The organism is Pseudomonas sp. KCJK9016 (genome assembly GCF_046231795.1).
Taxonomy (GTDB): Bacteria; Pseudomonadota; Gammaproteobacteria; order Pseudomonadales; family Pseudomonadaceae; genus Aquipseudomonas; species Aquipseudomonas bananamidigenes.
This window is the reverse complement of record NZ_JBJJMM010000005.1, coordinates 1-55,806: the sequence shown is the minus strand read 5'-3', so window position 1 is coordinate 55,806 and position 55,806 is coordinate 1. Positions and strand designations below refer to the sequence as shown.

General features: G+C 60.7%; 52 protein-coding genes, 1 tRNA gene and 2 pseudogenes (1 of these 55 only partly in view). 24 read left to right on the top strand and 31 right to left on the bottom strand.

Translation table 11 applies throughout. The annotated features are described in order from the left end of the window. From ACK6BI_RS06295 to ACK6BI_RS06270, 6 genes are all read right to left on the bottom strand, one after another. A protein-coding gene (locus ACK6BI_RS06295) for an FkbM family methyltransferase (RefSeq protein WP_409316374.1) crosses the window boundary here: on the bottom strand, positions 1-323 show its start. The gene continues 493 nt to the left of window position 1, outside the view; the window shows 323 of its 816 coding nt (coding positions 1-323); it begins with the start codon at positions 321-323; the stop codon falls past the left edge of the window. Between the two features lie 344 nt (positions 324-667). Beyond that, positions 668-1,903, bottom strand: a complete 1,236-nt coding sequence (locus tag ACK6BI_RS06290; protein WP_409316373.1) for a methyltransferase — start codon at positions 1,901-1,903, stop codon at positions 668-670. Continuing rightward, on the bottom strand, positions 1,884-2,573 hold the full coding sequence (locus tag ACK6BI_RS06285) for an ABC transporter permease (RefSeq protein ID WP_409316372.1): 690 nt from the start codon (positions 2,571-2,573) through the stop codon (positions 1,884-1,886). Before ACK6BI_RS06285 ends, ACK6BI_RS06290 begins: the two co-directional genes overlap by 20 nt. Further along, on the bottom strand, positions 2,570-3,265 hold the full coding sequence (locus tag ACK6BI_RS06280) for an ABC transporter permease (RefSeq protein WP_409316371.1): 696 nt from the start codon (positions 3,263-3,265) through the stop codon (positions 2,570-2,572). The genes ACK6BI_RS06285 and ACK6BI_RS06280 overlap by 4 nt, the downstream gene beginning before the upstream one ends. Positions 3,266-3,343: 78 nt before the next feature. Beyond that, positions 3,344-4,093 (bottom strand): ABC transporter substrate-binding protein, encoded by a 750-nt coding sequence (locus ACK6BI_RS06275; protein ID WP_065257722.1) that lies wholly within the window; start codon positions 4,091-4,093, stop codon positions 3,344-3,346. Positions 4,094-4,106: 13 nt separating this feature from the next. Beyond that, positions 4,107-4,880, bottom strand: a complete 774-nt coding sequence (locus tag ACK6BI_RS06270) for an ABC transporter ATP-binding protein (protein ID WP_065257721.1) — start codon at positions 4,878-4,880, stop codon at positions 4,107-4,109. A 552-nt stretch (positions 4,881-5,432) separates the two neighbouring features. Here ACK6BI_RS06270 and gabP point away from each other — a divergent pair. Next, positions 5,433-6,824: a GABA permease gene (gabP, locus tag ACK6BI_RS06265; RefSeq protein WP_065257720.1), complete on the top strand. Its 1,392-nt coding sequence runs from the start codon at positions 5,433-5,435 to the stop codon at positions 6,822-6,824. Between the two features lie 69 nt (positions 6,825-6,893). Here the strand turns inward: gabP and ACK6BI_RS06260 are convergent, their stop codons facing one another. The 4 genes and pseudogenes from ACK6BI_RS06260 to ACK6BI_RS06245 form a co-directional block, all read right to left on the bottom strand. Further along, a complete protein-coding gene (locus tag ACK6BI_RS06260) occupies positions 6,894-7,346 on the bottom strand; it encodes a hypothetical protein (RefSeq protein WP_260521843.1) in 453 nt (150 codons plus the stop codon). A gap of 6 nt (positions 7,347-7,352) precedes the next feature. Beyond that, positions 7,353-7,766, bottom strand: a complete 414-nt coding sequence (locus ACK6BI_RS06255) for a hypothetical protein (protein ID WP_065257718.1) — start codon at positions 7,764-7,766, stop codon at positions 7,353-7,355. Positions 7,767-7,797: 31 nt separating this feature from the next. Then, the gene (locus ACK6BI_RS06250) at positions 7,798-8,772 is read right to left on the bottom strand and encodes an alpha/beta fold hydrolase (protein ID WP_409316370.1); all 975 of its coding nucleotides are present in this window, start codon (positions 8,770-8,772) and stop codon (positions 7,798-7,800) included. Between the two features lie 134 nt (positions 8,773-8,906). After that, positions 8,907-9,134 (bottom strand): annotated as a pseudogene (locus tag ACK6BI_RS06245) (DUF1016 N-terminal domain-containing protein); the annotation flags it as partial. Between the two features lie 156 nt (positions 9,135-9,290). Between ACK6BI_RS06245 and ACK6BI_RS06240 the strand changes: the two are divergent. Continuing rightward, positions 9,291-9,740: a hypothetical protein gene (locus ACK6BI_RS06240; RefSeq protein ID WP_065257715.1), complete on the top strand. Its 450-nt coding sequence runs from the start codon at positions 9,291-9,293 to the stop codon at positions 9,738-9,740. 42 nt (positions 9,741-9,782) lie between these two features. Here the strand turns inward: ACK6BI_RS06240 and ACK6BI_RS06235 are convergent, their stop codons facing one another. The 5 genes from ACK6BI_RS06235 to ACK6BI_RS06215 all read right to left on the bottom strand — a co-directional run bounded on the left by ACK6BI_RS06235 (position 9,783) and on the right by ACK6BI_RS06215 (position 13,961). Further along, positions 9,783-10,094 (bottom strand): hypothetical protein, encoded by a 312-nt coding sequence (locus tag ACK6BI_RS06235; RefSeq protein ID WP_409316369.1) that lies wholly within the window; start codon positions 10,092-10,094, stop codon positions 9,783-9,785. Between the two features lie 135 nt (positions 10,095-10,229). Then, positions 10,230-10,305: transfer RNA gene (locus tag ACK6BI_RS06230), tRNA-Phe, on the bottom strand. 91 nt (positions 10,306-10,396) lie between these two features. Further along, the gene (locus ACK6BI_RS06225) at positions 10,397-10,669 is read right to left on the bottom strand and encodes an oxidative damage protection protein (RefSeq protein WP_085712761.1); all 273 of its coding nucleotides are present in this window, start codon (positions 10,667-10,669) and stop codon (positions 10,397-10,399) included. Next, a complete protein-coding gene (gene mutY, locus ACK6BI_RS06220) occupies positions 10,666-11,733 on the bottom strand; it encodes an A/G-specific adenine glycosylase (RefSeq protein ID WP_409316368.1) in 1,068 nt (355 codons plus the stop codon). Before mutY ends, ACK6BI_RS06225 begins: the two co-directional genes overlap by 4 nt. Beyond that, entirely contained in the window at positions 11,730-13,961 is a 2,232-nt protein-coding gene (locus tag ACK6BI_RS06215) for an AsmA family protein (RefSeq protein WP_409316367.1), read from the bottom strand. Before ACK6BI_RS06215 ends, mutY begins: the two co-directional genes overlap by 4 nt. Before the next feature lie 354 nt (positions 13,962-14,315). Between ACK6BI_RS06215 and ACK6BI_RS06210 the strand changes: the two genes are divergently transcribed. From ACK6BI_RS06210 to ACK6BI_RS06180, 7 genes are all read left to right on the top strand, one after another. Then, positions 14,316-15,980: an OFA family MFS transporter gene (locus ACK6BI_RS06210; protein WP_409316366.1), complete on the top strand. Its 1,665-nt coding sequence runs from the start codon at positions 14,316-14,318 to the stop codon at positions 15,978-15,980. A 263-nt stretch (positions 15,981-16,243) separates the two neighbouring features. Continuing rightward, entirely contained in the window at positions 16,244-16,837 is a 594-nt protein-coding gene (gene hisB, locus ACK6BI_RS06205; RefSeq protein ID WP_039764670.1) for an imidazoleglycerol-phosphate dehydratase HisB, read from the top strand. Then, positions 16,837-17,475, top strand: coding sequence for an imidazole glycerol phosphate synthase subunit HisH (gene hisH / locus ACK6BI_RS06200; protein WP_409316365.1), 639 nt, complete (start codon positions 16,837-16,839; stop codon positions 17,473-17,475). Before hisB ends, hisH begins: the two co-directional genes overlap by 1 nt. After that, entirely contained in the window at positions 17,476-17,733 is a 258-nt protein-coding gene (locus tag ACK6BI_RS06195; protein WP_260521850.1) for a DUF2164 domain-containing protein, read from the top strand. A gap of 42 nt (positions 17,734-17,775) precedes the next feature. Continuing rightward, on the top strand, positions 17,776-18,513 hold the full coding sequence (gene hisA / locus ACK6BI_RS06190; RefSeq protein ID WP_409316364.1) for a 1-(5-phosphoribosyl)-5-[(5-phosphoribosylamino)methylideneamino]imidazole-4-carboxamide isomerase: 738 nt from the start codon (positions 17,776-17,778) through the stop codon (positions 18,511-18,513). 9 nt (positions 18,514-18,522) lie between these two features. Continuing rightward, positions 18,523-19,293, top strand: a complete 771-nt coding sequence (gene hisF / locus ACK6BI_RS06185; RefSeq protein WP_007909211.1) for an imidazole glycerol phosphate synthase subunit HisF — start codon at positions 18,523-18,525, stop codon at positions 19,291-19,293. Positions 19,294-19,374: 81 nt separating this feature from the next. Continuing rightward, the gene (locus ACK6BI_RS06180; protein WP_409316363.1) at positions 19,375-20,130 is read left to right on the top strand and encodes a substrate-binding periplasmic protein; all 756 of its coding nucleotides are present in this window, start codon (positions 19,375-19,377) and stop codon (positions 20,128-20,130) included. On the opposite strand, the gene ACK6BI_RS06175 is transcribed toward ACK6BI_RS06180, so the two are convergent. From ACK6BI_RS06175 to gpmI, 5 genes are all read right to left on the bottom strand, one after another. Beyond that, positions 20,111-21,496: a Vps62-related protein gene (locus ACK6BI_RS06175; protein WP_409316362.1), complete on the bottom strand. Its 1,386-nt coding sequence runs from the start codon at positions 21,494-21,496 to the stop codon at positions 20,111-20,113. The genes ACK6BI_RS06180 and ACK6BI_RS06175 overlap by 20 nt on opposite strands. A gap of 117 nt (positions 21,497-21,613) precedes the next feature. Beyond that, entirely contained in the window at positions 21,614-22,390 is a 777-nt protein-coding gene (locus tag ACK6BI_RS06170) for a divergent polysaccharide deacetylase family protein (RefSeq protein ID WP_409316361.1), read from the bottom strand. 2 nt (positions 22,391-22,392) lie between these two features. Next, positions 22,393-23,712: a S41 family peptidase gene (locus ACK6BI_RS06165; RefSeq protein ID WP_260521854.1), complete on the bottom strand. Its 1,320-nt coding sequence runs from the start codon at positions 23,710-23,712 to the stop codon at positions 22,393-22,395. Between the two features lie 33 nt (positions 23,713-23,745). After that, positions 23,746-25,050 (bottom strand): murein hydrolase activator EnvC, encoded by a 1,305-nt coding sequence (locus tag ACK6BI_RS06160; protein WP_065257703.1) that lies wholly within the window; start codon positions 25,048-25,050, stop codon positions 23,746-23,748. Between the two features lie 252 nt (positions 25,051-25,302). Further along, a complete protein-coding gene (gene gpmI / locus ACK6BI_RS06155; protein WP_409316360.1) occupies positions 25,303-26,829 on the bottom strand; it encodes a 2,3-bisphosphoglycerate-independent phosphoglycerate mutase in 1,527 nt (508 codons plus the stop codon). Positions 26,830-26,981: 152 nt separating this feature from the next. Here gpmI and ACK6BI_RS06150 point away from each other — a divergent pair, with 152 nt between their 5' ends. Genes ACK6BI_RS06150 through secB form a run of 3 tightly spaced genes read left to right on the top strand, consistent with a single transcriptional unit; the run spans position 26,982 to position 28,190 of the window. Then, positions 26,982-27,395, top strand: a complete 414-nt coding sequence (locus tag ACK6BI_RS06150) for a rhodanese-like domain-containing protein (RefSeq protein WP_260521857.1) — start codon at positions 26,982-26,984, stop codon at positions 27,393-27,395. A 1-nt stretch (position 27,396) separates the two neighbouring features. Beyond that, positions 27,397-27,651: a glutaredoxin 3 gene (gene grxC, locus ACK6BI_RS06145; RefSeq protein ID WP_409316359.1), complete on the top strand. Its 255-nt coding sequence runs from the start codon at positions 27,397-27,399 to the stop codon at positions 27,649-27,651. A gap of 53 nt (positions 27,652-27,704) precedes the next feature. Next, positions 27,705-28,190 carry a protein-export chaperone SecB gene (gene secB / locus ACK6BI_RS06140; RefSeq protein ID WP_065257699.1) on the top strand — a complete coding sequence of 162 codons (486 nt, stop codon included), beginning with the start codon at positions 27,705-27,707 and terminating at the stop codon, positions 28,188-28,190. A gap of 119 nt (positions 28,191-28,309) precedes the next feature. Here secB and ACK6BI_RS06135 read toward each other — a convergent pair whose 3' ends face one another. Next, positions 28,310-28,765: a tRNA (cytidine(34)-2'-O)-methyltransferase gene (locus ACK6BI_RS06135; protein WP_409316358.1), complete on the bottom strand. Its 456-nt coding sequence runs from the start codon at positions 28,763-28,765 to the stop codon at positions 28,310-28,312. On the opposite strand from ACK6BI_RS06135, the gene ACK6BI_RS06130 reads away from it, so the two are divergent. Continuing rightward, positions 28,764-29,204, top strand: a complete 441-nt coding sequence (locus tag ACK6BI_RS06130; RefSeq protein ID WP_409316357.1) for a hypothetical protein — start codon at positions 28,764-28,766, stop codon at positions 29,202-29,204. The genes ACK6BI_RS06135 and ACK6BI_RS06130 overlap by 2 nt on opposite strands. 408 nt (positions 29,205-29,612) lie before the next feature. On the opposite strand, the gene ntrC is transcribed toward ACK6BI_RS06130, so the two are convergent. From ntrC to glnA, 6 genes are all read right to left on the bottom strand, one after another. Beyond that, positions 29,613-31,049 (bottom strand): nitrogen regulation protein NR(I), encoded by a 1,437-nt coding sequence (ntrC, locus tag ACK6BI_RS06125; protein ID WP_409316356.1) that lies wholly within the window; start codon positions 31,047-31,049, stop codon positions 29,613-29,615. Then, a complete protein-coding gene (gene glnL, locus ACK6BI_RS06120) occupies positions 31,046-32,131 on the bottom strand; it encodes a nitrogen regulation protein NR(II) (protein ID WP_409316355.1) in 1,086 nt (361 codons plus the stop codon). The genes ntrC and glnL overlap by 4 nt, the downstream gene beginning before the upstream one ends. 231 nt (positions 32,132-32,362) lie before the next feature. Continuing rightward, positions 32,363-32,986, bottom strand: coding sequence for a DUF4124 domain-containing protein (locus ACK6BI_RS06115; protein WP_409316354.1), 624 nt, complete (start codon positions 32,984-32,986; stop codon positions 32,363-32,365). Next, complete coding sequence (locus tag ACK6BI_RS06110) at positions 32,983-33,492, bottom strand: DUF4124 domain-containing protein (protein WP_409316353.1); 510 nt, start codon at positions 33,490-33,492, stop codon at positions 32,983-32,985. The genes ACK6BI_RS06115 and ACK6BI_RS06110 overlap by 4 nt, the downstream gene beginning before the upstream one ends. Positions 33,493-33,517: 25 nt before the next feature. After that, positions 33,518-33,940: a cupin domain-containing protein gene (locus tag ACK6BI_RS06105; protein WP_409316352.1), complete on the bottom strand. Its 423-nt coding sequence runs from the start codon at positions 33,938-33,940 to the stop codon at positions 33,518-33,520. A gap of 182 nt (positions 33,941-34,122) precedes the next feature. Further along, positions 34,123-35,529 (bottom strand): glutamate--ammonia ligase, encoded by a 1,407-nt coding sequence (glnA, locus tag ACK6BI_RS06100; RefSeq protein ID WP_260521863.1) that lies wholly within the window; start codon positions 35,527-35,529, stop codon positions 34,123-34,125. Between the two features lie 327 nt (positions 35,530-35,856). Here glnA and thiI point away from each other — a divergent pair, with 327 nt between their 5' ends. Continuing rightward, positions 35,857-37,311, top strand: coding sequence for a tRNA uracil 4-sulfurtransferase ThiI (thiI, locus tag ACK6BI_RS06095; protein ID WP_409316351.1), 1,455 nt, complete (start codon positions 35,857-35,859; stop codon positions 37,309-37,311). Positions 37,312-37,450: 139 nt separating this feature from the next. After that, entirely contained in the window at positions 37,451-39,271 is a 1,821-nt protein-coding gene (typA, locus tag ACK6BI_RS06090) for a translational GTPase TypA (protein ID WP_260521865.1), read from the top strand. A gap of 123 nt (positions 39,272-39,394) precedes the next feature. Here typA and ACK6BI_RS06085 read toward each other — a convergent pair whose 3' ends face one another. Further along, complete coding sequence (locus tag ACK6BI_RS06085) at positions 39,395-39,832, bottom strand: YkgJ family cysteine cluster protein (protein WP_065261559.1); 438 nt, start codon at positions 39,830-39,832, stop codon at positions 39,395-39,397. Between the two features lie 258 nt (positions 39,833-40,090). On the opposite strand from ACK6BI_RS06085, the gene ACK6BI_RS06080 reads away from it, so the two are divergent. The 5 genes from ACK6BI_RS06080 to ACK6BI_RS06060 all read left to right on the top strand — a co-directional run bounded on the left by ACK6BI_RS06080 (position 40,091) and on the right by ACK6BI_RS06060 (position 49,405). Then, positions 40,091-42,541 carry a glycogen/starch/alpha-glucan phosphorylase gene (locus ACK6BI_RS06080; protein ID WP_409316350.1) on the top strand — a complete coding sequence of 817 codons (2,451 nt, stop codon included), beginning with the start codon at positions 40,091-40,093 and terminating at the stop codon, positions 42,539-42,541. Between the two features lie 102 nt (positions 42,542-42,643). Beyond that, on the top strand, positions 42,644-46,231 hold the full coding sequence (locus ACK6BI_RS06075) for a DUF2339 domain-containing protein (RefSeq protein WP_409316349.1): 3,588 nt from the start codon (positions 42,644-42,646) through the stop codon (positions 46,229-46,231). Continuing rightward, on the top strand, positions 46,228-47,592 hold the full coding sequence (locus tag ACK6BI_RS06070; RefSeq protein WP_409316348.1) for a DUF3999 domain-containing protein: 1,365 nt from the start codon (positions 46,228-46,230) through the stop codon (positions 47,590-47,592). Before ACK6BI_RS06075 ends, ACK6BI_RS06070 begins: the two co-directional genes overlap by 4 nt. 196 nt (positions 47,593-47,788) lie before the next feature. Further along, complete coding sequence (locus ACK6BI_RS06065; protein WP_065261556.1) at positions 47,789-48,799, top strand: class 1 fructose-bisphosphatase; 1,011 nt, start codon at positions 47,789-47,791, stop codon at positions 48,797-48,799. A 3-nt stretch (positions 48,800-48,802) separates the two neighbouring features. After that, positions 48,803-49,405: a DUF924 family protein gene (locus ACK6BI_RS06060; RefSeq protein WP_409316347.1), complete on the top strand. Its 603-nt coding sequence runs from the start codon at positions 48,803-48,805 to the stop codon at positions 49,403-49,405. A 107-nt stretch (positions 49,406-49,512) separates the two neighbouring features. Here ACK6BI_RS06060 and ACK6BI_RS06055 read toward each other — a convergent pair whose 3' ends face one another. Both ACK6BI_RS06055 and ACK6BI_RS06050 read right to left on the bottom strand, forming a co-directional pair. After that, positions 49,513-50,277 (bottom strand): methyl-accepting chemotaxis protein, encoded by a 765-nt coding sequence (locus tag ACK6BI_RS06055; RefSeq protein WP_371320915.1) that lies wholly within the window; start codon positions 50,275-50,277, stop codon positions 49,513-49,515. Between the two features lie 93 nt (positions 50,278-50,370). After that, positions 50,371-51,393, bottom strand: a pseudogene (locus ACK6BI_RS06050) (cache and HAMP domain-containing protein); the annotation flags it as partial. 294 nt (positions 51,394-51,687) lie between these two features. Between ACK6BI_RS06050 and ACK6BI_RS06045 the strand changes: the two are divergent. Both ACK6BI_RS06045 and ACK6BI_RS06040 read left to right on the top strand, forming a co-directional pair. Next, positions 51,688-51,942: a hypothetical protein gene (locus tag ACK6BI_RS06045; RefSeq protein WP_119428670.1), complete on the top strand. Its 255-nt coding sequence runs from the start codon at positions 51,688-51,690 to the stop codon at positions 51,940-51,942. 31 nt (positions 51,943-51,973) lie between these two features. Further along, entirely contained in the window at positions 51,974-52,543 is a 570-nt protein-coding gene (locus ACK6BI_RS06040; RefSeq protein ID WP_409316346.1) for a lipocalin family protein, read from the top strand. 48 nt (positions 52,544-52,591) lie between these two features. Here the strand turns inward: ACK6BI_RS06040 and ACK6BI_RS06035 are convergent, their stop codons facing one another. Beyond that, positions 52,592-53,956, bottom strand: coding sequence for a formimidoylglutamate deiminase (locus ACK6BI_RS06035; protein ID WP_409316345.1), 1,365 nt, complete (start codon positions 53,954-53,956; stop codon positions 52,592-52,594). Positions 53,957-54,101: 145 nt separating this feature from the next. Here ACK6BI_RS06035 and hutC point away from each other — a divergent pair, with 145 nt between their 5' ends. After that, on the top strand, positions 54,102-54,812 hold the full coding sequence (gene hutC / locus ACK6BI_RS06030; protein ID WP_162803449.1) for a histidine utilization repressor: 711 nt from the start codon (positions 54,102-54,104) through the stop codon (positions 54,810-54,812). Positions 54,813-54,834: 22 nt separating this feature from the next. Continuing rightward, positions 54,835-55,404 (top strand): HutD family protein, encoded by a 570-nt coding sequence (locus tag ACK6BI_RS06025; protein WP_409316344.1) that lies wholly within the window; start codon positions 54,835-54,837, stop codon positions 55,402-55,404. Positions 55,405-55,806: the final 402 nt, after the last annotated feature.

Sequence of the window (55,806 nt, the reverse complement as noted above, 5' to 3'; positions counted from 1 at the left end):
TCTTTGCGTTCCCGAGCGACGACCGGGTCGGCGGTCGAAAGGCCTGTACCGGGGATGCCATAGAACGTCATTTCGCCCGGATGGTCGCTGGCCACGCATTGCAGGGTCGTGTCGCGGGGACGTTGCTGGCGCAGGGCGTCGTGGTAGTTCTGCATCGGCTCGATGTTGATGCCGCTCCAGCCGTGATCATAGAACGCCTTGGTGACCGAGTCGTGTGTCGGGTCGTTGGCGCCGACGTCGATGTAAAAGCCGTTCTCAAAGCACTTGAGGGCGCGCCACAGGCGGATGTCTTCGAAATTCTGTGCATAAGAGATGAACGTCACGGTGGCTCCCTGTCGATCGGTTTCTTTTTGTTATTCCGTGCCCCGCCGGCACGGTGTGAGCCTGTATAGCAAGGGTGGCTGGCGGGTGCAATTTCCCGTTCCCTGCGTCCGCGATTCGGCAGTTATGTCCTTTTGCTTGGAGGCTTATGCACAACGGGCTTCTAAGCAGACCGGCTCAGGCTGAATTTTGTGGACGGGTTCTCATTTGAAGTGCAAACCCCTGTTTTACCGGTTTTTTATTCATGTGAACAAAAAATGACCAGCGCAGCTGATGGCTTGAAACAGCCGTGGATATTGGATCCATGAGGAAATCATCAACAGAGTTATCCACAGGCTGTAAAGATTTAAGCGCGTTCGGCCAGCAGCAGGAAGTTACGCGGTGTGAGCGGCGCCTCGCAGAAGGTGCCGAGGCGTACGACGTATCCCTGCTCGGTGAGAAAAATTGCCCGATCTAGATTCAGCCAAAGCTCCAGTGGTCGTCGGAACAATCCGCGCAGCAATTCCAGGTTGCGAACTTCGGCCAACCTCTTCCAACCGGCGATTTCCAGCGCCGGCCAATCTTGCTCGCCGATTGTGGATAACTCTTTCAGCGCCGCCAGATCGCGGCAGAAGTCGGCGAACGGTTTTTCCAGCCATGCACTCGGCAAGGAGGGAGTCGGCAGGTATTTGTCGACGCCGCGCACTTGCCGTTGCAACAGATCGAAAGCCAGCCGGCGGGCCATTGAAGTGTCACGCTGGCGTCGGACGCGGGCACCGGCGGTGACAGTTTCGCTCATTGGCAGCGATAGATCTTCCAGCGAAAGCTGCAGGGTTGATCGCGAACCGGCGCAGGACAACGCCTGATATTCCGTGCGACTGATCCGGTTATAGCAACACGGTGCGATGGCCAACTGTTTGCAGCCTGCGGCGCTGGCCAGTTGCATCAACCGCACATGCAAGTCACCGCAAGCGTGCAAGGCGATGGGTGTGTGTTCGCTGTTCAGTAATAAAGCCGTGTCGGCTGCAAGCACATCCTGCTCGATATGCCGCGCCTGCAGGTGATGACGCTGACTCAGCGCCTGCCCGCTGCTGACCAGCGTCGGGTCATATTCCAGACAAGTGAGTTGCTGCCCAGCGCCGAGCAGACGTCGCCCCAAATGGCCTTTACCCGAACACCAATCCAGCCAGTGCCTGGGTTGCGAGGCGAACGACAGGCGGCTGGCGAACGCCTCGATCTGTTGCCATTTTCGCCCCGGTACATCGACATTCAGGCGATGGCCAGCAATATCCAGATCATGCGCAGGCAATTCACCCACCGCACTCAGTTCAATCGACAACGCTGCCAATGAAGCAAACGGCTCCGGCGCATCCAAAAGTTCGGCAGGGTTGTTGTGGGCGTTTTCCGCATCCTCCAGCGAGCGTCCACGTAGCCACGAAGCCAGCTCCGGGCAGGACGTTTCCCAAGGCAAATACAGATGAGTGAACGGGCGGGGTTTCCACAGCGCCTGATGCGCTGTGAGAAATGTATCCAGTGCCGTGAAACGGGCGAGTAAGGCCTCGCCCGTCAGCACGTAAGAAGCGTCAGCGTCCCTGGCACGCATCGACGCGCAGCCAGCGTTCCAGCAGTTTGAAACCGCGAACCAGTACGTAGGACATCACCAGGTAGAACAAGCCGGCCGCGAAGAAGATCTCCACCGGCAGGTAAGTGCGGGCAATGATCGTGCGGGCCATGCCGGTCAGCTCCAGCAGCGTCACCGTGCTGGCCAGGGCGCTGGCCTTGAGCATCAGGATCACTTCGTTGCTGTAGGCCGGCAGGCCGATGCGCGCGGCACGGGGCAGGATGATGTAGAAGAGCGCTTTCGGTCGGGACATGCCCAACGCTCGCGCCGCTTCGATTTCACCCGGCGGAATCGCCTGGATCGCACCGCGCAGGATCTCTGCAATATAGGCGGCGGTGTGCAGGGTCATGGTCGCGGTCGCGCACCAGAACGGATCGCGCAGGTACGGCCACAGCGAGCTGTTACGCACCGCGTCGAACTGCGCCAGGCCGTAATAGACCAGGAAAAGCTGAACCAGCAGCGGCGTACCACGGAAAAAGAAGATGTAGGCATAGGGCAGCGCGCGGACATACCACAGCTTCGAAGAGCGGGCGATGCCCAGCGGGATGGCCAGCAGCAGACCGGCGATGACGGCGATGGCCACCAGTTCCAGGGTCAGCGTCGCGCCCTGAGCCAGTTTGGGCAGCCACTTGATGATCACTTCCCAGTTCATTGAGCGCTCCTCGCGAAACCACGTGCGGCGCGTTTTTCCAGCAAGTGCATGCCGGTCATCGCCAGTACCGTCAGGCACAGGTACATGAGGGCGGCGACCATATAAAAGGTGAACGGCTGTTTGGATACGGTCACGCCAATCTGCGCGTGACGCATGATTTCTTCCAGGCCGATAACCGACACCAGCGCGGTGTCCTTCATCAGGATCATGAACAGGTTACCCAGACCGGGGAGGGCGATGCGCCACATCTGCGGCATGATCAATTTTGTGAAGATCCGCCATTTCGACAGGCCCAGGGCCACGCCGGCCTCACGATGACCCTTGGGAATGGCGAGGATCGCGCCACGGAACACTTCCGTGGCATAGGCGCCGAAGCACAGGCCCAGCGCGATGACGCCGGCGGCGAAGGCGCTGAGTTCCAGTTCGGGGTTGCCGAAGAATTCTCCGAGTGCGCGCATGGCGTTGACCGTACCGAAGTAGATCAACAGTACCCAGAGCAATTCCGGGACGCCGCGTACCAGGGTCGAATACGTGCCGCCAAGCCATTGCAGCGGCTTGTACGGGGAAGTCTTGGCCAGGGCGCCGAGCAGGCCGAGCACCAGCCCGAGGCACAGAGCCGTGAGTGCCAGTTTGACGGTCATCAGCGCGCCGGCGGCGAGCGCCGGGCCGAATCCGTAGAGGTCGATAATCATGGATTTCTTTTCAAATCGCGGCAGGCAAGGCCGGGAGCCCGCGCCGTCGGATCACGGCGCAGCTCCCGCACGTCAGGATCAGTAGATGCTGAACGGGAAATACTTGTCGTTGATCTTCTTGTAGGTACCGTCGGCGACGATTTCCTTCAATGCGGCATTCAGCTTCTCGCGCAGCGGGTCGCCCTTGCGCACGGCGATGCCGATCTTGTCGCTTTCCACGACCGGGTCGCCCTTGAACTCGTAGTTCTTGCCGGCGTCGGTTTTCAGCCAGTCATAGTTGGCGTACTTGTCGGCGAGGATGGCGTCGACGCGACCGGAGGTCAGGTCCAGGTAGGCGTTTTCCTGGGTGTCATACAGTTTGACTTCGATATCGCTACCGTAAGTGTCTTCAAGCCAGGTGCCGGCCAGGGTCGCGCGTTGCGTACCGATGATCTTGCCTTTGAGCGCGTCCTTGTCGGTCTTGAAGTCGACGTTTTTCGGCGCGATGAACTGCAGTTTGTTGGAGTAGTACGGGTCGGTGAAGTCCACCGCGCCCTTGCGTTCGTCGGTGATCGACAGGGAGGAAATCAGAAAGTCGAACTTCTTGGCGTTCAGGGCCGGGATGATGCCGTCCCAGTCGGAGGTCACGACGCTGCATTCGACTTTCATCTTGGCGCACAGGGCGTCGCCGATGTCTTTGTCGAACCCGACAACCTGGCCGCTGGCATCTTTGTTGTTGAACGGCGGGTAAGCGGCCTCGATGCCCATCTTCAGGGTCTCGGCCATGGCACCGGCGCTGAACGCCAGGGAGACGGCGGCGGCCAGGAAGACCTTTTTGTAGTTCTGCATGCGGGTAGCTCCGTTAGCGGTTGCTGGACATGAATTGTTTGCAGCGTGCCGAAAGCGGGTTTTCGAACACCTGCTGTGGCGATCCTTGCTCTTCGACCAGGCCCTGGTGGAGGAACACCACTTCACTGGACACCTGACGGGCAAACCCCATTTCGTGGGTCACGAGCAGCATGGTGCGGCCTTCTTCGGCCAATGCGCGGATGACATTAAGTACTTCCTGGACCATTTCCGGGTCAAGGGCGGAGGTGGGCTCGTCGAACAGGATCACCTTGGGCTGCATCGCCAGCGTGCGGGCAATCGCCGCACGCTGTTGCTGGCCGCCCGACAGCTCGGCTGGATAGGCATGGCGCTTGTCGGCGATGCCGACCTTGGCCAGCAGGGCCTCGGCGACTTCGATGGCTTCGGCCTTGCTCTGGCCCAGCACGCGGCGTGGGGCTTCGATGATGTTGTCGAGCACACTCATGTGCGGCCAAAGATTAAAGTTTTGAAACACAAAACCAATCTCGGAGCGCAGGCGGTTGATCTGCTTGCCATCGGCGGCAACCAGCTCGCCGTTCTTGGCGGCCTTGAGCTTGAGTTCTTCGCCGGCGACCAGGATCTGGCCCTGATGCGGGTTTTCCAACAGGTTGATGCAGCGCAGGAACGTGGACTTGCCGGAACCGGAGGAACCGAGGATCGAGATCACATCGCCGTCGCGGGCGGTCAGCGAGATGCCTTTGAGCACCTCCAGCTGTCCGTAGCGTTTGTGCAGGTTGCGGATTTCAAGCGCGGGCGTGGCCTCAGCCATGTGCGTTCCTCATATATGTTGCGCTCCAGCTGTCGGGTGGCCTTCCTGGCGAGGCGGCCAAGCTAGCATAGCGTTTCAATGGCAGCCAACAGCGCTACGAGCGGTAAACGGATGGCGTGTGGCAGGTTGTCGCATCGGCGCAGCAGACTGTCGCCCCGTCAACAACCGAACGGGTGTTTGAACCTTGATACCCGTGGGTGTCGCGTAAAAAAAGGCGCGATGTTGCCACCTTTGGCGGGGTCTTGGAAGCGCTATCCGGCCGAACGTTCCTTATTCGCCCTTTTATTGTGCGTCGCGTACTTTTTCAGTGTGTTTCTGGTGCGCTCATTCGTCTGAAAAGTGGGTCGCAGGGTAACGCTTTGGCGAAAGGCCAGTATTCTCAAGGACTTGCGATGACTGTCCGGTCTAGCTGAAAACCGCAGGCCAGAAGAGTTTGAAACATTTTGGCGCAATTATTGCGTGCAGAATCCGGAACGCCCCGTTGGATTCTTTTTACGAGAAGGAACGCCAGACGGGCCGGACGCAATCGCTTTCCTTGCAAAGGTAGTTTCAATGAGCAGTACCCCAAGCTCCAATGGCCTCGAACAGGGCCTCAAATCGCGTCATGTGACCATGCTGTCGATCGCCGGGGTGATCGGTGCAGGTCTGTTCGTCGGCTCCGGCCACGCCATCGCTGCCGCCGGCCCGGCCGTGCTTCTGGCCTATGCTGCTGCAGGCATGCTGGTTGTGCTGGTCATGCGCATGCTCGGCGAAATGGCTGTCGCTTCGCCGGATACCGGCTCCTTCTCGACTTACGCCGACCGCGCCATCGGCCATTGGGCTGGTTTCACCATCGGCTGGTTGTACTGGTGGTTCTGGGTGCTGGTGATCCCGCTGGAGGCCAACGCCGCCGCGACCATTCTGCACGCCTGGTTCCCGGGTGTGGAAATCTGGGCCTTCGCCTTGGTGATCACCCTGCTGCTGACCGTGACCAACCTGTTCAGCGTGAAAAACTACGGTGAGTTCGAATTCTGGTTCGCCCTGCTCAAAGTCGTGGCGATCATCGGCTTCATCATCCTCGGCATCGCGGCCATTTTCGGTTTCTTGCCGAACAGCCAGGTCAGCGGTGTTTCGCACATCTTCGACACTCAGGGTTTCCTGCCAAACGGCCTGGGCGCGGTGCTGGGCGCGATCCTGACCACCATGTTCTCCTTCATGGGTACCGAGATCGTGACCATTGCGGCTGCGGAATCGAAGAACCCCGGCAAGCAGATTTCCAAGGCCACCAACTCGGTGATCTGGCGGATCGGTCTGTTCTACCTCGTGTCGATCTTCATCGTCGTGGCCCTGGTGCCCTGGAACGATCCTGCACTGGCCAACCTCGGTTCCTATCAGACCGTGCTGGAGCGCATGGGTATCCCTAATGCCAAGATGATCGTCGATATCGTGGTTCTTGTAGCGGTGACCAGCTGCCTTAACTCGGCGCTCTACACCTCTTCGCGCATGCTGTTCTCCCTCGGCAAGCGTGGCGATGCGCCGGCCATGTCGACCCGCACCAACAAGAGCGGCACCCCTTACTGGGCGGTGATGCTGTCCACTGGCGCGGCTTTCCTGTGCACCTTCGCCAACTACGTGGCTCCGGCTGCGGTGTTCGAATTCCTGCTGGCCAGCTCCGGCGCCATCGCGCTGCTGGTGTATCTGGTGATCGCGATTTCGCAACTGCGCATGCGTAAACAACGCATGGCTCGCGGCGAAAAAATCGTCTTCAGCATGTGGCTGTTCCCGGGCCTGACCTATGCGGTGATCGTTTTCATCGTGGCTGCCCTGACCATCATGCTGTTCCAGGAAGCCCATCGTGTGGAAATCCTCGCGACCGGCCTGCTGAGCCTGTTGGTTGTCGCGACCGGCCTGCTCGTGGCGCGTCGTCGGAAGGCTGAAAACCGTGGTGCGGTGGTGCTGAACTGATTCGTATCGCGTCATGCAAAACGGCCGCTGTCAGCGATGACAAGCGGCCGTTTTGTTAATGGGCGAGGTTTATTCGCTCTTTTCTTCCTGTTCTTCTCGCGACTGGCCATAGGTGTCCAGAGCATTGCCGAAATCAGTGATGAACTGCGGCTCGCTCAGCCAGGCCTGGGCGGTTTCGCGATCCATGCCGTCGGCCCACATGCGGTAATCGATCAGCATGTCGGCAGCCAGGTGAGTGGCGGCCATGCCTTCGTCTTCGGCGTTTTCCATGTCCAGCAGTTCAGGGTGATCAACGATGATGAACGCCAGCTCCCGCAGCAGCGTCAGCAGCATGTCGTTGCGGCTGACGGCTTCGGCGTCGCGCATCTTGCTGAACATCGCCAGGGTGTATTCCGGAATCGGTTCGGCCAGATGACCGAGATCGTCGTCCTGGGGCAGCGGTCTGCGGCCGGCGATGCGGATGTGCTTGGCCTTGGCCTTGGCGCGTTTGGCGCGTTTCTGTTGCTTGTTCAGGGATGCCATGGGAACTCAGTCTTTGTGTTGGGTTTGTGCGGCGATCGCGTCGGACGCGGCCACATAGTCTTTCTGGAAGTCAGGTGATTCGATCCACGCCAGAGCGCCGGCTTCGTCGGTTTCGGTGGACCACTGACGGTACTCGATCAGGGCTGCGAGGATGAAATCCATGGCGCCTTCCTCGCCTTCCTGTTCGAAGACCAGCTCCAGCAGCGGATCTTCGAGGAACGCCGTGCACATGGCCTGCTGGCTGATTTTTGCAGCGTCGATCATTTTCTTGAACAGTTCCGTCAGGTCCACCGCTTCGAAATCGATGCGCTCGTCGTTCGGATCCAGCTCGACCGGTGCCTCGGCGCGTTTGGTGCGGTTCTGTTTGGCCTTGGTCTTGGCCCTTGCGGCGCGTTTTTGCTGCTTGTTGGCAGAAGCCATGGTGTGTGTTCCGTGATGCGTTGGAGGGGACTCAGCTGCGCGGTATCTGCCGCCCGGGTGTGTCGCAGGTCAGTGCGCCGGTCTGCAGCCAGGTCAGCGCGATGGGCCATAGTGTGGCTTGGTATGCGCTGCGAAAAAAGGCGAAATGTCCGACTTCCTGTTCGCCGATGTCCCGTGGTTCGAGTCGCAGATGGGTCTTTGGTGCGTTGTGGAAGTAATCGAGCAGGCGGTTGGTCGCCGCAATGGTCCCGTAAGGATCGTCACTGATGCTGATCGCCAGGGTGTCTGCACGAACGTTGGCGAAAGGCAGGTGGCCATTTTTCACCAGCAGCGCCCGACCGCTCGGACGTCGCTCATAACTTGCGGCAGGCGTGCTCCAGTCGCGTACGACGCCGGCAGGGGTATCTTCCAGCCAGCCGAGTCGCTTTCCGGGAAAGTAACCGCAGAACAGTGTCAGCAGCGGCATCAGCAGGTGCCATTTGCCGAACATCCGCCAACGGTGTTCCGGGGCGTAATCGCGCCAGTAAGCGAACTGTGCACCGACAGTTACCAGTCGTCGGATTGCCTGCCCGGAAGCCCCCAGTCCTGCCGCGCAACCGCCGAAACTGTGGCCGACCACATCGATCGGCTGACCGGGGAACTCACGCTGTGCGCGTTTGAGCATCGCCTCGAAATCCAGTGCGCCCCAATCCGTCCATGACGCCTGCAGCCGCTTCATCGACTTGGGGCGAGACTCGCCGATGCCCCGGTAGTCATAAATCATCACGTCGAAGCCATTGGCGAACAGGTACGCCGCAAAGCGCGAATAGTGACGGCAGCGCACCGAGGTAGCGGCGTTAATGATGACCACTGAACGAAGCGGGTCGGGCAATGCATGGCGCCAGCTGAAGCCGCCAAGGGGATAACCATCGGCGGCGGGCTCGTGGAAGGGTTCGTCCTGAACGTCGCTTGTGAGGGTGACTCTGTTCTGAGCATTTTCCAGTGCGTGCGTCTCTTGAAAACCCATGGCTCTCGACCTTCGCGAAGTAGCTGCCAACGATAGTCTCGGCAGCTCTGGTGAACAATCCGTCGGTGTTTATTCACTCGACTGATTACACAGGCGCTCTTCGAGTTGAAGCTGTTCACGATTCAGTTCCGCGCGATGTTGCTCGCTGCCTCTTCAAAAACTTCAGCCTTGTCTTGACTCAGCAGCAGCCGCTCCTAGTAGAGAGTGTTGATCTGTCGATCCAGAGCGCGGCTGGACCAGTTTTGCGAGGCGGATTCGTTCATGTACCACTCGCGAGCCGTTTCGCTTTCCACCTGTATCAAGCGGCCATAATGGGGCCAGTTCAATTCGTGACGCAGTGCGTCACGAATTGGAAATGCTTGAGCGGGATCTGACCCAGGACTGCAATGATTGGGGAATACAACGCGTAGTCCTTTTCGCAGCCAAGACAACTCCCAAACAATCTAAAACCTGCCCCGCATCGCAAAATCTAAACAGGAGTAACGATTGGGTTCTGCGAGAACCCGGGAGTACTCATCATGAAACGCGTCACTTCATTCATGTTGCCCGTCGCCGCTGTGGCGATTCTGATGTTTCCGCTCATGGCCCAGGCCAACAGTGTCGAGCCGATCGACAGTGCCGGCGTGCAAGTCCAGCAGCAACAGCAAAACGGGATCAACTACCTGTCCGGCGGGATCGGTCTGGACGAGTCGCGGGCCATTCAACAGTCCGCCGGTTACAACCTGCACATGACCTTCGCGGTAGGGGCGCAAAACCTCTACACCTCGGACGTCGATCTGGTTGTCCAGAAGGCCACGGGGCAACCGGTGCTGAACCTGAGTCAGATCGGGCCTCTGGTTTACGCACAGTTGCCACCGGGCAAGTACACGGTGGTCGCCACCCGCAACGGCGAGGTGCGCCGGGACGTTGCCAATGTCGGCAGCGGCGGGGCCAGCAATCTGGTGTTTCACTGGGACTGGCATCAATAGCCTCGACGGGGACGGGATTGGGTTGAGTCCCGTCCTTTTCGATCACTTGCGCACTTTCAGGCAGATCCGTAATCCGATCAACGAGGCCGCCAATAGCAAGAGAGTGCAAAGGCTTTGCCATATGACTTCGAACCAGTATCTGCGTGGTTGCAGGTCACGTAACCAGGTTGTGCGCGGGCCACGATGGGATGTGGTGATCGAGCCGCTGATCAGGCTGTCGATGATCACGTAAATCGACGCGCCAATGGCGAACGTCAGCAACAGTCCGACGAGAACAGTCAGCCAGAATGAAATCCGGCTCTGCCGATAAGGTGGCGGATGGGGCAGGGGGACACGGGTTCGTTTCTGGTTCATCGACGTGATGACCCTCTTCCGTAAGGGCTGGGCAAAGTATCGCGAATGGCGGCCTGCGCGAAGCACGGCATCCGGCCGTGATCAAATCGCAGGCATAAAAAAACCCTGAATCTTGCGATTCAGGGTTTCGGTATTTGGTGCCCAGAGACGGAATCGAACCGCCGACACGGGGATTTTCAATCCCCTGCTCTACCGACTGAGCTATCTGGGCAACGGGGCGCATTAAAAGGGTTTTTCGGATTTACGTCAACGACTTTTTTAAAATTTCTTAAATTAATTCCGTCGCTTACGAAAACCGGGGGTTATTCGGCCGGCGGAACGTAGCCTTCGGCCTGGGCGTATTCCTCGCCGGAGAAGTACTTGTCCATTTCGCCCTGCAGATATTTGCGGTCTTCGGCGTTCATCATGTTCAGGCGTTTTTCGTTGATCAGCAGGGTCTGGTGTTTCTGCCAGTCGGCCCAGGCCTTTGCCGAAACGTGTTCGAAGATGTCCTGGCCTTTGGCGCCCGGGTACGGTGGGCGCTCCAGACCTTCGAGTTGTTCTTTGTACTTGCGGCACATTACGGTGCGGGTCATGTCGACTCTCCTGCATTCAAGGCGGCGGCCGCGCGTTCGAGCAAGGTCTTGACCGGGGCGGCGAGGCCCAGGCGCGGCGGGGTGGCGAGGTTATACCAGAGCCAGTCGGCCTCGGCCACGTGACCGCCGGCTTCCTGTACCTGGACCAGCCAGGGTTCGATGGACAACTGGAAGTGGCTGAAGGTGTGGACGAGGCTCGGTAGCGCCTGCTGCTCGCCCAGTTCCAGCGAGTGCTGCGCGGCGAGGTGTTGCAGGTCGTCGAGATCGTCGAGTTCCGGCAGGCTCCACAAACCGCCCCACAAACCGCTGGACGGGCGGCGATAAAGCAGAATCGCGCCATCCTCGTTGGCCAGCAGCGGCATCAGCGTGCGTTTCTGCGGAATGGCCTTGCGCGGCTTGGGGATCGGATAGCGGGTCTCCAGGCCGAGCAGGTGTGCTTCGCAGCCCTTTTTCAGCGGACACAACAGGCAGCTCGGCTTGCTGCGGGTGCAGAGCGTTGCACCCAGATCCATCATCGCCTGGGTATAGGCGTTGACCCTGTCCTGCGGCGTGAAGCGCTCTGCGTTGGCCCACAGCTGTTTGGCGACCTTCGGCTCGCCCGGATAGCCTTCTTGCGCGGTGAAACGCGCCAGCACCCGTTTGACGTTGCCGTCGAGGATCGGCGCCCGCAGGCCCATGCTGATGCTGGCGATTGCGCCGGCGGTGGACAGGCCGATGCCCGGCAAGTCCGTGAGCTTCTCGACATCGCGGGGAAACTCGCCGCCGTACTGGCTGACGACGATCTTCGCGGTCTTCTGCAGATTGCGCGCGCGGGTGTAGTAACCCAGGCCCGTCCACAGGTGCAGCACTTCGTCCTCCGGCGCTTCGGCCAAAGCCTCGACCGTCGGCAACGCGGCCATGAACCGGTCGAAGTAATTGAGCACGGTGCTGACCTGGGTCTGCTGCAACATGATTTCAGAGACCCAAACCCGATAAGGGTTGATGTTCTGTTGCCAGGGCAAATCATGGCGGCCGTGGCGGTCGAACCATTCCAGCACCGCCGTGGAAAACTGCTCCGCTCTCATCGCTTGAACAGCCCCTTCAATGCGTTTTTCAGTTCAGGGCTGACTTTGTCGCCCAGTTTCTCGTCGATTTTTTCGCTGAGCTTGTCACCGGCCATTTTGGTTGCGACCTGGCCCAGTCGCTCGTTGTCCACACGGCATGCCTTGGCGCCGAGTTCCAGCGGGCCGCGGCAGCGCAGCGGCCATTCGATGCCGACGAATTTCTCGCCGACCTGACAGGCCGGGTCCGGCATGGCGCTGGTGTCGCCTTCGACGATGATGCCGACACGGTAGTCCATGCCCAGCACTTTGAGGTCGATGTCGCCGTCACCGTTGACGGTCATGCCCGGGATGCGCACTTTCAAGTCCGGGTTGTTGGCCACACCGTTGTGGAAGGTCAGGTTGCCCTTGAGTTCCTGGAACGGCGTGTCCTTGCCTCGTGGCTCGCCGCTCAGGGATTTGCGGTTGAGGGTGGCGATGCCTTTGCACAGTTGTTGTTCAAGGTTGGCATTGAGCAATACGCCGTTGTTGATCACGAAACTGGCGTTGCCGTTGAGGGTGTCGATCAGCGCCTGCTGGCTGTTGCCGCTACCGGTGACGGTGCTGGTGAGGTTCACCAGGCCTTTGACCGGCGGATTCTTGCCCTGGCTTTCGAGGATTTTTTCCACCGGCACGCGGTTGATCCGGGTTTGCAGGTTCAACAGCGGTGCACTCGGGCGTACATCGAGGGTGCCTTTGGCTTCGAAGTCGCCGTTGTACAGTTCGCCGCGCAGGTTCTCCAGGGTCAGCAGGCCGCCCTGGCCAGTGGCTTTCAGTGCGGCGTTCTGGATCGGCAGTTTGTCGAGAGTCAACTGGCCAAAGGTCAGGTCGGCGTTCACGTCCAGTTTGCTCAGGCGCTCCACCGGGAACAGGCGTTCGGTGCTCCAGGCGCTTTTGCTCGGCTTGTCCGGTAGCGGGGTGCTGCCGGCGCCGGCCATGGCATCGGCTTCGGTGCTGGCGACTTCGGTCTGGCGCGCCTGGGTGGCGCTGGCGGCTTTTTCCGATTTCGGCGGCAGGTAGCGGTCGACGTTGAAGGTGTCGGCCTTGAGGATCGCCCGCAATGATTGTTTGGCAAAGTCTTCGACGGCGATGCGGCCGCTGAAGCTGCTGTCGTCGAGTTTCAGGTTGATGTTGTCCAGCGCCAGGCTGGTCGGTGTGGCAGCGACACGGCTGACCAGCTCGACCTTGCTCAGGCTGCCCTCGGCCATGGCCGGCAGAGTCTGGCCGATGCTGTCGACGAACTTGGCCAGATCGAACTGGGCGATGGAAATCGCACCAGTGATCTGCGGAGTCTTGTCCAGATCGTTGGCCTTCAGCTCGCCCAGGGCACGCAACTGGTTGGCGGAGATCTTGATCCCGGTCCATTCGGCGACGTTGGCGGCCTTGTCGAGCAACATCTGCCCCTGGGCGGAGAACGTCATGGCTTTGCCCTGCAGCGGATCGCCGGTCAGTTCGCCGGACAGCTTCAGGTCTTCGAACTTGTAGCGTTGCAGGGCGCGCTCGATGCGAAGCTCGCCATTGAGCTCGGTGCGCACTCGCAATACAGGCTGATTGGTGCTAAGGAACGCCGTGGCTTTCAATGGAATATTGGTCGAATCGTGTACCGCACCGGTACTCAACTGGATGCTTTCGGCGCTGAACTGCTTGCCGGTCTGCTCGTCGTTGTATTCAACCCTGGCGTTGTTGACGGTCAGGCTGTCGATGTCGAGCCGGATCGGCTGCGGCGGCTTTTCCGGCTGGGCGGGTGTTTCAACGACCGGTTCGCCAGCGGCGACCGGCGGGGTGCTGCCCGGTGCAGGAGCGGCAGTCGGCAGCTTGCCGATGTCTTCCCAGTTGCCGTGGCCGTTCTTGTCACGGTTCAGGCGCAGGTTCAGGCCTTCGACGCGCACATCGCTCATCTGCACTTCGCGGCGCAGCAGCGGCAGCACGCGCACGGACAGGCCAAGCATCTGAAGATCGGCATACGGTTCGTCAGGCTTGATCAGCGTGGCGACGCTGGCCTCATGCAATTCCAGGCCGAGCCACGGGAACAGGCTCCAGCCGATATCGCCATTGAGCGTCAGCTCGATGTGGGCCTTGTCGCGGGCTATCTGGCGGATCTCGTTTTTGTAGTCGTTGGGATCGAAGAAGTGGGTCAGGGCGAAGCCCGCCGCCACAATGATCAGCAACAGCCCGAGAATTACCAGACCCAGGATTTTGCCGAACGCTTTCATGGGCGAGTCCTTGTAGTTAGTCGAATTCGTAATTTAGCCGGGGAGTATAGCGCTGCCTGACCCCGTGCTGGTGCGGTATCCCGAGGAGCCCGGCTAGCCGCGGCGTGCAGCGCTTCGACAACGGTCGACAGGAGGGTTCCCCGGTCGGATGAGATCAGATGACTCGAAAAAGGTGATATCAGTTTGGTTTTTCTGTCACCTGCAGATGGTAACCTTCGCCCGTTCGTCCGTCCCTCTGCGACTTTTGGTCGCGCTTCAAGGAGCTCCACCCACCAACACGGTCATGCCTGCGTGCATAAAGGCCGGGGGTGAGCAGTGGCTGACGAACGCATACTAATAATTGGGGGATACACAATGAGCACGAGCATCACGGCGGACGGCCTCAGCGCCGCCCAGCCTGCGTTCCTGTCCAAGGAGCGCATCATCGCCAGGCCCGGTTTCAACCGCTGGCTGGTTCCACCGGCCGCTCTGGCCATTCACCTGTGCATCGGCATGGCCTATGGCTTTTCGGTGTTCTGGCTGCCGCTGTCCAAGGCGCTGGGCGTTACGGCGCCGGTGGCTTGTGCGCCGGACATGAGCTTCATTGCACAGGTTTTCTCGTCGCAATGCGACTGGCCGATCTCCATGCTCGGCTGGATCTACACCCTGTTCTTCATCTTCCTCGGCTGCTCGGCAGCGATCTGGGGTGGCTGGCTCGAACACGCCGGGCCACGCAAGGCCGGTGTGGTATCGGCACTGTGCTGGTGTGGCGGTCTGCTGATTTCCGCGCTGGGCATCTATACCCACCAGATCTGGCTGATGTGGATCGGCTCCGGCGTGATCGGCGGCATCGGTCTGGGTCTGGGCTACATTTCGCCAGTATCGACCCTGATCAAGTGGTTCCCGGACAAGCGCGGCATGGCCACCGGCATGGCGATCATGGGTTTCGGTGGTGGCGCGATGGTTGGTGCTCCACTGGCAACCGCACTGATGAGCCATTTCGCTTCGCCGACTGGCGTGGGCGTATGGCAGAGCTTCGTGGCCATGGCCGCGATCTACTTCGTGTTCATGATTGGTGGTGCACTGGCTTACCGCGTGCCGCCAACCGGCTGGAAGCCTGAAGGCTGGACCGCGCCGGCGAAAAAAGCCTCGAATGCGATGATCACCCACCGTCACGTTCACGTGAATGTGGCGTGGAAAACCCCGCAGTTCCGTCTGGTTTGGCTGGTGCTGTGCCTGAACGTGTCCGCCGGTATCGGCATCCTCGGCATGGCTTCGCCGCTATTGCAGGAAGTGTTCGGCGGCAAGCTGCTGGGCAATGATCTGCCATTCGGTCAACTGGACGCCGGCCAACTGGCCTCGATCGCAGCGATTGCGGCGGGCTTCACGGGTCTGCTGAGCCTGTTCAACATCGGCGGTCGGTTCTTCTGGGCCTCGTTCTCGGACTACCTGGGTCGCAAGAACACTTACTTCGTATTCTTCGCGCTGGGTTTTGCGCTGTACGCGCTGATCCCGAACCTCGGTCATCTGGGCAACGTTGCACTGTTCGTGGCGGCCTTCTGCATCATCCTGTCGATGTACGGTGGTGGCTTTGCAACCGTTCCGGCCTATCTGGCCGACCTGTTCGGCACGCAAATGGTCGGTGCGATCCACGGTCGCCTGCTGACCGCCTGGGCTGCCGCTGGCGTCCTGGGTCCGGTGCTGGTGAACTACCTGCGTGAGTATCAGTTGAGCATCGGTGTCGAACGTGCCGCCGCTTACGACATCACCCTGTACATCCTCGCCGGCCTGCTGGTGCTGGGTTTCCTGTGCAACCTGATGGTGCGCCCGGTGGCGGACAAGTACTTCATGACCGACGCCGAACTGGCCGCCGAGCAGGCGCTGGGCCACGACAAAGGTGCCGACAGCAGCACCGTGCTTGAGTGGAAAGCCGCGCCGGGCAGCAAGCCGTTGGCGATCGCTGCGTGGCTGGTGGTAGGGATTCCGTTGGCGTGGGGGGTGTGGGTGACCCTGCAGAAGACGGCGGTTCTGTTCCACTAAGTAAAACGCAGTAACCCTGTGGGAGCGGGCTTGCCCGCGAAGGCGTCCGGTCAGTCGACATCACTGTTGGTTGACCCACCGCTTTCGCGAGCAAGCTCGCTCCCACAGTTGTTTCGGGCTGTCCGAAATATCTTGTATGGACATGTCTATCCCCGACAGTACGGGCTTCTGTCCGTCTGCCATATCACGTCTCGTGTTTCTGTTTGCGCTCCGCGCCCCTATAATGGCTGCCTTTTTCGCCCAATGATTTTGCGGAGCTGGTGATGGCCGAACGTAAGGCGTCTGTCGAGCGCGACACTCTGGAAACCCAGATCAAAGCCTCGATCAACCTTGATGGCACCGGAAAGGCCCGATTCGATATCGGTGTTCCTTTTCTTGAGCACATGCTGGACCAGATCGCCCGTCACGGGTTGATCGACCTGGATATCCAATGCAAGGGCGATCTGCATATCGACGACCACCATACCGTGGAAGACGTCGGTATCACCCTCGGCCAGGCCTTCGCGCAAGCCATCGGCGACAAGAAAGGCATCCGCCGCTACGGCCACGCCTACGTTCCGCTCGATGAAGCGCTGTCGCGTGTAGTGATCGACTTCTCCGGCCGTCCGGGCCTGCAGATGCACGTGCCGTACACCCGCGCCACCGTTGGCGGTTTCGACGTGGACCTGTTCCAGGAGTTCTTCCAGGGTTTCGTCAACCACGCGCTGGTCAGCCTGCACATCGACAACCTGCGCGGCACCAACACTCACCACCAGATCGAAACCGTGTTCAAGGCTTTCGGCCGCGCACTGCGCATGGCCGTCGAGCTGGATGAGCGCATGGCCGGCCAGATGCCTTCGACCAAGGGCGTGCTGTGATGCAGACGGTAGCAGTCATCGATTACGGCATGGGCAACCTGCACTCGGTGGCCAAGGCCCTCGAGCACGTTGGCGCCGGCAAGGTGCTGATCACCAGCGATGCGGACGTTATCCGCGAAGCCGACCGCGTGGTTTTCCCCGGTGTCGGCGCGATTCGCGATTGCATGGCGGAGATCCGTCGTCTGGGCTTCGACTCGCTGGTACGTGAAGTCAGCCAGGATCGCCCGTTCCTCGGCATCTGCGTCGGCATGCAAGCTTTGCTCGACACCAGCGAAGAAAACGACGGCGTCGACTGCATCGGCCTGTTCCCGGGTGCGGTGAAGTTCTTCGGCAAAGACCTGCATGAAGACGGCGAGCACCTGAAAGTCCCGCACATGGGCTGGAATGAAGTGAAGCAGTCGGTGGATCACCCGCTGTGGCACAACATTCCGGACCTGGCGCGTTTCTACTTCGTGCACAGCTATTACATCGCCGCCGGTAACCCGCGCCAAGTGGTTGGCCGGGGTCATTACGGCGTAGATTTCGCTGCGGCGCTGGCTGAAGGTTCGCGTTTCGCCGTGCAGTTCCACCCGGAGAAGAGCCATACACATGGCCTTCAATTGCTGCAGAACTTCGCAGCGTGGGACGGTCGCTGGTAAATGGCCGCCAGGAAGAAACCGCCGATCCTGACCCTCACGCCGGAGCAGGAAAGCGACGCCAACCGCAAGATCCAGCGGTTCATGGCGGATCGATTCGAACTGGACCTGGGTTCGTTCGAGGCGGCGGAAATTCTTGAGCTGTTTACCCGTGAAATTGCTCCGCACTATTACAACAGGGCGATATTCGATGTGCAGGCCCAGCTCAAGGAGCGGTTTGAAAGCATCGAAAGCGACCTGTGGGCGCTCGAAAAAAACTGATTTCCGAGCCAAGCTGAACATTCAAATTTGAAGGTTTGCCAGATGCTGATTATTCCCGCTATCGATCTCAAAGACGGTGCCTGCGTACGTCTGCGCCAGGGCCGCATGGAAGATTCCACAGTGTTCTCCGATGACCCGGTGAGCATGGCTGCCAAGTGGGTGGAAGGCGGTTGCCGTCGTCTGCATCTGGTCGATCTGAATGGCGCTTTCGAAGGTCAGCCGGTCAACGGCGAAGTGGTGACCGCGATTGCCAAGCGCTACCCGACCCTGCCGATCCAGATCGGCGGCGGCATCCGTTCGCTGGAAACCATCGAGCACTATGTCAAGGCGGGTGTGAGCTACGTGATCATCGGCACCAAGGCTGTCAAAGAGCCTGCGTTCGTTTCTGAAGCCTGCCGTGCATTCCCGGGCAAGATCATCGTCGGCCTCGATGCAAAAGACGGTTTTGTCGCCACCGACGGCTGGGCCGAGATCAGCCAGGTGCAGGTCATCGACCTGGCCAAACAGTTTGAAGCCGACGGCGTGTCCTCGATCGTTTATACCGATATCGCCAAAGACGGCATGATGCAGGGCTGCAACGTACCGTTCACCGCCGCACTCGCTGCCGCCACCAAAATCCCGGTGATCGCCTCCGGCGGCATTCACAACCTGGGTGACATCAAGTCGCTGCTCGACGCCAAGGCGCCGGGCATCATCGGCGCCATCACTGGCCGGGCGATCTACGAAGGCACTCTCGACGTCGCCCAAGCGCAAGCTTTCTGCGACTCGTACCAAGGCTGAGGACTGACCATGGCACTGGCCAAACGCATCATCCCTTGCCTGGACGTGGACAACGGCCGGGTCGTCAAGGGCGTGAAGTTCGAAAACATCCGTGACGCCGGCGACCCGGTGGAAATCGCCCGTCGCTACGACGAGCAGGGTGCCGACGAGATTACCTTTCTCGATATCACCGCCAGTGTCGATGGCCGTGACACCACGCTGCATACCGTCGAGCGTATGGCCAGCCAGGTGTTCATTCCACTGACTGTCGGCGGTGGCGTGCGTACCGTGCAGGACATCCGCAACCTGCTCAATGCCGGTGCGGACAAGGTGTCGATCAACACCGCTGCCGTGTTCAACCCCGAGTTCGTCGGCGAGGCGGCGCAGCACTTCGGCTCGCAATGCATCGTCGTCGCCATCGACGCGAAGAAGGTGTCCGGCCCGGGCGAAACCCCGCGCTGGGAAATCTTTACCCACGGTGGCCGCAAGCCGACCGGTCTCGACGCGGTCGAGTGGGCGAAAAAAATGGAAGGCCTGGGTGCCGGTGAAATCCTCCTGACCAGCATGGATCAGGACGGCATGAAAAACGGCTTCGACCTGGGCGTGACCCGCGCCATCAGCGATGCGCTGGGTATTCCGGTGATCGCTTCCGGCGGCGTCGGCAATCTGCAGCATCTGGCTGACGGCATCCTCGAAGGTCACGCCAGTGCCGTACTGGCGGCGAGTATTTTCCACTTCGGCGAGTACACCGTGCAGGAAGCCAAGGCCTATATGGCCAAGCGCGGCATCGTGATGCGCTAGGCCGCAAAACCATACAGGCCAGTGGACAGCATGGCGTACCCGAGGCACTCTTGGGCACGCCATGGATTTCGGTAGCCCGACATGATCAAACGCCTGCTTCTCGCCCTCGTCAGTGCCTCCGTGTTGTTGATCGACACTGGCCATGCCGCAGAAAGTCCCGACACCGGTCTGGTGCTCCTCACCGAAAACTTCCCGCCGTACAACATGGCGAAGAACGGCAAGAATTTCGCCCAGGACGAAAACATCAACGGCATCGCCACGGACATCGTGCGCGAGATGTTCAAGCGTGCGGGCATCACGTACAGCCTGACCCTGCGCTTCCCCTGGGAGCGGGTCTACAAGCTGGCGCTGGAAAACCCCGGTTACGGTGCCTTTGTCATGGCGCGCCTGCCGGATCGCGAGGCCTTGTTCAAGTGGGTCGGCCCGATCGGCCCGGACGACTGGGTCATGCTGGCCAAGGCCGACAGCAAGATCACCCTCGAAACCCTCAATGACGCGCGCAAGTACAAGATCGGCGCCTACAAGGGCGATGCGATTGCCGAGACGCTGACCCGGCAGGGCCTGAAGCCGATGGTGGTACTGCGCGATCAGGACAATGCGAAAAAGCTCGTCAGCGGCCAGATCGATCTGTGGGCCACCGGCGATCCTGCCGGGCGTTATCTTGCCCGGCAGGACGGCGTGACGGGGCTCAAGACCGTACTTCGCTTCAACAGCGCCGAACTGTATCTGGCGCTGAACAAGCAAGTGCCGGATGAGGCGGTTGTCAGGCTTCAGGCAGCGCTCGATCAGATGCGCAAGGACGGTGTGGTCGACGAGATCATGGGGCGCTATCTGTAACTCGAATTTCCTCTCTCATGGGTTGAGAAGCGGTATCGACATCTTCGCTCTCATTGTCTGCCGGGCCTTGGCTGGCGAAGGGTTCTGTCGCCAGTTGTGGAGTGAAGGTGAGCGTACTGTCGGTTTCCGGCGGATATTCGCTCAGGTAAAGGCTTTCGTCATCGGTATAACCAATGCTGATCCCCACCGGAGTGCCGTCTGCCCGCTTGAGCGTATAGAAACTCTGAATCTGATAGATCGCCACGGCCTTGTTTTTGGCAGCCATGGCGACGATGTCCAGTGGGCGGGCGTCTTCCCAGCCACGGGAGGATGTCTCGGTATAGGTAAAGTCCTTGTGCAGATGCGCCGAGAACCTGATGGCCCGGGCGCCGTTCGACGGTTTTGGCGGCCATGCGGTGGCAACCTCGATGGACGTGAGAATGCTGAAAACCTGCAGCATCTGCGAGTTCTGGGTCCGCAGTGCCCGCCATTTGAACGGACGAGGCCGCTCGCTGGTGTTGTGGCCATAACCTGCCAGTACGTATTGATCCGACCGCTCCAGACGGTAGAACGCAGAGGTGCGCCATTGCTCCTCCGGGAGCAGATGATCGCTCACCGCGAACCAGGGAATCCGGACGGTCTGAGTGACCCCGGCCGGTTCCGGTTCCGGCGGTGCTCCATACCCTGACAGCTTCGGTGCCACGGGAGCGGGTAATGTCTGGCGAGGCATCTGCATCCGTAACGCATAAGCGATGGGCGTCTCGGGCCTGGAATGGCTTTGGGCAGCGAAAAACGTGCCCGGTGCAAAGTAGATTTCGCCTGCGGCAGCCTGGGGAGGATCAATGTTCCAGGCACTGAAATTCTGTCTGGCGCCGCTGCCCTTATCGTCCCAGATCAGGTCGCCGACACTGGCCGGGATAACCAGATCCTTGCGCACGCAACGGATCGCGTTAAGCAGGGGTTTGTCACGGCCGTTGGAGCAGACGAATCCCAGCGCCACATACCCGGCGGGAGGGAGCGGGCGCCATACCGTGCAATCGGCGGCGGCGCCGGAGTTGGAGTCGCGCCAGACTCTTTCGTAGTCCATGGGTGGACTGAGTGCCTTGCCTTGAGAGGCGCCGTCATTTGACGTCTCTCCTTCGCAGACGACAGCCACGATCCGGTTACCGTTGACGTTGTCGTAGCCGGTCACGGCCAGGTCTCCCAGCGGGAAATATCCCGGCAGGAGATCGGGCGCGGGGGCCGGGCGCCAAAAGCTTCCAACTGCGGCGCCGGAGCCCCGGCTGTCCCAGACCCGGTGGAATTCACTGGTGAAACTGATCAGCAGATTGTCGCACCTGATCGGTTCAGGTTGCCCGGCAGAGGTATTGCTGTTTTCGGTCGTCATGGTCAGTCCTGATGTTTGAAGGGTGACTTGCAAAGTCACCGACAGTTGCAGGACTGACTATCCAGACTCGGACGAGTCATCGGGCAGTAACTATATGTGGAGGGTGTGTCCAGACATTTATCGGTAGACGCCGTCCTTGCCATGGGCGGTCGTTGCGCGATTGCTGCGCACACTGATCATCTGCCTGATGTCGATCCACTCGATGCCCTGGGCTTTCAGCTTCGGCAGCTCCCGCTCAAGCACCGCCAGCGTCTGTGGATAAGGATGGCCGATCATCACCGCTGAACCCTGTTTGCGCGCCAGGTTTATCGCGGTCTGCAACTGGGTGTAGATCGCCGCTTCGGTGCGTTCGTCATCGAGAAACACGTCCCGCGAAACGCTTGCCAGATCGATCTTCTGTGCCTGTTGCGCCGCGACCGTTTGCGCACTGGTGCGGCTGTCGACGAAGAACTTGTGGCGGCGCTGCAACTCACCCATCAACCATGCCATCGCCACAGGTTGTGCGGTCATGCGACTGCCCATGTGGTTGTTGATGCCTGCGGTGTACGGGACCATTTTGAATGCAGCGTTGAGCCGTTTTTCGAGTTCTTCGACAGGCAGTTCGGGGTGCCAGGCAAACGGCCCGGTGGCCGGGTCCATCGGCATGTGGAGGATCACGATCTTGCCGGCGCGATGGGCTTCGCGGGCGAATTCAGTGGCGTGCGGGGTGTCGGGCATGATCGCCGTGGTCACTGGCCCGGGCAGGGCCAGCACGCGACGGTCCCGGGGCAGGTTCTGCCCCAGGTCGTCGATGATCAGTGTCAGGTAGGCTTTTTGAGGTGCCGGTCTGGCAGGTTCTGCGTAAGCAGCACCCGCCAGACAGCACAGCAGGGCAAGGACGAAACGCAAGGACATCCTCAACGGCCGGAGGTGATGCTCAGGCCTTTGAGCAGGCTCAGGGCCTGAGCCAGCTGGTAATCGTCATCCTGCGGCATCGCCTTGGCCTTGCCGCCTGAACCGCTTGGACGGTCCGCGCCGCCGTTGCCGTTGCCGAGGTGACCCTGCAGGTCGGCTTCCTTGAAGTAGTCGCCGTCCGCTTCGTTGGTGATCTTGGCCTTGCGTACCTCGATGTCCGGGACGATGCCCTGGGCCTGGATAGAGCGGCCATTCGGCGTGAAGTACAGCGCCGTGGTGATCTTCAGCGCACGGTCGTTGTTCAGCGGCAGCACGGTCTGCACCGAGCCCTTGCCGAAACTGGTGGTGCCCATGACCACGGCGCGTTTCTGGTCCTGCAGGGCGCCGGCAACGATTTCCGAGGCCGAGGCACTGCCACCGTTGATCAGCACAACCATTGGCACTGCTTCGCTTTCGTCCTTGCCGGTGGCGGAGAAACGCAGCTCGGAGTTGGCGATCCGGCCCTTGGTGTAGACGATCAGGCCTTTGGTGATGAAATGATCGACCACTTCTACCGCCGCCTGCAGCACGCCGCCCGGGTTGTTGCGCAGGTCGAGGATGATGCCGTTGAGCTTCTTGCCGTTGTCCTTGCGCAGTTTGGCCAGGGCCTTGGAGACTTCCTCACCGGTCTTGACCTGGAACTGGGTGATGCGGATCAGGCCGTAACCCGATTCCAGCAATTGCGCCTTGACGCTTTTCACCTGGATCACGGCGCGGGCCAGGGTCACGTCGAACGGCGTACCGCCGTCACGCACCAGGGTCAGGGTGATTTTCTGACCGATCTTGCCGCGCATCTTGTCCACGGCTTCGGTCATGGTCTGGCCGCGGGTCGGCTGGCCGTTGATCTTGACGATGAAGTCACCGGCCTGGATGCCGGCCTTCGAGGCAGGCGTATCGTCGATTGGCGACACGACCTTGATGAAGCCGTCTTCCGAGCCGACTTCGATGCCCAGGCCGCCGAACTCGCCGCTGGTGCTTTCCTGCAGTTCGGTGAAGTCTTCCGGGCCGAGGTACGCAGAGTGCGGATCGAGGTTGCTGAGCATGCCCTTGATGGCGTTTTCCAGCAGGGTCTTGTCGTCCACCGGTTCGACATAGGCCGCCTTGATCCGGTCCATCACCTCGGCAAAGGTGCGCAGCTCTTCCAGCGGCAACGGGGCCTTGGAAGTCGCGGCAGTGCCTGCCGGGGCGACAGCCGGAGCCGGTTGCGCGGCGAACGCCAGAGGCGCGCCGATCACCAGGGCGATCGTCAGGGCCAGCGAGGTAAGGCGGGACAAATGCAGCATGTCGAACGAACTCCTAATTTAGGTTGCCCGCGCTTATCCTTGCGCGCGGCACCATTGTGCCGGATCACTCGGGTGACCCTGCTGACGAATTGCGAAATACAGCGCTGGCGTGTCCTGCCCGCCACTGTTACCGACAGTGGAGATGGACTCACCGGCTTTAACCACGTCACCAGCCGACTTCAGCAGCGTCTGGTTGTGACCGTAAAGGCTCAGAAAACCGTTGCCATGATCGAGGATCACCAGCAGTCCGGCTCCGCGCAACCAGTCGGCAAACACCACGCGCCCGCCGTGTACGGCGTGTACCTGGCTGCCGGCAGAGGCGCTGATCATCACGCCGTCCCATTTGGTGCGGGCGTCATCGCCACGGGTTTCACCGAAACGTGCCAGCAGTCGACCATCAACCGGCCATGGAAGTTTTCCCCGAGTGGCGGCAAAAGGGCCGCCGAATGTCTCGCCGCCGCTGGATACCAGCGCGCCAGGCGTGGGTCTGGCCGGTTTGCGCGGGGCGTCGCTGGTGTCCGAGTCCGCATCGGCGCGGGCCTGGGCCTCACGTAAACGCTTTTTTTCGGCTTCCTGCTGGGCGATCAGCGCTTTCTGCCGCGCTTCTTCTGCCTCACGGGCCTGGCGGGCCAGGGTCTCTTCGATGGTTTTAAGGACTTTAGACAGGTCTGCCTGATCCTGCTCGCGGGCCGCCAGCTTCTGATCGCGGGCCTTCACGTCGTCGTTGAGTCTGGCCAGCACCTGCTGGCGCTCCTTGCGAACCTTGTCGAGGGCGTCACGCTGGGTGTCGAGGTCGGTTTTCTGTGCCAGCAACTGGGCTTGTTGCGCGGAAATGTCCTTTTCGACATTGGCCAGCTGGCGCAGGGTTTCGTTGAAATTCTTCAGTTGCTCCAGGCGGGCCTGGCTCAGGTAGTCGTAATAGGTGAGGGTGCGGGCGAATTTCTCGGGATTCTGCTGATTGAGCAGCAGCTTGAGGTATTCCTGCCGACCATTCTGATAGGCCGCGCGAGCCTGGATGGCGATCAGTCGCTGCTGTTCAGTGCGCGCGCTCTGGAGTTTTTTTTTCTCCGCATCGAGCCGCTGCAGCTCGGATTCGCTCTTTTTCAGCTCTTTTTGCAGGGCATCGACCTGCTTCTCGAGCTTGCCCATCTCGGTTTCGGTGCCCTTGAGCTCTTTCTGTACGCCGGATTTTTCTTCCTGGAGCTTGCCCAGCAGCTTTTTCAACTCGGCGATGTCCTGGCGCGTGGCGTCCAGTTGCTGTTGGGTTTGCGCGCGCTCATCCGCGAAGGCCGGTTGGAGCAGGCATGTCAGAGCGAGAGCGATCAGGACGCGGAGCATAAGGGCGGGCGGCACCAGGGTAAGGGACGGCCTAGTATGCCCGGCCCACGCGGCAAAAAAAACGCCCAATTGGGGCTGTGTGATAACTGGGGCAAGCAATAGGCCCGATTCCATTTCGAAAACTCCATAAACCACTGTGGGAGCTGGCTTGCCAGCGATGGCGCCTGCACATTCAACATAGATGTTGGCTGTCAGATTGCTATCGCTGGCGAGCCAGCTCCCACAGGGTTTTTCAGTGTTTCAGACGGGCGATTACACCAGAATCGAAGTGCCAGTCATTTCTGCCGGTTTTTCCAGGCCCAGCAGCTTGAGCATGGTCGGCGCTACGTCTGCCAGTACGCCGCCTTCTCGGACCTTGAGATCACGTTTGCCGACATAGATGAACGGCACCGGCTCGGTAGTGTGTGCGGTGTGCGCCTGGCCGGTGGCTTCGTCGGCCATTTGCTCGACGTTGCCGTGGTCGGCGGTGATCAGCGCTTCGCCGCCAACCTTTTCCAGGGCGTCGACGATCCGACCGACGCAGGTGTCCAGGCATTCCACTGCTTTAACCGCCGCCTCGAACACGCCGCTGTGGCCGACCATGTCGCCGTTGGCGTAGTTGACCACGATCACGTCGTAACGCTGATGCTCGATGGCGTCGACGATACGGTCGGTGACTTCCGGCGCGCTCATTTCCGGCTGCAGGTCATAGGTGGCGACTTTCGGCGACGGGATCAGGATACGCTCTTCGCCCGGAAACGGTTCTTCGCGACCGCCGGAAAAGAAGAAGGTCACGTGGGCGTATTTCTCGGTTTCGGCGATACGCAGCTGGGTCTTGCCGTTTTTCGCCAGGTAGTCGCCGAGCACGTTTTCCAGGCTGCCCGGCGCAAAGGCTGCGGGGGCCGGGATGCTGGCGGCGTACTGGGTCAGGCCAACGTACTGCACTTTTGGCTGGCGTGCGCGCTCGAATTCCTTGAAACCGTCTTCGACAAACACGCGGCTCAGCTCGCGCGCACGGTCGGCGCGGAAGTTCATGAACACCACTGCGTCGCCGTCTTCGACTTTCACCGGCTCACCGATCCGGGTGGCCTTGACGAATTCGTCGCTCTCGCCACGGGCGTACGCGGCTTCAAGGCCTTCCTGGGCAGTGGCGGCGCTGAATTCGGCATGGCCGTCGACGATCAGGTTGTAGGCCTGTGCCACGCGGTCCCAACGGTTATCGCGATCCATGGCGTAGTAACGGCCGATGAGGCTGGCGATGCGGCCCTTGCCCAGGGCCTGGAAGGTCGCGTCGAGCAGTTCGATCGACGAGGCGGCGCTTTTCGGCGGGGTGTCGCGGCCGTCGAGGAAAGCGTGCAGGTAGATTTTTTCGGCGCCACGCTTGAAGGCCAGCTCGGCCATGGCGACCAGGTGATCCTGATGGCTGTGCACGCCGCCGTCCGACAGCAGGCCCATGAAGTGCACGGCCTTGTCGGCGGCAACGGCTTTGTCCACGGCGGCGCAGATGGTCGGGTTCTCGAAGAACTCGCCATCGCGGATCGCCTTGGTCACCCGAGTGAAATCCTGATACACCACACGTCCGGCGCCCAGGTTCATGTGACCGACCTCGGAGTTGCCCATCTGGCCGTCCGGCAGGCCTACGTCCATGCCGCTGCCCGAGATCAGGCCGTTCGGCACGGTGGCCCAGAGGCGATCCAGCACAGGCTTTTTGGCCGCATAGACGGCGTTGGATTCGTGGCTGTCGCTGTGACCGAAGCCGTCGAGAATCATCAGGACCAAAGGTTTAGGCGTGGTAGTCATGGAATCCACTCGTGGCTAATAAGAAGAGGGCGATGGAAAAGGGAGTGGCAGTTTAAAGCTAAGTTCCGGCGGCGTCACCGCCGGACGGGGTTTGGCCCACCATAGTGGCTGTGTATACTGGCCGACATTTTAACGCCCTGGATCCTCCTTCGATGGTTGCTCACCTGATTGAATTTGCCACTAACCACTACATTCTTGTCGGTATCTTCGTCGTACTGCTGGCCTTGCTGCTGGCGCACACGGTGCAGGGCGGCGGTAAAAGCCTGAGCACGGGCGAGCTGACCGCACTGGTCAACAAGGAAGCCGGCGTGGTGGTGGACATCCGTCCGAGCAAGGAATACGCCGCTGGTCATATCGTCGGTGCTTTGAACATTCCCCAGGACAAACTGGCTGCCCGTATCGGCGAGCTGGAAAAGCACAAGGCCAAGACCATCATTCTGGTCGACGCCCTGGGTCAGACTGCCGGCACCCATGCCCGCGAGCTGATGAAGTCCGGCTTTACCGCCGCCAAGCTGTCCGGCGGGATCTCCAGCTGGAAAGGCGACAACCTGCCACTGGTGAAGTGATATGAGTAACGTCATCGTCTACTCCAGCGATTACTGCCCCTACTGCTCGCGCGCCAAGCACCTGCTCGCGAACAAAGGCGTGGCGTTCGAAGAGATAAAGGTCGATGGCAAGCCGCAACTGCGCGCCGCCATGGCCCAGAAGGCCGGACGCACGTCCGTGCCGCAGATCTGGATCGGCGACACCCACGTCGGCGGATGTGACGATTTGTACGCCCTGGAGCGCGCCGGCAAGCTCGACGCGCTGCTCAAGGCCTGAACTGCTGCACCTCACCAAGAACCCAAAAGACCCAAGATCAGAAAGGATCTGAGATGACTGACCAACAGAACACTGCAGCCAGCGAAGAAGAAACCGCACCGCAATTCTCCCTGCAGCGCATCTATGTACGCGACCTGTCCTTCGAAGCTCCGAAAAGCCCGGCGATTTTCCGCCAGCAGTGGGATCCGAGCGTCGGTCTGGATCTGAACACCCGCCAGAAGGCGCTGGAAGGCGATTTCTACGAAGTCGTGCTGACCCTGTCCGTGACCGTGAAAAACGGTGAAGAAGTCGCCTTCATCGCTGAAGTGCAGCAGGCCGGTATCTTCCTGATCAAGAACCTGGACGCGGCTTCGATGAGCCACACGCTGGGTGCTTTCTGCCCGAACATCCTGTTCCCGTACGCTCGCGAAACCCTGGACAGCCTGGTGACCCGTGGTTCGTTCCCGGCCCTGATGCTGGCCCCGGTGAACTTCGACGCCCTCTATGCGCAAGAGCTGCAGCGCATGCAGGAAGCTGGCGAGACGCCGACCGTTCAGTAATCGGTCCGGCTTCACTTCTGTGGGAGCGAGCCTGCTCGCGAACAGGGTGTGTCAGAGACAGATTTGTCGGCTGATGCACCGCGTTCGCGAGCAGGCTCGCTCCCACAGTCGTTTTTGGGTTATTTGAAACCGTTCTGCCGCCACGCTTCGTACACGGCCACTGCCACGGTGTTCGACAGGTTCAGGCTGCGGCAGCCTTCGCGCATCGGCAGGCGCAGGCGTTGTTCGCCGGGCAGGGCATCCAGCACTTCCGGTGGCAGGCCACGGCTTTCCGGGCCGAAGATAAAGGCATCGCCCGGCACGAACGCGGCATCGTGAAACGGGCGTGAACCTTTGGTGGTGAAGGCGAACAGCCTTGGATGGCCAAGGCTTGCCAGGCAACTGGCGAGGTCGGCATGGCGTTGCAGCGTGGCGTACTCGTGGTAGTCGAGGCCGGCGCGGCGCAGGCGCTTGTCGTCCATCTCGAAGCCCAGCGGTTCGATCAAATGCAGGTGGCAGCCGCTATTGGCGCACAGCCTGATAACGTTACCGGTGTTCGGTGGAATTTCCGGTTGAAAAAGGATGACGTGAAACATGCACGGCTCCGCAGGTAAAGATGACGCGCATTCTACGCCGCCAGCCGACCCGCGTTCGAAACTATTCCCGCGGGTCATGGGTTCGCTGGCGATTTTTGGCCTGATGGTCGGATTGATGATCGGCCGCTTGACCAACCCCGACCCCAGCGTATTGCAGCAGGTCGAGGTGATCGATGGTGGCCTGGCGGTCTGGTTCAACAATGAACCGAAGCTGCACGGCGAGATAGTCGACGGCACCGTCGCATTGCTGTTCCAGGCCGAGGGACCGGCCCGCAAAGGCCAGTTGAAGCTCAACGGTAAGGATGTGAACTGGCGGACTCGCCCAAGTGATGGCGGGTTGTTGCTGACGGTATTGGCAGCGCGGCCGCTGCAAGGGGAGTGGGCCGGCCAGGCGGTCGATGACCGCTGGCGGCTGGAGATCCATCTCCGGGAGCAATAAAAGAGGGAATCCCCGGCCTGCCTGTACCAAGGTTCCCGAAACGGGCGGGCTCATCGCATGGCGTGCTGAGCCGGTGTAAAGAGGGAACCCCTGACCTGCCTGTATCAAGGGCCCCAAAAGGGTGGGCTCATCACATTTGTGGTGTGAGCCCGTGTAAAGAGGGGAATCCCCGGCCTGCCTGTACCAAGGCCCCCGAAAGGGTGGGTGAATCGAATCACCTGATGAGGCTTTTGCAGAGTGCGTGCCAGGTTTTCTGGTTTTGAAACAAAAAACTCCGACACAATGACGAAGGCCCCGTAATACGGGGCCTTCGTCTTTTCACCGGAAGGTTTTTTCAGCGTGTCACGACACCAGGTCGAGCCCGCGACCGTGCCCGATTAAGGGTCACGGTGCCTTGCGGCGGTGCAGTCAGCCTTCTTCACCTTCGTCGTCATCCCCGCCATCGACCTTCATGCCGAGTTCCTTGATCTTGCGGGTCAAGGTGTTGCGGCCCCAGCCCAGCAGCACGGCAGCATCCCGACGACGACCGGCAGTGTGCTTCAGCGCGGTCTCGATCATGATCCGCTCGAACGCTGGCACTGCGCTGTCGAGCAGGCTCGACTGACCCCGTGCCAAGGCCTGGTCGGCCCACTGGCGCAGCGCCTGTTCCCAGTTGGTCACCGGTGCCGAGTCCTGCGGCAGGCTCAGCAGTTCCGGTGGCAGGTCGCCGATGTGCACCTCACGCCCGGACGCCATCACGGTGATCCAGCGGCAGGTGTTTTCCAGCTGTCGCACGTTGCCCGGCCACGGCAGGTTCTTCAGGTATTCCTCGGTCTCGCTTTTCAGCAGTTTCGGCTCGACCGCCAGTTCCTGTGCGGCGCGGCTGAGGAAGTGTTTGGCCAGCGTCGGGATGTCTTCGCGTCGGTCCGACAGGCGCGGAATATGGATGCGGATCACGTTGAGGCGGTGGAACAGGTCTTCACGGAATTTCCCGGCGTGAACCAGGGTTTCCAGATTCTGGTGGGTGGCGGCAATGATCCGCACATCGACCTTGACCGGCACATGCCCGCCGACGCGATAGAACTCGCCATCGGCCAGCACCCGCAACAGTCGGGTCTGGGTGTCGGCCGGCATGTCGCCGATTTCATCGAGGAACAGCGTGCCGCCATCTGCCTGTTCGAAACGACCGCGCCGCAGGTTGGCCGCGCCGGTGAACGCGCCTTTCTCATGGCCGAACAGTTCGGACTCCATCAGGTCCTTCGGAATGGCCGCCATGTTCAGCGCAATGAACGGCGAGGCGGCCCGCGGGCTGTGACGGTGAAGGGCATGGGCCACCAGTTCTTTGCCGGTGCCGGATTCGCCGTTGATCAGCACGGTGATGTTGGAGTGGCTCAGGCGCCCGATGGCGCGAAATACTTCCTGCATCGCCGGCGCTTCGCCGATGATTTCCGGGGTGCGGGTCAGGGCCGGCACCACTTCCAGACCTTGCTGTTCCTGGGCGTGCTGGTTGGCGCGCTTGACCAGCGAAACCGCTTCGTCGACGTCGAACGGCTTGGGCAGGTATTCGAACGCGCCGCCCTGATAGGAGGCGACAGCGCTGTCCAGGTCGGAGTGAGCGGTCATGATGATGACCGGCAGTCGAGGGTGCTGCTCGCGAATCCGCGCCAGAAGGTCAAGACCGCTGGCACCGGGCATGCGGATGTCGGAGATGATCACGTCCGGCTGCTGGCGGGCCAGGCGGCTCATCACGCCATCGGCACTGTCGAAGCTCTGGGTGGTCATGCCTTCCTGTTGCAGGGCTTTTTCCAGGACCCAACGGATAGAACGGTCGTCATCGACGATCCACACGGTTTCACTACGGCTCATGTCGATGTGGCTCCTTGTTCCAGTGGCAGAAAGATCGAGAACGTGGTGTGGCCTGGATGGCTGTCGCACTCGATCAGGCCCTGGTGCTGGCTGATGATGTTCTGGGTGATGGCCAGGCCGAGTCCGGTACCGTCCGGACGTCCGCTGACCATGGGAAAGAAAATGGTTTCCTGGAGTTCCGCCGGGATCCCCGGGCCGTTGTCGATGATCTCGATCTTGGTCACCAGACGATGGCGGACATGGCCGATGGTGAACTGGCGCATGGCGCGGGTGCGCAGGCTGATGCGGCCCAGGCGCAGCTCGTTCTGGCTGCTGATCGCCTGCATCGCGTTACGGACGATGTTCAATACCGCCTGAATCATTTGCTCGCGGTCGATCAGCACGTCGGGAATGCTCGGGTCGTAATCGCGCACCAGCGTGATGCAACCCTGGCTTTCGGCCTCGACCAGTTGGCAGACACGCTCCAGTACTTCGTGAACGTTGCACAAGGCCAGAGACGGCAGTTTGTTCGAACCCAGCATGCGGTCGACCAGATTGCGCAGGCGGTCGGCCTCTTCGATGATCACGTTGGTGTAGTCGCGCAGGCTGTCTTCCGGCAGCTCCCGGGCCAGCAGTTGCGCGGCGCCACGGATGCCGCCCAGCGGGTTCTTGATCTCGTGTGCAAGACCGCGCACCAGCATCTTGCTGGTTTCCTGTTTCGACAGTTGCGCCTCTTCCTTGGTGATTCGCAGCAGGCGATCGCGCGGGTGAACTTCCAGCAAAAGCAGAGTCGCGCCGTTGCTGAGAATCGGTGTCACCGCGTAGTCCACGGTCAGGGTCTGGCCGGTGAGGGCGGTGAGCATCGCTTCGCGCTTGGTGAAGGGGTGCGCCTGTTCCACCGCCTGACGCAACGAATTGAGCGCCTCGGTGGATTCGGTGAACAGCTCGCTGATGAACTGGCCATGGCTGCGCTGTCCGCTGATGGCCAGCAGCATCTCCGCCGCCGGATTCATGTACTCGAGGCGCAATTCGGCGTCGAGCAGGATGGTGGCGGTAGTCAGGTTGTCGAGCAGCAATCGGTGGAGTGCATCGCTTATGGTCATCAGGACCTCTTTTGGAGCAAGGCGTGCGCGAGAAACGAAGCGCCGGTGCGAGGAAAATGCAAAAACCAAACCAAGGCTCCGAAAAGAAGCGTTCATCGCCTGAAACAGGTGTTTTACGCTCGATTGCGCGGCGACGGGCCAGCCCTGGCGGGTACTTTCGAACCAAAATGGGATGTCGTGCGGGTACAGTGCAATCTTCTGCACCAATATAGTGCGCAGAGCTGAACGGCGTTAGAAGAAACGCAGGAAGGGATTTTTGGGTTCGGCGGGTTTGTCTTTCAGCGGGCATTCCGGGCGCACGCCGTAGTCGTCGGTCGTGCAGGGTTTTACCTGACGTTTTTGCGCCAGCGAAATGCGCTGCATGTGGAACGGCTGATTGGCGGTGCGCTCGACGATACGATCCTGCTCGTCGAGGATCTCCACCGAGAGATTATGGCTACCACGATCGATATTGCTCAGCGGGAACACCGGGCTCAGACCGGGCTCGCCGGTGGCCTGGCCATCCAGCAGCAGGCGATAGCGATGGCCCTTCTGCAAGCCGGGTTCGCTGGTGACGCTGACGATCAACTCGCCGGCGCTGCTGCGAATGGTCGCGTCCGGTTCGGGCACCAGCACCCGCAGCATGTCGTAGCGAAACAGCGGTTGTTCCGGTTTTTTTTTCACCGGAATGACGGGCGCCGCTCCGGTCGGGTTCGAGGCCATGCGATTGCTGGTGGCCAATGGCACACGCTTGGCGTTGCCACGCGGTTGATCGGTGTAGACGCGATTGCCCTGCGCGTCGACATAAGTAAAGACCTCGGCAGAGGCGCCACACGCGAGCAAGGCCAGACATGCAGCGATCAACCCGCGAGTCATGGTTTGTGTACCCGCTGCACGGTGAAGACCACTGCCGGACTCTGCTGAATGATCGCCGCGCCATCGATCACCTGGACCGCCAGCCGATGTTCGCCCCGGTCGACGTTCACCAGTTGCAGGATCGGCACGTTGCTCGGTTGGCCATAAGGCGTGTCGTCGAGCAGCAGGCGCAATTGATGAGGTGCCTGCAGGCGCGGTTTGATCAGCACGCTGACGGTGAACGTGCCGTTGTTGGCGCGCAAGGCTTCTTCGGTGGGCAGGCCGGTCAGCTCCAGCACTTCGTAGGCATTGCGCGCAGGCGTACGGTTGGCTGTGTCCGACGACGGCGCACCCGGGGTCTGGGGCTTGACGCTGTTGAGTGGCGGCAGTTCCACCGGCTGCGACTTCACGCCATCCGGCGAATGGTCGCTGTACACCGTGTTGCCGTTGGCGTCGGTGTACTTGTAGATCTGCGCAGAAGCGGAGCACGCGCAAATCAGCAACAGAATCATCAGCAGTGGCCGCATTCGAACGTCCTGTGAGCAGCGGATATCACTCCGACAATGGAATACCCTCGCCGCCAGCATAGAACACAACCAGCTCCACGGGTTCGTTTCCGGTGATGCCGCGATGGCTGCGGTTGACCATTTCGGCGACGGCTTCTCCCTGTTTGAATCGTTTGCGGCGACCATCTTCCCAGCTTTCGATGGTCAGTTCGCCGGAGAGAATATAGGCAGCGTTGGGAATGGGGTGGGTATGCCATTGGAGCGATGTGTTGGCAGGGATGTTGAGCTTGAGCACCGACAGTCGGGGAGCGGCATCGGGGTAGTTCGTGTAGGCAGTCCCGTCCCACGACGTGCGGCTTTCAAGCAAGAGGTTGCGCTCTATCTGCCCGGGTTCCCGGTGGGAGGTGCAGCCTTGCATGGACAGCATCGCCAGAGCGGCAAGCAGTATCTGGAAAAGGCATTGTTTCATCGTCTGATTCCTTGAGTGGCCGTAAGGGGTAAAGGCTACGAGCCGCTCAAAGGGATTGATGCCCGACGATGCTTCAGTTGCTTTCGGATATCTGGATGGAAGTTGTCGGAAATTTCCAAAAAAAAAAGGCCTCCCGAAGGAGGCCTCTCTTTTGTCACGCCGCGTAGCGCAGCGCTACCGGATCAGCAGCTGTAGTACAGCTCATATTCCAGTGGGTGTACGAAGGTGCGGACCTTGATTTCTTCTTCGGATTTCAGCGCGATGTAGGCATCGATGAAATCGTCGGAGAATACGCCGCCCTTGGTCAGGAACGCACGGCCCTTGTCCAGCTCTTCCAGGGCTTCTTTCAGGCTGCCGCAAACCTGCGGGATTTCTTTCGCCTCTTCAGGCGGCAGGTCGTACAGGTTTTTGTCTGCTGCGTCGCCTGGGTGGATCTTGTTCTGGATGCCGTCCAGACCGGCCATCAGCAGCGCTGCGAAAGCCAGGTACGGGTTGGCGGCCGGATCCGGAAAACGTGCTTCGATACGACGGCCGCGCGGGCTGTTGACGTAAGGAATACGGATCGAGGCGGAACGGTTGCGAGCCGAGTAGGCCAGCATCACCGGAGCTTCGAAACCTGGCACCAGACGCTTGTAGGAGTTGGTGGCCGGGTTGGTGAAGCCGTTCAGGGCCTTACCGTGCTTGATGATGCCGCCGATGAAGTACAGGGCGGTTTCGGACAGGCCGGCATAGCCTTCGCCAGCGAAGGTGTTCTTGCCGTCTTTGGCGATGGACATGTGCACGTGCATACCCGAACCGTTGTCACCGTACAGTGGTTTCGGCATGAAGGTCGCAGTGCGGCCGTAGGCATCGGCCACGTTGTGTACAACGTATTTCAGAGTCTGAACTTCGTCAGCTTTCTTCACCAGGGTGTTGAACTTGACACCAATTTCGTTTTGACCGGCGGTTGCCACTTCGTGGTGGTGAACTTCAACGGTCTGACCCATCTCTTCCAGTGCGTTGCACATGGCGGTACGGATTTCGTGGTCGTGGTCGAACGGCGGAACCGGGAAGTAGCCGCCCTTGATGCCAGGACGGTGGCCCTTGTTGCCGCCTTCCACGTCCTGGTCGGACATCCACGAGCCTTGCTCGGAGTAGATCTTGAACATCGAGCCGGAGATGTCGGACTTGAACTTCACTTCGTCGAAGATGAAGAACTCAGGCTCGGGACCGGCGAATACGGTGTCACCGATACCGGTGGTCTTCAGGTATTCCTCGGCGCGACGGGCGATGGCGCGAGGGTCGCGGTCGTAGCCCTGCATGGTCGAAGGCTCGATGATGTCGCACACCAGGATCAGGGTCGGTTCTTCGGTGAACGGGTCCAGAACGGCGGTTTCGTCGTCCGGCATCAGGATCATGTCGGAGGCTTCGATGCCTTTCCAGCCAGAGATGGAGGAACCGTCGAACATCTTGCCCGCTTCGAAGAAGTCGTCTTCCAGCGCATCGCGAGCCGGCATGGTCACGTGGTGCTGAGTGCCTTTGGTGTCCGTGAAGCGCAGATCAATCCACTTGACGTCATGATCTTTGATGAGTTGAACCGACTTCGACATAGTGTCCTCCGGGTGGCTTAGGGCTGGTAGTGGATGCCCTTAAATGTTGGTGATGCCGGCGCGAATATCTGCCAAGGCAACCTGCCTCACAAGGGAGCAAATTGCATGCCAGTGCCCCAGCATGGATTTTCTGCCCCAAATTCACGCTTATAAGGGTGCAAAACGCACAAACGGTAAAAATCTCGCCCTTTAATGTAGCGTCTTGAGTCGAAAATGACCCGTTTTGGTGCATCAAAAACCTTCTGCACATTAACTGGTTAAACCTTGAGCAATTTCCGCTATAATCCGCGCCCCCCTTTTTCGGCTGGCCCAGCGCGCGCTGTTTTCATGAAACTAATCGTTAAAGTCTTCCCCGAGATCACCATCAAAAGCCGACCTGTCCGGACGAAGTTCATCCGCCAGCTGGCCAAGAACATCCGTACCGTGCTCCGCGACCTGGACCCGGCCGTGGTGGTGAACGGCGTATGGGACAATCTCGAGCTGGAAACCCGCGTCACCGATCCCAAGGCCCTGAAAGAAATGGGCGAGCGCCTGACCTGCATGCCGGGCATCGCGCACTTTCTGCAGATCGACGAGTACCCGCTGGGTGACTTCGACGACATCACCGAGAAGTGCAAGCAGCACTTCGGTGACTTGCTGGCCGGGAAGATTTTCTCGGTGCGCTGCAAGCGTGCGGGCAAGCATGCGTTCAGCTCGATGGATGTCGAAAAGTACGTCGGCAGCAAGCTGCGCCGTGAATGCGGTGCCGCGGGGATCGACCTGAAAGCGCCGGAAGTCGAAGTCCGCATCGAAGTTCGCGACAAACGGTTGTTTGTGATCCACAGCCAGCACAATGGCATCGGCGGCTACCCGCTCGGTGCGCTGGAGCAGACGCTGGTATTGATGTCCGGCGGCTTTGACTCGACGGTTGCTGCGTACCAGATCCTGCGCCGCGGCCTGATGACGCACTTCTGCTTCTTCAATCTGGGCGGTCGTGCCCACGAACTGGGCGTGATGGAAGTCGCGCATTTCATCTGGAAGAAGTACGGCAGCTCGCAACGCGTGCTATTTGTCAGTGTCCCGTTCGAAGAAGTGCTGGGCGAAATTCTCGGCAAGGTCGACGACAGTCATATGGGCGTCGTATTGAAGCGTATGATGTTGCGCGCAGCTTCGAGCATTGCCGAACGCCTGCACATTGATGCGCTGGTCACCGGTGAAGCGATTTCCCAGGTGTCGAGCCAGACGTTGCCGAACCTGTCGGTCATCGATTGCGTCACGGACAAGCTGGTCCTGCGACCGCTGATCGTCGCCCACAAGCAGGACATCATCGACACGGCCGACCAGATTGGTACCGGTGACTTCGCCCGGCACATGCCGGAGTATTGCGGCGTCATCTCGGTCAACCCGAAGACCGCCGCCAAGCGTGGCCGGGTCGAGCACGAAGAGCAGGAATTCGATATGGCGGTGCTCGAGCGTGCGCTCGCAAACGCCAGACTGGTGCCGATCGATCGGGTGATCGACGAATTGGGCCAGGATTTGCAAATCGAAGAAGTCAGCGAGGCGCTGGCCGGTCAGATCGTCATCGACATCCGTCACCCGGATGCTGCCGAGGATGATCCGCTGGAACTCGCCGGCATAGAGGTACAGACGATGCCGTTCTACGCAGTGAACGCTCGTTTCAAGGAACTGGATCCGACTCGCCAGTACCTGCTGTATTGCGACAAAGGCGTGATGAGTCGCCTGCATGCCCATCATCTGCTCAGTGAGGGGCATGCCAATGTGCGCGTTTATCGACCGAGCTAAGTGCCCGGGGCTGTTTGCCTGTGGCCTGCGTCACCGGCCCCCCGACACTGCCGTCAAGCTGTAACGGCCATGCCGGACACTACTGCCAATCGCTGCCATGACTTGTCAGCAAACCGAATCCTCTGATCGAGATACACAAGTGATCGAAAATCTACGTAACATCGCCATCATTGCCCACGTTGACCACGGTAAAACCACCCTGGTAGACAAACTCCTGCGTCAATCCGGCACCCTGGAGCGCAACGAGCTCAACGACGAGCGCGTGATGGACTCCAACGACCAGGAAAAAGAGCGCGGCATTACCATTCTGGCGAAAAACACCGCCATCAACTGGAACGGCTACCACATCAACATCGTGGACACCCCGGGCCACGCCGACTTCGGCGGCGAAGTAGAGCGCGTAATGTCGATGGTCGACTCCGTGCTGCTGCTGGTCGACGCCCAGGACGGCCCTATGCCGCAAACCCGTTTCGTGACCAAGAAGGCTTTCGAAGCTGGTCTGAAGCCAATCGTCGTGATCAACAAGGTTGACCGTCCGGGCGCGCGTCCTGACTGGGTTCTGGACCAGATCTTCGACCTGTTCGACAACCTCGGTGCCACCGACGAACAGCTGGACTTCAAAGTCGTCTACGCCTCGGCCCTGAACGGCATCGCCGGTCTGGACCACACCGACATGGCCGAAGACATGACCCCGCTGTACCAGTCGATCATCGACAACGTTCCAGCGCCGGCCGTTGACCGTGACGGTCCGTTTCAGATGCAGATCTCCGCACTGGACTACAACAGCTTCCTGGGCGTGATCGGTGTTGGCCGTATCGCCCGTGGTCGCATCAAGCCGAACACTCCGGTCGTCGCCATCGACACCGAAGGCAAGCGCCGCAACGGTCGTATCCTGAAGCTGATGGGTCACCACGGTCTGCACCGCGTTGACGTCGAAGAAGCCCAGGCCGGCGACATCGTCTGCATCAGCGGTTTCGACGAGCTGTTCATCTCCGACACCCTGTGCGACATGAACACTGTCGAAGCGATGAAGCCGCTGACCGTCGACGAGCCGACCGTTTCCATGACCTTCCAGGTCAACGACTCGCCGTTCTGCGGTAAAGAAGGCAAGTTCGTGACTTCCCGCAACATCAAGGAACGTCTGGACAAAGAGCTGCTGTACAACGTTGCCCTGAAAGTTGAAGAAGGCGACTCCGCCGACAAGTTCAAGGTATCCGGTCGTGGTGAGCTGCACCTGTCGGTACTGATCGAAACCATGCGTCGCGAAGGCTTCGAGATGGCTGTGGGCCGTCCTGAAGTGATCATCCGCGAAGTGGGCGGCGTGAAGCAGGAACCGTTCGAAAACGTGACCATCGACATCCCTGAAGAATCCCAGGGCAAGGTCATGGAAGAAATGGGTCTGCGTAAGGGCGACCTGACCAACATGTCCCCGGATGGCAAGGGCCGTGTGCGCCTGGAGTACAACATCCCGGCTCGCGGTCTGATCGGTTTCCGTAACCAGTTCCTGACCCTGACCAACGGCGCAGGCATCCTGACCTCGATCTTCGATCGTTACGACACCATGAAGTCCGGCCACATGTCCGGTCGTCAGAACGGTGTTCTGGTATCGGTTGAAACCGGTAAGGCACTGACCTACTCCCTGGAAACCCTGCAGGCTCGTGGCAAGCTGTTCGTAGAACACGGCCAGGAGATCTACAACGGTCAGATCGTGGGTCTGAACAGCCGTGACAACGATCTGGGCGTCAACCCTACCAAGGGCAAGAAGCTCGACAACATGCGTGCTTCGGGCAAAGACGAAACCATCGCTCTGGTTCCACCTGTCCGCTTCACTCTGGAACAGGCTCTGGAATTCATCCAGGATGACGAGCTGTGCGAAGTGACGCCGAAGTCCATCCGTCTTCGCAAGAAGATCCTGGACGAAGGCGAGCGTACCCGCGCTGCCAAGAAAGCCAAGGCATAAGATTTAGCCAGGCTTGAAAAAAACGCCCCCGGTCGAGAGACCGGGGGCGTTTTTGTTTGTCTGGCTTTTGAAAGTCTCGTTCCCACCTCGAACCGTCTGCGTGGGAACGATCAGGCGTCGGGATCAGAAGCGCTCGATCGACCGCGAATTCTGCACCCGCTCCACTTCCTTCGGCTTGTACGCGCAATACCCCGGGCGCGGGCCGATCTTCGGGTGGTTGCGGCAGGTGTCCGGGCGCTTGTCATAAATGGTGCACAGCCGGCTCTTGCGATCCAGGTAGTAGCAATCGTTGTTGCTCATGCGCTGCAGGGTAAAGATCCCCGACTTCTGGTTGAAGCGCTCCACCAGACCTTCCTTTTGCAGGCGTTTGGCGATGTTTTTCGGCGGTTCGCCCAGTTCGAACTCGTCGACCACGCCGATGCGCACCAGATCCTTGATCTTGACCTCGACCGGCAGCGTACAGCAGCTGGAAACGCACGAGCCGCACATAGGGGCCGAATATTTGGCCCAGGTTTCGAGACGGTCGATCTCGGCGGCGGCGATCAGGTTGGGCTTCATCATCAGGGTTTACCAGGCGTGTGCGTCAGGGCGCGCGATCATACCGGGACGGGTGGATTTTTGAACAACCTTTCGCCGGTTTTTTTCTCTCTGTCATCACCGGAGCCGACAATTCGGCATGGCCCCTGCATTCATTCAGGCATTCGCCAGGGTATTGCCGGACGAACGCACACTCTCAGGAAAAACTGCCGAACCAGAGCCGCCACCGTCGGTCAGACCGTCTAGGCTCTGACAATTCCCCGCTCGCTCGAGGTCCTATCGATGACTCAAGAACCACTAGTTCGCGAAGCAGAGGTGGCCGCATTCCGCGACGCCGTCCTGACCAAGCTCACCTACGCGGTGGGCAAAGACCCGGATCACGCCTTCGACCATGACTGGTTCGAAGCCATCGCCCTGGCGGCGCGCGATCATATGGTCGAGCACTGGATGGATCACACCCGACAGATCTACCGCAAAGGGCAGAAGCGGGTGTATTACCTCTCGCTGGAATTTCTCATCGGCCGATTGCTGTACGACAGCCTGAGCAATCTTGGCCTGCTCGACGTCGCCCGCGAGGCACTGACCGAGCTGGGCGTGGATCTGGAGCGCATCCGCCTGCTGGAGCCCGACGCCGCGCTGGGCAACGGCGGCCTCGGACGGCTGGCGGCGTGCTTCATGGAAAGCATGTCGACGCTCGGCATCGCCGGCCACGGCTACGGCATTCGGTATGAGCACGGCCTGTTCCGCCAGGCCATCGTCGACGGCTGGCAGCAGGAGCAGACCGAGCACTGGCTGGATTTCGGCAACCCGTGGGAGTTCGAACGGCCAGAGGTCGTCTACACCATCGGCTTTGGCGGCAGCGTTGAAACCGTCACCGATGTTACCGGCAAGAGCAAGCAGGTCTGGCACCCGGCCGAAACCGTGCGGGCGATTGCCTACGACACCCCGGTGGTCGGCTGGCGAGGGGCGAGCGTCAACACCTTGCGTCTGTGGCGGGCCCGGGCGATGGAAGATCTGCACCTGGAGCGCTTCAACGCCGGTGACCATTTGGGTGCCGTGGCCGAGGTGGCTCGCGCCGAAAGCATCTCCCGCGTTCTTTATCCGGCGGACAGCACCGAGGCCGGTCAGGAACTGCGTCTGCGTCAGGAATACTTCTTCGTCGCCGCGTCGCTTCAGGATCTGCTGCGCCGTCATCGCAACATGCACACCTCGGTGCTGACCCTGGGCGATCATGCGTCGATCCAGCTCAACGACACTCACCCTTCGATTGCCGTCGCCGAACTGATGCGGCTGCTGGTGGATGTCTACGACGTGGCCTGGGATGCGGCGTGGCAAGTCACCGTCGATACGCTGTCGTACACCAACCACACGCTGCTGCCCGAAGCGCTGGAAACCTGGCCGGTAGGGCTGATGGAGCGCATGCTGCCGCGGCACATGCAGATCATTTATTTGATCAACGCCCAGCACATCGACTCGTTGCGGGCCAAGGGCATTCACGATTTCGACGTGTTGCGGGCGGTATCGCTGATCGAGGAAGACAATGGTCGCCGGGTGCGCATGGGCAACCTCGCGTTCCTCGGTTCCCATAGCGTCAACGGCGTGTCGGGCCTGCACACACAACTGATGCGCAAGACCGTGTTTGCCGAACTGCACAAGCTGTATCCGGAACGGATCAACAACAAAACCAACGGCATCACCTTCCGCCGCTGGCTGTACCAGGCCAACTCCGAACTGACCTCGATGCTGGTCGATGCTCTCGGCCCGGATGTGCTGGACAATCCGCAAGAGCGTCTGCTCGACCTTGAGCCGTTCGCCGAGAAGCCGGCCTTCCGCAAGGCCTTCGCCGAGCAACGGCTGCACAGCAAAAAAGCGCTGGCCTATCTGATTCACGAACGGCTGGGAATCGCAGTCAACCCGGCGGCGATGTTCGATGTGCAGGTCAAGCGGATCCACGAATACAAGCGTCAGTTGCTCAACCTGATGCATACGGTCGCGCTATATCAGGCGATTCGCGCCCAGCCGGAAACCGATTGGGTGCCGCGAGTGAAAATCTTCGCCGGCAAGGCGGCGGCCAGTTATCACCAGGCCAAGCTGATCATCAAACTGACCAACGACATCGCCCGGGTGGTGAACAACGACCCGACCGTGCGCGGCTTGCTGAAGGTGGTGTTCCTGCCTAACTACAACGTCAGCCTGGCGGAGAGCATCATTCCGGCGGCGGATCTCTCGGAGCAGATCTCCACCGCCGGTTTCGAGGCGTCGGGCACCAGCAACATGAAGTTCGGCCTCAACGGCGCGCTGACCATCGGCACCCTCGACGGTGCCAACGTGGAAATGTGCGAGCGCATCGGTGCCGAGCACATGTTCATTTTCGGCCTGAGTGCCCAGCAGGTCGAAGCGCGCAAGCAGAACCACGAGTTCAGTGCCGCGCCGGACATCGCCGCCTCTCACCGTCTGAGCGATGTATTGCAGGCGATTCGCAGTGGTGTGTTCTCGCCGGATGACACCTCGCGCTACACCGGGCTGATCGATTCGCTGATGGACTACGACCGCTTCTTGGTCTGCGCCGACTTCGATGCGTACTGGGAAGCGCAGATGCGCGTCGATGCGCTCTGGCACGACTCGAACAACTGGTGGCGTTCGGCTGTGCTGAACACCGCGCGGATGGGCTGGTTCTCGTCGGACCGGACGATTCGCGAGTACGCCACGGATATCTGGAAGGCACTGGAGTAACTTTTAGCGACAAATGTGCGTCCGGCCCCACGCTCGTTGGGCCGGGCCGATATACTGAGCCCTGATTTCGCCCCGTTCCGGGGCTGCTCAGGGATATCGACCATGCAATGGATGTTCATGTTGATCGGGCTGCTGCTCGGTTGGCTGCTCGACGAGTCGTTCAGTTCTGCGCTATTGGGCGCGCTGCTGGGCCTGGTGATCGGCCAGACGATCCGGATCGCCCGGCTCGGCTCGCAGAGTGCGGAACACAAGATTCAACTTGAACAGGCGAAAATCGCCTTGCAGGCTGTCGAGCAGCGTCTGTTTCTGCTCGAAGGCGCCGGCGTGCTGGACGCCCCACCCGGCGTCGAGCCTGCTCCAGAGGCTGCTGCCGAACCGGTCCGGGTGACCGAAGAAGTACCCGCCGCAGTTCCCGAGCTGGTCTGGGAGCTGCCACCTGAACTCGAACCGGTCGCTGCCGAGGCCCGCGAAACCCATCAACCGTTGCCGGCCGATGTCTGGCAGCTCGACGCCGTCACGCCCGAACCACAACCGCCCGCCGAACCCCGTGGCCCGAACCTCATCGAGCGTGGCATCAGCGCTGCGCGCAACTGGCTGTTCGGTGGCAACACCGTGCTGCGGGTGGGTGTGGTGCTGTTGTTCTTCGGTCTGGCGTTCCTGCTGCGCTATGCCACCGAAGGCATGGTGGTGCCGATCGAAATGCGCTACGCCGGGGTTGCCGCAGCGGCACTGGGACTGCTGGCGCTGGGCTGGTGGCTGCGCCATCGCAACAGCAGTTACGCCTTGATGCTGCAAGGCACCGGGATTGCGGTGTTGTACCTGACGGTCTTCGCGGCGATGCGCCTGCATCCGCTGCTCGATCCATCCGCCGCCCTGGGTTTGCTGGTGGCCGTGACGGTGTTTTCGGCGATCCTGGCGATCACCCAGGATTCCCTGGCCCTGGCCTGCGCCGCCGCATTGGGCGGCTTCGCCGCACCGATCCTGACCTCCACCGGCGCCGGCAACCATGTCGCGCTGTTCAGCTATTTCGCGTTGCTCAATGCCGGCATTCTCGCCATCGCCTGGTTCAAGGCCTGGCGTCTGCTCAACCTGATCGGTTTCGCCGGCACTTTCGGCATCGGTTTCGCCTGGGGCGTGCGTTCGTATGCGCCGGAGCTGTTGTGGAGCACCGAGCCGTTCCTGATTCTGTTCTTCCTGATGTACTTGGCCATCGGCCTGTTGTTCGCCCGACGCAAGTTGCTGGACATGCCGGACGCCCCGGCAGACGGCGACCGTGAGGCGCTGCTGCATTGGTCGGCGCGCAAGGGCGACTACGTCGACGGCACCCTGCTGTTCGGTCCGCCGCTGGTGGGTTTCGGCCTGCAATTTGCGCTGGTGCAGCATCTGGAATTTGCCGCCGCGTTCAGCGCATTGGCGCTAGGCATGATTTACATGACCCTCGCTCGGTTGTTGATGGGCGGTCGCGCCTTGTTGCTGGGCGAAACCTGCCTGGCGCTCGGGGTGATTTTCGCCAGCCTGGCGATTCCGCTGGGGCTGGATGCGCGCTGGACCTCTGCGGCCTGGGCGGTGGAGGGCGCGGGGATTTTCTGGCTTGGCTTGCGTCAACATCGCCCGTTCGCCCGAGTCTTTGCTTTGTTACTGCAACTGGGCTCGGCGCTGGCGTTTCTCGGTCAATTGCGCGTCGGCGAAAGCAGCCTGCTCGACGGAGCACCGCTGGGCGCGCTGATGCTTGGTATCGCGCTGCTGTTCAGTTTCCATCAATTGCGCAAAGCCCCGGCGGAACTCACCTCGGCGTGGGAGCGCCAGGGCCTGCCGGTGTTGGCGAGTCTTGGTCTGACTTTCCTCTATCTGTTGGCGCCGCTGTTTTTCTTCGTCCAGGCCACGGCCATCAGTTGGGCATTGGCCGGTCTGGTGACGTTGTTCGCCGGCTTGCGCCTGCAATCGCGCACGTTCCTGTTCACCGCATTTGCCGTGCAACTGCTGGGTGGTGCGTTGTTCCTGTTGCGCCTGCAAGGGGCGGGCGAGGATTCGGCGGCGGTGTTCAGCGCCGGCTGGAGTGGTTTGCTCAGCGCATCGCTGATCGGTCTGGCATTGATCGCCGGCATGTTGCTGGCGGCGCGTGACGAGATGGTGCGCAGCGATGTGCGGCTGCTGCGCGGCTTGTCGGTGGTGCTGCTGGCGGGGCTGGTGCTGATCAATCTGGCGGTGTTGTTCGTGCTGCCGTGGCAGACGGCGAGTGCGGTGTGGGCGGCCAGTGGCTTGCTGATCATCTGGCTCAGTCTGTACCTCAAGCAGCGCGCAAGTTTTGTCTTCGGTCTGTTGTTGCAGTTGATCGGCGGCGCGGCGTTCTTGCTGGCCGGTCCCGAACTGCTCGGGCCTTTGTCCAGTGAAGGTCTGCGGCCGCTGGGTCATGGCGGATTCTGGACGCCATTGGTGCTTGGGCTGGCAGCGATGATCGGTGCGTGGCGCCTGCAACTGGGCAATCATGCTTCGGCGTTCGATGTGCTGAGTTTGCAGCGACTGTCCGAAGTGCTGCTGGTGTGGGGTGCCGGTTGGTGGGCGCTGGCGTGGGTCAGTGAGGTGCTGCGTTTTGCTCCGCTGAATCTGCAGGCGACGTTGTTGCTGCTGGTCGCCGCGCTGAGTGTCGCCTTGTGGACGCTGTTGGCATTGCGCCTGAAATGGCCGTCGCTCGGGTTGCTCTGCACCTTGCTGATTCCGGCGGCCGGGCTGGTATTGCTCGCCGCGTGGCACTCGCGTTATCACCCGGCGGCCAATGTCGGTTGGCTGGCATGGGCGGCAGTGTTCGCGGTGCATTTTTTCAGCCTGCGGCGTCTGGGGTCGATGTTGCCGGCGCGGGCCTTGAGTACGGCCCATGTGCTCGGCTGCTGGTTGCTGATCGGCGTGCTGGCGCTGGAGTTGCGCTATGGCCTGCTGCTGTTGTCCGAGCAATACAACGCCTGGCGCTGGCTGGGCTGGGCGATTCTGCCGAGCGTGTATCTGTTGCTGATGGCCGCGCCGCGCAACTGGCCGTGGCCGGTGGCGGCGTTCGCTCGCGAGTATCGCTTGTACGCGGCAGCGCCGCTGGCGCTGTTGATGCTGATCTGGTTCTGGCTGGCGAACGGTGTCAGCGACGGCAATGCCGAGCCGTTGCCCTACGTGCCGCTGATCAACCCCCTGGAGCTGGGGCTGCTGATCGCGTTGTTCAGTGTTTATGTCTGGTCGCGCAGCGCGGTGGCCGAGCTGTCGATCCGCAAGGATTACGCCGCTCACGCCTCGCAACTGATCGCCGGTGTTTCGCTGTTCGCCTTCTGCACCGCGCTGGTGACCCGCGCCGCGCACCATTGGGCGGGAATCCCGTTCGAGCTGGATCTGTTGCTCGAATCGATGCTGGTACAGGCCGGATTGTCCATCGTCTGGACGCTGATGGCGCTGGGTCTGATGATCGGCGGGCACCTGCGCCATCACCGCGAAGTGTGGCTGATCGGTGCGGCGCTGATTGCGCTGGTGGTGGCCAAACTGATTTTTGTCGAGTTGAGCAACCGTGGCGGTCTGGCCCGAATCGTCTCGTTTATCGGCGTCGGCGTGTTGCTGCTGGTGGTGGGTTATTTCGCGCCGCTGCCGCCCAAACGCGTCGAAGCTGCACCGGAGGCGGACAAACCGGCCCCGGAAACCGAAGGAGTGTCGTCTTGAGTCGCTTATTGAATCTGGGGTGGCTGTTGCTGGGTGTGGCCATGACGGCCGTCGGCCAGGAAAAACCGGCGGACTTTGCGGCGCAGGTGCCGTTGTCGGTCACTGGCGCGGGCCCGTGGTATCGCCTCGAACTGCCGCTGAACGTGCAGTTGCAGGCGCGTCAGACCGATCTCGGCGATCTGCGGGTGTTCAACGCCGCGGGTGAACCGCAGGCCTATGCGCAGGCCCGGGAATCGGCGCAGACCCGTGACGACGGTCGCTTGAACGCGGTGAAGTGGTTCCCGCTGTACAACTCGGCGGATGCCACCGAACGTGCTCCGAGTGTGCGGGTTCAGTCGACCACCACCGGCACGCTGGTGGAAGTGCAGCCATCCAGCCAGCTGGAAGCGGGGGAAGAGGTGCTGCGCGGCTGGCTGCTGGATGCCAGTGCAATCAAGGCGCCGTTACAGCAACTGATCCTCGACTGGACCAGCGAGCGGGATGGCTTCCAGCGTTTCAGCATCGAAGCCAGCGACGACTTGCAGCACTGGCAACCGTGGGGCGAAGGGCAGGTTGCGCGCCTGACCTTTTCCGACGAGCGCATCGAACAGCATGAAGTTGCGTTGCCGGGGCAATCGGCGCGTTATCTGCGCCTGCTGTGGGATTCACCGAACGCAGCGCCGACCCTGACGTCGGCGCAGTTGAAAAGCAGCGACCCGCAAAATCTGCCGTTGCCGCTGGTCTGGTCACCCGCGCTGGCCGGCAGCAGCACCAAGGCCGGTGAATACACCTGGCAGCTGCCGATGGGGCTGAATGTCGAACGGGTCCAGGTCGAGTTGAAACAACCCAACAGCCTGGCGCCGGTGACGCTGTCGGGACGCCGCGAAACCAGTCTGCCGTGGCAGACGATGAGCAGTGGTCTGCTCTATCGCCTGACCCAGAATGGCCAGGACGTGGTGCAGAACGAATTGCAGCTCTACGGGCAGACCGTCCAGCAGTTGAAACTGACGGTCGACGAACGCGGCGGTGGTCTCGGCGAACAGGCCCCGAGCCTCAGGTACGCGGTGCGCGCCACGCAGGTGATCTTCCTTGCGCGCGGTGACGGGCCTTACAGCCTGGCGCTGGGCAATCCGACGGTGAGAACGGCGAACCTGCCTCTGAGCACGCTGATCCCCGATTTCAAACCGGAGAAACTGGCCACATTGGGCAAGGCCACGGTGCAAGGGGATGTGGTGGCGCCTCAAACCACTTCGGCCACTACCACGGCGATGGCGAACACCCAGTGGAAGAAATTCGGCCTGTGGGCGGTGTTACTGCTCAGTGTGCTGTTTCTGGCGGTGATGGCGTTCAGCCTGCTGCGCAAGCCGCCGGCCAAATCCTGAATCGGACGGGTGTGGCCTCTACACCCGTCGGGTTTGCGACTACGCTGAAATCCGTGCCTGAACTCTCCCGGTCCGATCACGTCTGATAGCAGGAATTGCACTCGACGCACGTTACCGGGCGTCATTGCTCGCTACGTTTTCAGACTCCCTGTAAACTGCGCGGGTTTTTCAGCCCCCCATTCCACCGGAGCCGTCCATGTCCCGCGTTACCCTGAGTCGCTATTTGATTGAGCAGACCCGCAGCAACAACACTCCTGCCGATCTGCGCTTCCTGATCGAAGTGGTGGCGCGTGCCTGCAAAGAGATCAGCCATGCCGTGTCCAAAGGCGCCCTGGGCGGCGTTCTGGGCAGCATGGGCACGGAAAACGTGCAAGGCGAAGTGCAGAAGAAACTCGACGTGCTGTCGAACGAAATCCTGCTCGAAGCCAACGAGTGGGGCGGTCACCTGGCCGGCATGGCGTCCGAAGAAATGGACAACGCCTACCAGATCCCGGGCAAATACCCGAAAGGCGCCTACCTGCTGGTGTTCGACCCGCTGGACGGTTCCTCGAACATCGACATCAACGCCCCGGTCGGCACCATTTTCTCGGTACTGCGCTGCCCGAACGAATACCTGAGCCAGAATGAAGCCCTGAACGAAAAGGCCTTCCTGCAGCCGGGCACCCAGCAGGTCGCTGCCGGTTATGCGATCTACGGTCCGCAGACCATGCTCATCCTGACCCTGGGCAACGGCGTGAAGGGCTTCACCCTGGACCGCGAAATGGGCAGCTTCGTCCTGACCCACGAAGACATCACCATTCCTGAAAGCACCCAGGAATTTGCGATCAACATGTCCAACCAGCGTCACTGGGAAGCCCCGGTACAGCGCTACGTTTCCGAACTGCTGGCCGGTGAAGAAGGCCCGCTGAAAAAGAACTACAACATGCGCTGGGTCGCGGCGATGGTGGCCGACGTACACCGCATCCTGACCCGTGGCGGTCTGTTCATGTACCCGCGCGACAGCCGCGAGCCGTCCAAGCCGGGCAAGCTGCGCCTGATGTACGAAGCCAACCCGATGTCGTTCCTGGTGGAACAGGCGGGCGGCGCTTCCACCGACGGTCACCAGCGCATTCTCGACATTCAGCCTGAAGGCTTGCACCAGCGCGTCGCGGTGTTCCTCGGCTCGAAAGAAGAAGTCGCCCGCGCCACGGCTTACCACAAGGAATAAACCATGACCGCGCCCTGGCAGCCGTTGCTCGATTGGTGGTTCGGCCATGCCGAGTCGGCTACTGAAGTGACGGCGCAACAGGGCAAGTTGTGGTTCGGCAAGAAAGACAGCCAGGACCTCGAGGCGCGTGAGCGTTTCGGGGTCCTTGTCGATCAGGCCCTCGCCGGCGGATTGACCGAGTGGACGCAACGTCCCGAAGGCTGGCTGGCGGTGGTGCTGTTGCTCGATCAACTCCCGCGAATGATCTTTCGTGATACACCCAAGGCCTTTTCCGGTGACCTGCGGGCGCAGAAGCTGGTTGCCCAAGGCATCGCGGCGGATTTCGACCGGCAGTTGAAACCGGTTCAGCGACTCTTCATCTACCTCGTCTTCGAACACTGCGAAAACCTCGCGGTGCAGAATGAAGCGGTCTCGCGGTTCATCGAACTGGTGGCTGAACAGCCGGAGGCGGAGCGCGGAGTGTTTGCCGACAACCTCGATTATGCCGAGCGGCATCAGAAGGTGATTGCGCGGTTTGGACGGTTTCCGCATCGCAATGCGGTGTTGGGAAGGGAGTCTACGGCGGAGGAGTTGGTGTTTCTTTCCGAGCCCGGGTCCAGATTCTGAATCTCCGTTGTTGCTGGGGCCGCTTTCGCGAGCAAGCTCGCTCCCACATTTGAAATACTTTTCAATGTGGGAGCGAGCCTGCTCGCGAAGAGGCCTGCGGCAGTGCCTTAAATCCTGAAGCTACCCACCAACTGCTTCAACCGCGCAGCCTGCTGCTCCAGATCCGCACAAGCGCGCAACGTCGCCTGCAGGTTCTCCACGCCTTCCTGGTTCAGCGTGTTGATCTCGTTGATATCGACGTTGATCGACTCGACCACCGCCGTCTGCTCTTCCGTCGCGGTTGCCACCGACTGGTTCATCCCGTCGATCTCGCCGATGCGCTGGGTTACGCTTTCCAGGCGTTCGCCGGCCTGGTTGGCGATGCCGACGCTGCTTTCGCTCTCGCGCTGGCTCTCGGTCATGATGCCGACGGCCTGGCGTGCGCCGACCTGCAGTTCTTCGATCATGCTCTGCACTTGCTGCGCCGAATCCTGGGTGCGGTGCGCCAGATTGCGCACTTCGTCGGCGACCACGGCGAACCCACGACCGGCTTCACCGGCACGGGCCGCTTCGATGGCGGCGTTGAGCGCCAGCAGGTTGGTCTGCTGGGAGATGCTGGTGATGACTTCCAGAATTTGCCCGATGTTCACAGTGTTGCTGTTCAGGGTTTCGATGTTGCCGCAGGAGTCGCTGATCTTCGCCGACAGTTGCTGCATCGCATGGATGGTTTTATCCACAACCTGCTGGCCGTCGACCGCCAGGCTGCGCGCATCGCTGGAATGCTGCGAGGCGAGGGCGGCGTTCTGGGCGATTTCCTGGGCGGCGGCGCCGAGTTGATTGATTGCAGCGGCGACGCTGTTGGTGCGCGAGGCCTGCTGGTCGGAGTTGAACATCGACGAGTTGGAGGCTGCGACCACTCGCAGGGCGACTTCGTTGACTTGCCCGGTGGCCGAAGACACTTCGCGAATCGAAGTGTGGATACGCTCGACAAAACGGTTGAACGACAAGCCCAGCGCGCCGAATTCGTCGTGGCCATGGATGGTCAGGCGTTTGGTCAGGTCGCCTTCGCCTTCGGCGATGTCATGCATGGCGCGGCCCATGGCCAGCAGCGGTTGCATCAGCACGCGGATCAGCATGCCGAGCAAAGCGATGATGATCACCACGGCGATGATCATGGCGATCAGTGCCGAGGTGCGGAACTCGCTGAGCATCGAGAACGCCGTGTCCTTGTCCAGCACCAGAGCCACGTACCAGTCGGCCGATGGCACGCCGTTGACGCGGGTGAAGGAGATCAGTTGAGTCTTGCCGTCGAACTCGACTTCCTTAAGGCCCGGGCTGACTTTCGGCGCACCGTTGGGATAGGCCTCGGCCAGGGTCTTGAGCACCAGCTTGCTGTCCGGGTGGATCAGGATCTTGCCGTCGGCACTGACGATGAAGGCGTGGCCGTGGCCGCCGAAGTTCAGCGAGTTGATGATCGCGCTGACGCTGGTCAGGTCGATGTCGGCGCCGGCCACACCGATCATCTGGCCTTGACGCTGCACCGGGGTGGCGATGGTGATCACCAGTTTGCCCGACGAAGCGGCGATGTAGGGCTCGGTGACGATGGTCTGCTGGGCGCTGTTCGCAGCCTTGTACCAGCCACGGGCGCGTGGGTCATAGTCCGGTGCGCGGTTGCCGGCCGGAATCGAGAACATCACGCCATCGGCGCCGCCGAAATAGCTGAGCTGGAAATTGCCGGTGTAGGCGGGCAGGTCGATGATGCGTTTCAGGCTGGCCGGAGCACTGCCATCGGCGACCACCTGCTGCGACATCGATTGCAGCAGCTGGATGCGGCTTTCCAGCCAGGTCTGGATGTTGCTGGTGGTCAGGCTGCCCAGTTCCTGCATCGAGGATTCGGTGCTGTTGCTCAGGGCTTCGCGTTGTCGATAGTCGTTGAACAAAATGAAACAGGCGAATGCAACGGCCACCACGAGGGCGGCAGCCAACAAGATCTTGTGGCTGAATTTCATGTTTCTGGTCATTAAGTGAGCTACCGCGAAGGGGCTGGTCAAGAAAGGGCGGCAATTTGCCACACTCTCGGGCTTTGCGCTGCTCTTATTTCGACCGCTGCGCGTCAAAGATGAGGACGCTTTCGTTAAAGGCGACGAAATGCTCAATAGCCCTACAAAGTGTCTGATTTATCGATGAAAGCCGGACGAGCGGGTCAATAAATAGCCGCCTGCCGAGGGAACCCGACAGGGGTTTTCTCTTCTAAGCTTCTGGTTGGCGCCAGGCCATCCCCCTTCCGTTCCAGGAGTTACACCATGTCGCTGCGATCTATCGCCCTTCTGTCGTTTTGCGTGCTGTTGGCCGCATGCAGCAAGGTCAATCAGGAAAACTATTCGAAGCTCTCGACCGGCATGGCCAAGGCGGAAGTGGAAACGCTGCTCGGCAAACCCACCGATTGCTCGGGTGCGCTCGGCATGTCCAGCTGCACCTGGGGCGACAAGAACAGCTTTATCAGCGTGCAGTACGCCGGTGACAAAGTGCTGATGTTTTCCGGCCAAGGCCTGAAGTAAACCGGGGCAACGCGCCCACGGGAGAAAAACAATGAAGCGGTTATTGCTTATCCTTTTTGCCGGCCTGGTATTGGCCGGCTGCGCCACGACCGGTGAAGATCCGCTGGCGCCAAAGACAGTCCACAGTGTCAACCTCAAGCGTTACCAGGGCACCTGGTACGAGCTGGCGCGGCTGCCGATGTATTTCCAGCGCAACTGCGCCCAATCCGAAGCCCGGTATACCCTCGAGCCTGACGGCAACCTGGGAGTTTTCAACCGCTGCCTGACCAGGGACTGGCAATGGGAAGAGGTCAAGGGCAAGGCTTACCCACAGGTGCCAGGCAAGACCGACAAATTGTGGGTCGAGTTCGATACCTGGTTTTCGCGGCTGATTCCGGGCTCGGCCAAGGGCCAATACTGGGTGCTGTACGTCAGTGATGACTACAAGACCGCCATCGTTGGCGACCCGAGCCGACGTTACCTGTGGCTTTTGTCGCGCACGCCGACCGTCAATGGCGTGGTGCGTGAGGACCTGCTGAGCAAGGCGCGTCAGCAGGGGTACGACACCACGCGGTTGATCTGGCGGACGTCGGATCAGCAGATGGCCAGGACGTCCAACTGACGCATAACAAAAAACCTGTGGAGGTTGCCCTCCACAGGTTTTTTTATGTCAGCCCAACAGGTCTCGCAGCACCTGGGTGAAGGCGCGATTACTGTCTTCTTCCCCGGCATGCCGGCCTTCACGTACGACCCACTGACCGTTGACCAGCACATCGCGCACCTGACGGTCACCACCGGCGAATAGCCAGCGGTTGAGTATCCCGTCGCCGCTGGCGGTGGCCAGATAAGGATCGTTGCCATCGAGCACGATCCAGTCGGCGCGTTTGCCGACCTCCAGCGCGCCGATCGGCTGGCCCAGTGCCTGAGCGCCACCATCCAGGGCAGCGTCATACAGCGTGCGCCCGACCATCGGTTGATCCGCGCCATACAAGCGATTGCGTCGCTGGTCGCGCAGACGCTGGCCATATTCCAGCCAGCGCAATTCTTCCACCACGCTCAACGACACATGGCTGTCGGAACCGATGCCCATGCGTCCGCCCTGAGCGAGGAAATCCACCGCCGGGAAAATTCCGTCGCCCAAATTGGCTTCGGTGGTCAGGCACAGGCCGGCAATGGCGCGACTCTTGGCCATCAGCGTGACTTCGTCCGGATTGGCGTGGGTGGCGTGTACCAGGCACCAGCGCTCATCGACTTCGGTGTTTTCGTACAGCCATTGCAACGGACGGCGACCGCTCCAGCTCAGGCAATCGTCGACTTCCTTCTGCTGTTCGGCGATGTGGATGTGCACCGGGCAATGCTTGTCGCTGGCCGCCAGCACGTCGCTGATCTGCTGCGGCGTGACCGCGCGCAATGAGTGGAAACACAGTCCCAGTGACTGCGCCTTCTGCCGAGCGAGCAACGGCTGCAGGCGCGATTGCAGTTTCAGGTAGTTTTCGGTGCTGTTGATAAAGCGGCGCTGACCTTCGTTGGGCGTCTGGCCACCGAAACCGCTGTGGCTGTAGAGCACCGGCAGCAGCGTCAGACCGATGCCGGCGGAGCTGGCGGCCTGGCTGATACGCAACGCGAGTTCCGCCGGGTCGGCGTACGGCTGGCCGCTTTGATCGTGATGAACGTAATGGAATTCGGCTACCGAGGTGTAACCGGACTTGAGCATTTCGATGTACAGCTGACGGGCGATCACGCCGAGCTGGTCCGGGCTGATTTTTCCGACGAGCCGGTACATCAAGTCGCGCCAGGTCCAGAAACTGTCGTTGGGATTGCCGGCCACTTCCGCCAGTCCCGCCATCGCTCGCTGGAATGCGTGGGAGTGCAGATTCGGCATGCCCGGCAGCAGCGGACCGCTCAGCCGTTCGGCGCCCTCTGCGGTGGAATCGGCCTGGATTCGGGTCAACACGCCATCGGCGCTGACCTCGAGACGTACATTGTTGGCCCATCCGTTAGGCAGCAGCGCGCGTTCGGCAAAGAAGGCGGACATGGTTCAGCACCCCATCGTGTGTTATTTGTATATACATATACAGACGTTTGCCTGCCCGGTAAACTCCGGCAAGCTAGCAACCTTATCCAATGAACAGGGATCCATCGTGCCGACTCCGCCTCCAGTCTCTCCGTTGGCCGCGAACATGGGCGACAGTCCGGCGCCCTTGTACGCCCGCGTCAAACAGATGATCACCCAGCAGATCGACAGTGGTAACTGGCCGCCGCATTACCGCGTGCCGTCGGAAAGTGAGCTGGTCAGCCAGTTGGGCTTCAGCCGCATGACCATCAACCGCGCGTTACGCGAGATGACCGCCGACGGTCTGCTGGTGCGCATGCAGGGCGTCGGCACCTTCGTAGCCGAACCGAAGAGCCAGTCCGCGTTGTTCGAAGTGCATAACATCGCCGACGAAATCGCTTCCCGCGGCCATCGCCACACTTGCCAGGTGATCACCCTGGAAGAAGAAGCCGCCGGCTCCGAGCGCGCCCTGGCGCTGGACATGCGCGAAGGGCAGAAGGTGTTCCACTCGCTGATCGTGCATTACGAAAACGACATTCCGGTGCAGATCGAAGACCGTTTCGTCAACGCGCTGGTCGCCCCGGAATACCTCAAGCAGGATTTCACCCTGCAAACGCCATACGCCTATCTGAACCAGGTTGCACCGCTGACCGAAGGCGAGCATGTGGTCGAAGCGATCCTCGCCGAGCCGTCCGAATGCAAATTGCTGCAGATCGAAAAGGGCGAGCCGTGCCTGCTGATCCGCCGCCGCACCTGGTCGGGTCGTCAGCCGGTGACCGCTGCGCGTCTGATCCACCCCGGTTCCCGTCATCGTCTGGAAGGTCGGTTTCATAAATAAAAAGCATAAATAGAGAGCATAAATGAGCGAGTTGAAGGTTCTACGCGCTGAAGGCTACCCGCGCATGCCGTGGAAAAACGGCGGCGGCAGCACCGAGGAAATCACCCGTGACGCGGGCGCCGGTCTTGACGGTTTCGGCTGGCGTCTGTCGATTGCCGACATCGCTGAATCCGGCGGTTTCTCGACGTTCAGCGGTTATCAACGGGTGATCACGGTGTTGCAGGGCGACGGCATGACCCTGTGTGTCGACGGTGACGACACTCGACCGCTGTTACCCCTCGACCCGTTTGCCTTCAGCGGCGAAAGCCAGGTGTCCTGCACCTTGCTCGGCGGGGCGATCCGCGACTTCAACCTGATCTATGCGCCGCAGCGTTACAACGCGCGCTTGCAGTGGCTGGAGGGTGAGCAGCGGCTTTTCAGCTCCGCCGGCACGGTTCTCGTTTTCAGCGTCAGCGAGTCGCTGCAAGTGCAGATCGGTGACAGTGCTGCGCAACTTGACCGACATGATTGCCTGCAACTGGACGGCAACACCGGTCTGGTGGAGATTGCTGTCAATGCCGGATGCTGCGTGATCGAGCTGACGACACGCTGATACATCTGCGCATGTAAAACACATTGTGGCGAGGGAGCTTGCTCCCGCTGGGCTGCTAAGCGCCCCCGGTCTGGTATTCGCCAGAACCGGGAGCCCTTCGGTCTCAAGCGGGAGCAAGCTCCCTCGCCACATTTGCATTTCAAATCCTGTTTCCCTCGGCGCACCAACTTGTTACCGAACGCCCCAGCGTGGCGCAAAACCACGCTTCTGTAACAGTCCCTCACTTGCACCAATCAACTCCGCAAAAAAAATCAAACACCTCCCAGCCCTTGATTCAGGCGTCCTCCAGCGGTGCCTGGCGATTTTCTTGAACGATCCTTCAAAGAGTTGGCCGCTCGATTGCATATGCTTGTATGTACAAGTAAAGACGTATGCGTATGAGTCGTCAGCGATTCTCCGCAG

Bases quoted from the DNA above. Each gene is read 5' to 3' on its own strand.
- ACK6BI_RS06130 (WP_409316357.1), top strand. From the start codon at position 28,764: ATGCACGGCTCCGCAGGTAAAGATGACGCGCATTCTACGCCGCCAGCC.
- ACK6BI_RS06115 (WP_409316354.1), bottom strand. From the start codon at position 32,986: ATGACTCGCGGGTTGATCGCTGCATGTCTGGCCTTGCTCGCGTGTGGC.
- ACK6BI_RS06025 (WP_409316344.1), top strand. From the start codon at position 54,835: ATGAGCGAGTTGAAGGTTCTACGCGCTGAAGGCTACCCGCGCATGCCG.
- ACK6BI_RS06280 (WP_409316371.1), bottom strand. From the start codon at position 3,265: ATGATTATCGACCTCTACGGATTCGGCCCGGCGCTCGCCGCCGGCGCG.
- ACK6BI_RS06080 (WP_409316350.1), top strand. From the start codon at position 40,091: ATGACTCAAGAACCACTAGTTCGCGAAGCAGAGGTGGCCGCATTCCGC.
- ACK6BI_RS06290 (WP_409316373.1), bottom strand. From the start codon at position 1,903: ATGCGTGCCAGGGACGCTGACGCTTCTTACGTGCTGACGGGCGAGGCC.
- ACK6BI_RS06150 (WP_260521857.1), top strand. From the start codon at position 26,982: ATGGTTGCTCACCTGATTGAATTTGCCACTAACCACTACATTCTTGTC.
- ACK6BI_RS06255 (WP_065257718.1), bottom strand. From the start codon at position 7,766: ATGGCTTCTGCCAACAAGCAGCAAAAACGCGCCGCAAGGGCCAAGACC.
- ACK6BI_RS06040 (WP_409316346.1), top strand. From the start codon at position 51,974: ATGAAGCGGTTATTGCTTATCCTTTTTGCCGGCCTGGTATTGGCCGGC.
- ACK6BI_RS06275 (WP_065257722.1), bottom strand. From the start codon at position 4,093: ATGCAGAACTACAAAAAGGTCTTCCTGGCCGCCGCCGTCTCCCTGGCG.
- ACK6BI_RS06065 (WP_065261556.1), top strand. From the start codon at position 47,789: ATGTCCCGCGTTACCCTGAGTCGCTATTTGATTGAGCAGACCCGCAGC.
- glnL (WP_409316355.1), bottom strand. From the start codon at position 32,131: ATGACCATAAGCGATGCACTCCACCGATTGCTGCTCGACAACCTGACT.
- ACK6BI_RS06035 (WP_409316345.1), bottom strand. From the start codon at position 53,956: ATGTCCGCCTTCTTTGCCGAACGCGCGCTGCTGCCTAACGGATGGGCC.
- gabP (WP_065257720.1), top strand. From the start codon at position 5,433: ATGAGCAGTACCCCAAGCTCCAATGGCCTCGAACAGGGCCTCAAATCG.
- ACK6BI_RS06175 (WP_409316362.1), bottom strand. From the start codon at position 21,496: ATGACGACCGAAAACAGCAATACCTCTGCCGGGCAACCTGAACCGATC.
- ACK6BI_RS06075 (WP_409316349.1), top strand. From the start codon at position 42,644: ATGCAATGGATGTTCATGTTGATCGGGCTGCTGCTCGGTTGGCTGCTC.
- ACK6BI_RS06225 (WP_085712761.1), bottom strand. From the start codon at position 10,669: ATGACCCGCACCGTAATGTGCCGCAAGTACAAAGAACAACTCGAAGGT.
- ACK6BI_RS06135 (WP_409316358.1), bottom strand. From the start codon at position 28,765: ATGTTTCACGTCATCCTTTTTCAACCGGAAATTCCACCGAACACCGGT.
- hisA (WP_409316364.1), top strand. From the start codon at position 17,776: ATGCTGATTATTCCCGCTATCGATCTCAAAGACGGTGCCTGCGTACGT.
- ACK6BI_RS06105 (WP_409316352.1), bottom strand. From the start codon at position 33,940: ATGAAACAATGCCTTTTCCAGATACTGCTTGCCGCTCTGGCGATGCTG.
- hutC (WP_162803449.1), top strand. From the start codon at position 54,102: ATGGGCGACAGTCCGGCGCCCTTGTACGCCCGCGTCAAACAGATGATC.
- ACK6BI_RS06235 (WP_409316369.1), bottom strand. From the start codon at position 10,094: ATGAACCAGAAACGAACCCGTGTCCCCCTGCCCCATCCGCCACCTTAT.
- hisF (WP_007909211.1), top strand. From the start codon at position 18,523: ATGGCACTGGCCAAACGCATCATCCCTTGCCTGGACGTGGACAACGGC.
- ACK6BI_RS06250 (WP_409316370.1), bottom strand. From the start codon at position 8,772: ATGGGTTTTCAAGAGACGCACGCACTGGAAAATGCTCAGAACAGAGTC.
- hisH (WP_409316365.1), top strand. From the start codon at position 16,837: ATGCAGACGGTAGCAGTCATCGATTACGGCATGGGCAACCTGCACTCG.
- ntrC (WP_409316356.1), bottom strand. From the start codon at position 31,049: ATGAGCCGTAGTGAAACCGTGTGGATCGTCGATGACGACCGTTCTATC.
- ACK6BI_RS06055 (WP_371320915.1), bottom strand. From the start codon at position 50,277: ATGTTCAACTCCGACCAGCAGGCCTCGCGCACCAACAGCGTCGCCGCT.
- grxC (WP_409316359.1), top strand. From the start codon at position 27,397: ATGAGTAACGTCATCGTCTACTCCAGCGATTACTGCCCCTACTGCTCG.
- ACK6BI_RS06085 (WP_065261559.1), bottom strand. From the start codon at position 39,832: ATGATGAAGCCCAACCTGATCGCCGCCGCCGAGATCGACCGTCTCGAA.
- ACK6BI_RS06195 (WP_260521850.1), top strand. From the start codon at position 17,476: ATGGCCGCCAGGAAGAAACCGCCGATCCTGACCCTCACGCCGGAGCAG.
- ACK6BI_RS06165 (WP_260521854.1), bottom strand. From the start codon at position 23,712: ATGCTGCATTTGTCCCGCCTTACCTCGCTGGCCCTGACGATCGCCCTG.
- secB (WP_065257699.1), top strand. From the start codon at position 27,705: ATGACTGACCAACAGAACACTGCAGCCAGCGAAGAAGAAACCGCACCG.
- ACK6BI_RS06215 (WP_409316367.1), bottom strand. From the start codon at position 13,961: ATGAAAGCGTTCGGCAAAATCCTGGGTCTGGTAATTCTCGGGCTGTTG.
- ACK6BI_RS06060 (WP_409316347.1), top strand. From the start codon at position 48,803: ATGACCGCGCCCTGGCAGCCGTTGCTCGATTGGTGGTTCGGCCATGCC.
- ACK6BI_RS06270 (WP_065257721.1), bottom strand. From the start codon at position 4,880: ATGGCTGAGGCCACGCCCGCGCTTGAAATCCGCAACCTGCACAAACGC.
- ACK6BI_RS06240 (WP_065257715.1), top strand. From the start codon at position 9,291: ATGAAACGCGTCACTTCATTCATGTTGCCCGTCGCCGCTGTGGCGATT.
- gpmI (WP_409316360.1), bottom strand. From the start codon at position 26,829: ATGACTACCACGCCTAAACCTTTGGTCCTGATGATTCTCGACGGCTTC.
- ACK6BI_RS06160 (WP_065257703.1), bottom strand. From the start codon at position 25,050: ATGCTCCGCGTCCTGATCGCTCTCGCTCTGACATGCCTGCTCCAACCG.
- ACK6BI_RS06170 (WP_409316361.1), bottom strand. From the start codon at position 22,390: ATGTCCTTGCGTTTCGTCCTTGCCCTGCTGTGCTGTCTGGCGGGTGCT.
- ACK6BI_RS06045 (WP_119428670.1), top strand. From the start codon at position 51,688: ATGTCGCTGCGATCTATCGCCCTTCTGTCGTTTTGCGTGCTGTTGGCC.
- ACK6BI_RS06210 (WP_409316366.1), top strand. From the start codon at position 14,316: ATGAGCACGAGCATCACGGCGGACGGCCTCAGCGCCGCCCAGCCTGCG.
- ACK6BI_RS06110 (WP_409316353.1), bottom strand. From the start codon at position 33,492: ATGCGGCCACTGCTGATGATTCTGTTGCTGATTTGCGCGTGCTCCGCT.
- ACK6BI_RS06285 (WP_409316372.1), bottom strand. From the start codon at position 2,573: ATGAACTGGGAAGTGATCATCAAGTGGCTGCCCAAACTGGCTCAGGGC.
- thiI (WP_409316351.1), top strand. From the start codon at position 35,857: ATGAAACTAATCGTTAAAGTCTTCCCCGAGATCACCATCAAAAGCCGA.
- ACK6BI_RS06180 (WP_409316363.1), top strand. From the start codon at position 19,375: ATGATCAAACGCCTGCTTCTCGCCCTCGTCAGTGCCTCCGTGTTGTTG.
- hisB (WP_039764670.1), top strand. From the start codon at position 16,244: ATGGCCGAACGTAAGGCGTCTGTCGAGCGCGACACTCTGGAAACCCAG.
- glnA (WP_260521863.1), bottom strand. From the start codon at position 35,529: ATGTCGAAGTCGGTTCAACTCATCAAAGATCATGACGTCAAGTGGATT.
- ACK6BI_RS06260 (WP_260521843.1), bottom strand. From the start codon at position 7,346: ATGGCATCCCTGAACAAGCAACAGAAACGCGCCAAACGCGCCAAGGCC.
- mutY (WP_409316368.1), bottom strand. From the start codon at position 11,733: ATGAGAGCGGAGCAGTTTTCCACGGCGGTGCTGGAATGGTTCGACCGC.